Origin of the sequence: Acinetobacter sp. CIP 102529 (assembly GCF_000368325.1) — a bacterium.
GTDB lineage: Bacteria > Pseudomonadota > Gammaproteobacteria > Pseudomonadales > Moraxellaceae > Acinetobacter > Acinetobacter parvus.
On record NZ_KB849355.1, the window covers coordinates 746,343 to 804,013 of the forward strand.

57 protein-coding genes, 2 tRNA genes and 5 pseudogenes (1 of these 64 only partly in view) are annotated in these 57,671 nt (G+C 41.6%); 43 read left to right on the forward strand and 21 right to left on the reverse strand.

Translation table 11 applies throughout. The features are described 5' to 3' along the window. The 9 genes and pseudogenes from F972_RS08815 to F972_RS08855 form a co-directional block, all read left to right on the forward strand. Positions 1-198: pseudogene (locus F972_RS08815) on the forward strand (IS4 family transposase); the annotation flags it as partial. A 152-nt stretch (positions 199-350) separates the two neighbouring features. Then, positions 351-1,256 (forward strand): 50S ribosomal protein L11 methyltransferase, encoded by a 906-nt coding sequence (prmA, locus tag F972_RS08820; protein WP_004757724.1) that lies wholly within the window; start codon positions 351-353, stop codon positions 1,254-1,256. A 14-nt stretch (positions 1,257-1,270) separates the two neighbouring features. Then, positions 1,271-2,137 (forward strand): DUF3426 domain-containing protein, encoded by an 867-nt coding sequence (locus F972_RS08825; RefSeq protein ID WP_004757723.1) that lies wholly within the window; start codon positions 1,271-1,273, stop codon positions 2,135-2,137. A gap of 376 nt (positions 2,138-2,513) precedes the next feature. Continuing rightward, entirely contained in the window at positions 2,514-2,783 is a 270-nt protein-coding gene (gene fis, locus F972_RS08830; RefSeq protein ID WP_001086304.1) for a DNA-binding transcriptional regulator Fis, read from the forward strand. 80 nt (positions 2,784-2,863) lie between these two features. Next, entirely contained in the window at positions 2,864-4,438 is a 1,575-nt protein-coding gene (purH, locus tag F972_RS08835; protein WP_004769567.1) for a bifunctional phosphoribosylaminoimidazolecarboxamide formyltransferase/IMP cyclohydrolase, read from the forward strand. Between the two features lie 109 nt (positions 4,439-4,547). After that, positions 4,548-5,834 (forward strand): phosphoribosylamine--glycine ligase, encoded by a 1,287-nt coding sequence (gene purD, locus F972_RS08840; RefSeq protein ID WP_004769569.1) that lies wholly within the window; start codon positions 4,548-4,550, stop codon positions 5,832-5,834. Positions 5,835-6,446: 612 nt separating this feature from the next. Continuing rightward, the gene (locus F972_RS08845) at positions 6,447-7,322 is read left to right on the forward strand and encodes a MetQ/NlpA family ABC transporter substrate-binding protein (protein ID WP_004682620.1); all 876 of its coding nucleotides are present in this window, start codon (positions 6,447-6,449) and stop codon (positions 7,320-7,322) included. A 69-nt stretch (positions 7,323-7,391) separates the two neighbouring features. Beyond that, entirely contained in the window at positions 7,392-8,417 is a 1,026-nt protein-coding gene (locus tag F972_RS08850; protein ID WP_004682621.1) for a methionine ABC transporter ATP-binding protein, read from the forward strand. Further along, positions 8,414-9,109 carry a methionine ABC transporter permease gene (locus F972_RS08855; RefSeq protein WP_004682622.1) on the forward strand — a complete coding sequence of 232 codons (696 nt, stop codon included), beginning with the start codon at positions 8,414-8,416 and terminating at the stop codon, positions 9,107-9,109. Before F972_RS08850 ends, F972_RS08855 begins: the two co-directional genes overlap by 4 nt. 71 nt (positions 9,110-9,180) lie before the next feature. Here the strand turns inward: F972_RS08855 and F972_RS08860 are convergent, their stop codons facing one another. Together F972_RS08860 and F972_RS08865 are read right to left on the reverse strand one after the other, a co-directional pair. Then, positions 9,181-10,047: an arginase family protein gene (locus F972_RS08860; protein WP_004682624.1), complete on the reverse strand. Its 867-nt coding sequence runs from the start codon at positions 10,045-10,047 to the stop codon at positions 9,181-9,183. Next, complete coding sequence (locus F972_RS08865; protein WP_004757719.1) at positions 10,041-11,027, reverse strand: hypothetical protein; 987 nt, start codon at positions 11,025-11,027, stop codon at positions 10,041-10,043. The genes F972_RS08860 and F972_RS08865 overlap by 7 nt, the downstream gene beginning before the upstream one ends. A gap of 341 nt (positions 11,028-11,368) precedes the next feature. On the opposite strand from F972_RS08865, the gene gloB reads away from it, so the two are divergent. The 9 genes and pseudogenes from gloB to F972_RS08910 all read left to right on the forward strand — a co-directional run bounded on the left by gloB (position 11,369) and on the right by F972_RS08910 (position 23,069). Then, positions 11,369-12,100 carry a hydroxyacylglutathione hydrolase gene (gloB, locus tag F972_RS08870; RefSeq protein ID WP_004757718.1) on the forward strand — a complete coding sequence of 244 codons (732 nt, stop codon included), beginning with the start codon at positions 11,369-11,371 and terminating at the stop codon, positions 12,098-12,100. Between the two features lie 295 nt (positions 12,101-12,395). Next, positions 12,396-12,602 carry a hypothetical protein gene (locus F972_RS08875; protein ID WP_004676939.1) on the forward strand — a complete coding sequence of 69 codons (207 nt, stop codon included), beginning with the start codon at positions 12,396-12,398 and terminating at the stop codon, positions 12,600-12,602. Positions 12,603-12,908: 306 nt separating this feature from the next. Beyond that, positions 12,909-14,291, forward strand: coding sequence for an adenosylhomocysteinase (ahcY, locus tag F972_RS08880; protein ID WP_004682627.1), 1,383 nt, complete (start codon positions 12,909-12,911; stop codon positions 14,289-14,291). Between the two features lie 75 nt (positions 14,292-14,366). Continuing rightward, complete coding sequence (metF, locus tag F972_RS08885) at positions 14,367-15,203, forward strand: methylenetetrahydrofolate reductase [NAD(P)H] (RefSeq protein WP_004676935.1); 837 nt, start codon at positions 14,367-14,369, stop codon at positions 15,201-15,203. A 22-nt stretch (positions 15,204-15,225) separates the two neighbouring features. Beyond that, complete coding sequence (locus F972_RS08890) at positions 15,226-15,945, forward strand: 16S rRNA (uracil(1498)-N(3))-methyltransferase (RefSeq protein WP_004676933.1); 720 nt, start codon at positions 15,226-15,228, stop codon at positions 15,943-15,945. A 119-nt stretch (positions 15,946-16,064) separates the two neighbouring features. After that, positions 16,065-17,069 (forward strand): annotated as a pseudogene (locus F972_RS08895) (histidine kinase); the annotation flags it as partial. Positions 17,070-17,398: 329 nt separating this feature from the next. Next, positions 17,399-19,267 (forward strand): annotated as a pseudogene (locus F972_RS08900) (putative bifunctional diguanylate cyclase/phosphodiesterase); the annotation flags it as partial. A gap of 204 nt (positions 19,268-19,471) precedes the next feature. After that, the gene (locus F972_RS08905) at positions 19,472-21,742 is read left to right on the forward strand and encodes an NADP-dependent malic enzyme (protein WP_034428253.1); all 2,271 of its coding nucleotides are present in this window, start codon (positions 19,472-19,474) and stop codon (positions 21,740-21,742) included. Between the two features lie 97 nt (positions 21,743-21,839). Next, positions 21,840-23,069, forward strand: a complete 1,230-nt coding sequence (locus tag F972_RS08910) for a multifunctional CCA addition/repair protein (protein WP_004682631.1) — start codon at positions 21,840-21,842, stop codon at positions 23,067-23,069. A gap of 68 nt (positions 23,070-23,137) precedes the next feature. Here F972_RS08910 and tsf read toward each other — a convergent pair whose 3' ends face one another. Beyond that, positions 23,138-24,016 (reverse strand): translation elongation factor Ts, encoded by an 879-nt coding sequence (gene tsf / locus F972_RS08915; protein ID WP_004676927.1) that lies wholly within the window; start codon positions 24,014-24,016, stop codon positions 23,138-23,140. A gap of 138 nt (positions 24,017-24,154) precedes the next feature. Next, the gene (gene rpsB / locus F972_RS08920; protein WP_004652723.1) at positions 24,155-24,907 is read right to left on the reverse strand and encodes a 30S ribosomal protein S2; all 753 of its coding nucleotides are present in this window, start codon (positions 24,905-24,907) and stop codon (positions 24,155-24,157) included. Positions 24,908-25,114: 207 nt separating this feature from the next. Here rpsB and map point away from each other — a divergent pair, with 207 nt between their 5' ends. Beyond that, positions 25,115-25,939, forward strand: a complete 825-nt coding sequence (map, locus tag F972_RS08925; protein ID WP_004757713.1) for a type I methionyl aminopeptidase — start codon at positions 25,115-25,117, stop codon at positions 25,937-25,939. Positions 25,940-26,167: 228 nt separating this feature from the next. Here map and F972_RS08930 read toward each other — a convergent pair whose 3' ends face one another. Continuing rightward, positions 26,168-27,349 carry a trypsin-like peptidase domain-containing protein gene (locus tag F972_RS08930; protein ID WP_004757712.1) on the reverse strand — a complete coding sequence of 394 codons (1,182 nt, stop codon included), beginning with the start codon at positions 27,347-27,349 and terminating at the stop codon, positions 26,168-26,170. Positions 27,350-27,530: 181 nt separating this feature from the next. Between F972_RS08930 and F972_RS08935 the strand changes: the two genes are divergently transcribed. From F972_RS08935 to F972_RS16285, 7 genes are all read left to right on the forward strand, one after another. Continuing rightward, positions 27,531-28,289 carry a Nif3-like dinuclear metal center hexameric protein gene (locus F972_RS08935; RefSeq protein ID WP_004682639.1) on the forward strand — a complete coding sequence of 253 codons (759 nt, stop codon included), beginning with the start codon at positions 27,531-27,533 and terminating at the stop codon, positions 28,287-28,289. A 210-nt stretch (positions 28,290-28,499) separates the two neighbouring features. After that, positions 28,500-29,126: a superoxide dismutase gene (locus F972_RS08940; RefSeq protein ID WP_004676923.1), complete on the forward strand. Its 627-nt coding sequence runs from the start codon at positions 28,500-28,502 to the stop codon at positions 29,124-29,126. Between the two features lie 146 nt (positions 29,127-29,272). Beyond that, positions 29,273-29,348, forward strand: a tRNA-Asn gene (locus F972_RS08945). Positions 29,349-29,521: 173 nt separating this feature from the next. Then, positions 29,522-29,830: a DUF8200 family protein gene (locus F972_RS08950; RefSeq protein ID WP_004769574.1), complete on the forward strand. Its 309-nt coding sequence runs from the start codon at positions 29,522-29,524 to the stop codon at positions 29,828-29,830. An 88-nt stretch (positions 29,831-29,918) separates the two neighbouring features. After that, positions 29,919-29,994: transfer RNA gene (locus F972_RS08955), tRNA-Asn, on the forward strand. Positions 29,995-30,079: 85 nt separating this feature from the next. Beyond that, positions 30,080-30,316, forward strand: coding sequence for a peroxiredoxin family protein (locus F972_RS16280; RefSeq protein WP_228127133.1), 237 nt, complete (start codon positions 30,080-30,082; stop codon positions 30,314-30,316). 77 nt (positions 30,317-30,393) lie between these two features. Next, positions 30,394-30,633, forward strand: coding sequence for a hypothetical protein (locus tag F972_RS16285; protein WP_004682641.1), 240 nt, complete (start codon positions 30,394-30,396; stop codon positions 30,631-30,633). Between the two features lie 45 nt (positions 30,634-30,678). Here the strand turns inward: F972_RS16285 and F972_RS08965 are convergent, their stop codons facing one another. The 11 genes from F972_RS08965 to F972_RS09015 all read right to left on the reverse strand — a co-directional run bounded on the left by F972_RS08965 (position 30,679) and on the right by F972_RS09015 (position 39,961). Continuing rightward, complete coding sequence (locus F972_RS08965; RefSeq protein WP_004769575.1) at positions 30,679-31,326, reverse strand: MiaE family protein; 648 nt, start codon at positions 31,324-31,326, stop codon at positions 30,679-30,681. Positions 31,327-31,330: 4 nt separating this feature from the next. Beyond that, the gene (pdxJ, locus tag F972_RS08970; protein WP_004769576.1) at positions 31,331-32,059 is read right to left on the reverse strand and encodes a pyridoxine 5'-phosphate synthase; all 729 of its coding nucleotides are present in this window, start codon (positions 32,057-32,059) and stop codon (positions 31,331-31,333) included. A gap of 54 nt (positions 32,060-32,113) precedes the next feature. Then, positions 32,114-32,821: a DNA repair protein RecO gene (gene recO, locus F972_RS08975; RefSeq protein WP_004676919.1), complete on the reverse strand. Its 708-nt coding sequence runs from the start codon at positions 32,819-32,821 to the stop codon at positions 32,114-32,116. A gap of 9 nt (positions 32,822-32,830) precedes the next feature. After that, on the reverse strand, positions 32,831-33,028 hold the full coding sequence (locus F972_RS08980) for an NF038104 family lipoprotein (protein ID WP_026040021.1): 198 nt from the start codon (positions 33,026-33,028) through the stop codon (positions 32,831-32,833). Between the two features lie 26 nt (positions 33,029-33,054). Continuing rightward, positions 33,055-34,080: a GTPase Era gene (gene era / locus F972_RS08985; RefSeq protein WP_004682646.1), complete on the reverse strand. Its 1,026-nt coding sequence runs from the start codon at positions 34,078-34,080 to the stop codon at positions 33,055-33,057. Positions 34,081-34,084: 4 nt separating this feature from the next. After that, entirely contained in the window at positions 34,085-34,780 is a 696-nt protein-coding gene (gene rnc, locus F972_RS08990) for a ribonuclease III (RefSeq protein ID WP_004682647.1), read from the reverse strand. Further along, on the reverse strand, positions 34,749-35,126 hold the full coding sequence (locus tag F972_RS08995; protein WP_004682648.1) for a DUF4845 domain-containing protein: 378 nt from the start codon (positions 35,124-35,126) through the stop codon (positions 34,749-34,751). The genes rnc and F972_RS08995 overlap by 32 nt, the downstream gene beginning before the upstream one ends. Positions 35,127-35,154: 28 nt before the next feature. Next, the gene (lepB, locus tag F972_RS09000) at positions 35,155-36,018 is read right to left on the reverse strand and encodes a signal peptidase I (RefSeq protein ID WP_004757704.1); all 864 of its coding nucleotides are present in this window, start codon (positions 36,016-36,018) and stop codon (positions 35,155-35,157) included. A gap of 21 nt (positions 36,019-36,039) precedes the next feature. Next, on the reverse strand, positions 36,040-37,857 hold the full coding sequence (lepA, locus tag F972_RS09005; RefSeq protein ID WP_004682650.1) for a translation elongation factor 4: 1,818 nt from the start codon (positions 37,855-37,857) through the stop codon (positions 36,040-36,042). A 157-nt stretch (positions 37,858-38,014) separates the two neighbouring features. Then, positions 38,015-38,473: an acyl-CoA thioesterase gene (locus F972_RS09010; protein ID WP_004682651.1), complete on the reverse strand. Its 459-nt coding sequence runs from the start codon at positions 38,471-38,473 to the stop codon at positions 38,015-38,017. A gap of 111 nt (positions 38,474-38,584) precedes the next feature. Further along, the gene (locus tag F972_RS09015; RefSeq protein ID WP_004682652.1) at positions 38,585-39,961 is read right to left on the reverse strand and encodes a Do family serine endopeptidase; all 1,377 of its coding nucleotides are present in this window, start codon (positions 39,959-39,961) and stop codon (positions 38,585-38,587) included. Positions 39,962-40,334: 373 nt separating this feature from the next. Here F972_RS09015 and nadB point away from each other — a divergent pair, with 373 nt between their 5' ends. Beyond that, on the forward strand, positions 40,335-41,972 hold the full coding sequence (gene nadB, locus F972_RS09020; RefSeq protein WP_171055680.1) for an L-aspartate oxidase: 1,638 nt from the start codon (positions 40,335-40,337) through the stop codon (positions 41,970-41,972). A 27-nt stretch (positions 41,973-41,999) separates the two neighbouring features. Here the strand turns inward: nadB and tmk are convergent, their stop codons facing one another. From tmk to pabC, 3 genes are read right to left on the reverse strand one after another with little or no spacing between them, the layout of a single operon-like run. Next, positions 42,000-42,608: a dTMP kinase gene (gene tmk / locus F972_RS09025; RefSeq protein ID WP_004682654.1), complete on the reverse strand. Its 609-nt coding sequence runs from the start codon at positions 42,606-42,608 to the stop codon at positions 42,000-42,002. Continuing rightward, on the reverse strand, positions 42,608-43,684 hold the full coding sequence (mltG, locus tag F972_RS09030) for an endolytic transglycosylase MltG (protein WP_004682655.1): 1,077 nt from the start codon (positions 43,682-43,684) through the stop codon (positions 42,608-42,610). The genes tmk and mltG overlap by 1 nt, the downstream gene beginning before the upstream one ends. Position 43,685: 1 nt before the next feature. Beyond that, a complete protein-coding gene (pabC, locus tag F972_RS09035) occupies positions 43,686-44,498 on the reverse strand; it encodes an aminodeoxychorismate lyase (protein ID WP_004682656.1) in 813 nt (270 codons plus the stop codon). Positions 44,499-44,749: 251 nt separating this feature from the next. On the opposite strand from pabC, the gene F972_RS09040 reads away from it, so the two are divergent. The 6 genes from F972_RS09040 to F972_RS09065 all read left to right on the forward strand — a co-directional run bounded on the left by F972_RS09040 (position 44,750) and on the right by F972_RS09065 (position 50,302). Next, entirely contained in the window at positions 44,750-45,757 is a 1,008-nt protein-coding gene (locus F972_RS09040) for a sulfate ABC transporter substrate-binding protein (protein ID WP_004682657.1), read from the forward strand. Positions 45,758-45,819: 62 nt separating this feature from the next. After that, positions 45,820-46,422: an RBBP9/YdeN family alpha/beta hydrolase gene (locus tag F972_RS09045; RefSeq protein WP_004682658.1), complete on the forward strand. Its 603-nt coding sequence runs from the start codon at positions 45,820-45,822 to the stop codon at positions 46,420-46,422. Between the two features lie 84 nt (positions 46,423-46,506). Then, the gene (gene cysT, locus F972_RS09050; protein ID WP_004682659.1) at positions 46,507-47,340 is read left to right on the forward strand and encodes a sulfate ABC transporter permease subunit CysT; all 834 of its coding nucleotides are present in this window, start codon (positions 46,507-46,509) and stop codon (positions 47,338-47,340) included. After that, positions 47,337-48,221, forward strand: coding sequence for a sulfate ABC transporter permease subunit CysW (gene cysW / locus F972_RS09055; protein WP_004682660.1), 885 nt, complete (start codon positions 47,337-47,339; stop codon positions 48,219-48,221). The genes cysT and cysW overlap by 4 nt, the downstream gene beginning before the upstream one ends. An 11-nt stretch (positions 48,222-48,232) precedes the next feature. Further along, positions 48,233-49,303, forward strand: a complete 1,071-nt coding sequence (locus F972_RS09060; protein ID WP_004682661.1) for a sulfate/molybdate ABC transporter ATP-binding protein — start codon at positions 48,233-48,235, stop codon at positions 49,301-49,303. Positions 49,304-49,378: 75 nt separating this feature from the next. Then, positions 49,379-50,302 (forward strand): CysB family HTH-type transcriptional regulator, encoded by a 924-nt coding sequence (locus F972_RS09065; protein WP_004682663.1) that lies wholly within the window; start codon positions 49,379-49,381, stop codon positions 50,300-50,302. Between the two features lie 85 nt (positions 50,303-50,387). On the opposite strand, the gene carO is transcribed toward F972_RS09065, so the two are convergent. Continuing rightward, positions 50,388-51,131, reverse strand: coding sequence for an ornithine uptake porin CarO (gene carO / locus F972_RS09070; protein ID WP_004682664.1), 744 nt, complete (start codon positions 51,129-51,131; stop codon positions 50,388-50,390). A gap of 289 nt (positions 51,132-51,420) precedes the next feature. On the opposite strand from carO, the gene dapD reads away from it, so the two are divergent. The 8 genes and pseudogenes from dapD to F972_RS16110 all read left to right on the forward strand — a co-directional run. After that, on the forward strand, positions 51,421-52,242 hold the full coding sequence (gene dapD / locus F972_RS09075; protein WP_004682665.1) for a 2,3,4,5-tetrahydropyridine-2,6-dicarboxylate N-succinyltransferase: 822 nt from the start codon (positions 51,421-51,423) through the stop codon (positions 52,240-52,242). Between the two features lie 86 nt (positions 52,243-52,328). Beyond that, positions 52,329-53,039, forward strand: coding sequence for a 7-carboxy-7-deazaguanine synthase QueE (queE, locus tag F972_RS09080; RefSeq protein ID WP_004682666.1), 711 nt, complete (start codon positions 52,329-52,331; stop codon positions 53,037-53,039). A 71-nt stretch (positions 53,040-53,110) separates the two neighbouring features. Then, complete coding sequence (gene queC, locus F972_RS09085; protein ID WP_212749517.1) at positions 53,111-53,779, forward strand: 7-cyano-7-deazaguanine synthase QueC; 669 nt, start codon at positions 53,111-53,113, stop codon at positions 53,777-53,779. 30 nt (positions 53,780-53,809) lie between these two features. Next, positions 53,810-54,229 (forward strand): hypothetical protein, encoded by a 420-nt coding sequence (locus tag F972_RS09090; RefSeq protein WP_004769582.1) that lies wholly within the window; start codon positions 53,810-53,812, stop codon positions 54,227-54,229. 77 nt (positions 54,230-54,306) lie between these two features. Then, positions 54,307-54,436, forward strand: a pseudogene (locus F972_RS15395) (ATPase); the annotation flags it as partial. A 19-nt stretch (positions 54,437-54,455) separates the two neighbouring features. Beyond that, positions 54,456-54,920: a peroxiredoxin gene (locus F972_RS09095; protein WP_004757680.1), complete on the forward strand. Its 465-nt coding sequence runs from the start codon at positions 54,456-54,458 to the stop codon at positions 54,918-54,920. Positions 54,921-55,034: 114 nt separating this feature from the next. After that, positions 55,035-55,604, forward strand: coding sequence for a CAP domain-containing protein (locus F972_RS09100; protein ID WP_004757678.1), 570 nt, complete (start codon positions 55,035-55,037; stop codon positions 55,602-55,604). Between the two features lie 26 nt (positions 55,605-55,630). Beyond that, positions 55,631-55,729: pseudogene (locus F972_RS16110) on the forward strand (glyoxalase/bleomycin resistance/extradiol dioxygenase family protein); the annotation flags it as partial. On the opposite strand, the gene F972_RS09105 reads toward F972_RS16110, so the two are convergent. Continuing rightward, positions 55,707-56,312 (reverse strand): nicotinate-nicotinamide nucleotide adenylyltransferase, encoded by a 606-nt coding sequence (locus F972_RS09105; RefSeq protein WP_004676866.1) that lies wholly within the window; start codon positions 56,310-56,312, stop codon positions 55,707-55,709. The pseudogene F972_RS16110 and the gene F972_RS09105 overlap by 23 nt on opposite strands. A gap of 109 nt (positions 56,313-56,421) precedes the next feature. Here F972_RS09105 and F972_RS09110 point away from each other — a divergent pair, with 109 nt between their 5' ends. Next, positions 56,422-57,222 (forward strand): enoyl-CoA hydratase-related protein, encoded by an 801-nt coding sequence (locus F972_RS09110; protein ID WP_004769583.1) that lies wholly within the window; start codon positions 56,422-56,424, stop codon positions 57,220-57,222. A 111-nt stretch (positions 57,223-57,333) separates the two neighbouring features. After that, positions 57,334-57,671, forward strand: partial view of a nitroreductase family protein gene (locus F972_RS09115; protein ID WP_004682672.1) — the start only. Its footprint extends 424 nt past the window's final position; the window shows 338 of its 762 coding nt (coding positions 1-338); the start codon lies at positions 57,334-57,336; the stop codon falls past the right edge of the window.

Here is a 57,671-nt window from a genome sequence, read left to right on the forward strand (position 1 = left end):
GGTGAATGGCAACATAATCAAAAAAAAGCGATAAAAATAAAGAAGCATGGACGACTCTCAATGAGTTTATTTCGCTATGGTTTAGACTATGTTCAAATGGCGATTCAGCATTTAATTGGTTTTGGGAAAAAAGAAGAGTTTAAGGAAATTTTGGCAATTTTAAGAAAGCAGAATCCTGATAGGATAAGGGTTCTGTGAAATTTGTCGTGTACAGAGAAAAAACACAATAAAACAAATAGAATTGGTCACAACATATTTCATCTTAAAATTGTAATCTGTTTATTTTATAATCCCTTTAAAGTTTTTGAATCCATTACAATAACTTCAAATACATTAATTTAGGTTTTCCTGTGAACTGGCTACAAATTCATATTACTGTTGATCAACATCAAGTTGAACTTACCGAAACCCTGTTACTCTCTCTGGGAGCGGTCAGCGTAACGCTAGATGACGCAGAAGATCAGGCATTGCTTGAGCCTTTACCAGGAGAAACCCCTCTCTGGAATAAAGTCATTGTAACGGGTATTTATCAACAGGAAGAAGATGATCCAATTGATGTTGATACCCTGGAGGCTTTTCTCAGGGCCCAACTTCCAGGTGTGCCAATGCGCCATGAATATCTGGAAAATCAGGTCTGGGAACGTGCCTGGATGGATTACTACGAACCAATTCAGATTGGTGAGAAATACTGGATTGTGCCTGAATGGCTGGAACCACCTGAAGCGGATGCCACTAACATTAAGCTGGACCCAGGTTTAGCGTTTGGTACAGGCAACCACGCCAGTACCTTTTTATGCTTACAGTGGTTGGGCAAAACCGATGTAAAAGAAAAAGTTGTAATCGACTATGGCTGTGGCTCAGGCATTTTAGGGGTTGCTGCATTGCTAATGGGTGCAAAAAAGGTTTATGCAACCGATATTGATCCTCAGGCGGTGTTAGCCACCAAACAAAACGCTGAACTCAATGGTGTGCTGGAACGTCTTTATGTGGGCTTGCCAGAAGAGTTCGATCAGGAATTTAAACCACAACAGGCGGATGTATTGGTTGCGAATATTTTGGCTGCACCGCTCATGGCACTGGCACCTGAATTCTCAACTTTATTGAAAAATGAGGGTGAGTTCGCACTCGCTGGTGTAATCGAAGAGCAAGTTGCTGATGTTTCTAGTGTTTACTCTGAGTTTTTTGATATATTAGAGATTGAAAAGCGTGAAGAGAACTGGTGCCGCATTTCTGGAAAACGTAAAACAACAATTTGAGAATATTGTTACTCATGAGTGAAAAACAAACCCGCTGCCCTAAGTGTTCAACCGCGTACAAAGTGACCCTTTCACAACTCAGTGTTGCACAGGGTATGGTTTGTTGTCCAAAATGCGTGATTAACTTTAACGCACTGACGAATTTGCTGGAATCACAGACAAGTGAAGTTGTACCAATACCCAGTAACCGCTCACTATTTTCGTCGATTCAGCCAGACAGTTCATTTGCAGAAAAGCAAATGCAGATTTTAAGTATTTTTGACCAGAAAATTGAAAACTCCAATATTGATCTGCTCACCTATCTTAATAACCTAAATTATTTCAATACAGAGCCAGTGAGCGCCTTGCCTAATTTGAATTTGTCTGAAGATGTTTTACTTAATAATCATGATGATCACAGTACCAAACAACATGGGTGGCTTTATTACACACTCTGGGGAATTGGCAATATCGCGCTGATTGTGGTGTTTGCGTTCCAGATTTTATGGTTCAACCCAAAATTGATGCACGATAGCCCTGCCTTAAACAAAATGTTTAACTATGTCTGCGGCATGCTGACCTGCAAAACCCAAAATGACCAATATAAATATCTCAGTTTTGAAAAGGTTAAACTTAAACAAACCAGCAAGAATGAAACCCAGTTCTCAGGGGTGCTGATCAACCGCAACGAGAACAGTATATTGCTCCCTTCCATCAAGGTGGTTCTGAAAGACCAGGGAGAAGTGACAACAGACATTACACTCAAGCCACAGGATTATCTGGTTGACAGTTTAAAAACCATTCAACGCATCCCATCAAATAGCCCTTTTAAGTTTGAATTTAGCATTCCAAAAAGTAAAAATAGCTTCGATGACTATAGTTTAGAAATTGTACAGCCCTAAACGCATAAAAAAATGACAAAAAAATAAAAAAAAGTGCAGTTAATTTGCTCACTTTTTCGCTGACAGTGGTATGATACGCGCCACGAATGCTTTAACCTACATACTCCTCGTTATTTATAGACAATAAAATCGTTAAACAAACTGTGCTTTTATCTGCTAAGCGCACTGTTGGTTTTTTTGTTTTTAAAAATAGGCTGTAACAAATATTTAACCATTGTTCCGCTTATTTTTTACACAAATCGAGGATTTGTGGCAAGCTAATAGTCCCTTTGTTTTAGAGTCACTGTTTTAGGATCTAAAACAGGACTCAGTAATTTAGACCACATTTACCTATCACTTTATCCAAGTGATATTTTGATTTTTCGGATTAACACGCATGAATAGCAAATCTCCTATTTTTACGGCTCAATCTGATGTCGCTCTTCGCATCCACGTAGATCGCGCAGTTCGTCATTATTTTGCACAATTGCAAGGTGAGCAACCATCTCAAGTTTATGACATGGTTTTAGCAGAAATGGAGAAACCTCTTTTATCTGTGGTCTTAGAATACACTCGTGGCAATCAAACGCGCGCTGCTGAGATTTTAGGCCTTAACCGCGGAACTTTACGTAAAAAGTTAAAAGCTCACGGTTTAATGAGTGAATAATTGATAAAATGCTCACGTTCTCGTGGGCATTTTTTTTGCCTTTGTTTTAATCTGTAGACTTCAAACTGTTGACTAGAATCATGACTATCAAACGTGCTTTAATCTCTGTTTCCGACAAAACTGGAATCGTTGAATTTGCTCAAAACCTTGCTGGATTAGGGGTAGAAATCTTATCTACGGGCGGTACTTATAAGTTGCTTAAAGACAACAATATCGCTGTAGTAGAAGTTTCTGAACATACAGGTTTTCCTGAAATGATGGATGGTCGTGTTAAGACACTACATCCAAAAATTCATGGTGGTATCTTGGCGCGTCGCGGTCTAGACGAAGCTGTGATGCAAGAACACAATATCGATGCAATTGATCTTGTCGTAGTAAACCTTTATCCATTTGCAGCTACAGTTGCTAAACCAAACTGCTCTCTTGCAGATGCGATTGAAAATATCGATATCGGCGGTCCAACAATGGTGCGTGCAGCAGCGAAGAACCATGCTTCTGTGGGTATTATTGTAAATGCTTCTGACTATGATTTAGTCGTTGCTGAATTAAAAGATAATGGTGCACTTTCTTACGCGACTCGTTTCGACTTAGCGGTAAAAGCGTTTGAGCACACAGCACAATATGATGGCATGATTGCATCTTATTTAGGAGCACGTGTTGGCAAGGCTGAAGGTGAAGCAGATTTATTCCCTCGCACGTTCAACACCCAACTCAATAAAGCTCAAGATTTGCGTTATGGTGAGAACCCTCATCAAAATGCAGCATTCTATGTTGAAGCAAATGCTAAAGAAGCATCAGTTTCAACTGCCAAACAATTACAAGGCAAAGAATTGTCTTATAACAATATTGCAGATACAGATGCGGCACTTGAGTGTGTTAAATCATTTGCAAAACCTGCTTGTGTCATCGTTAAACATGCAAACCCATGTGGCGTTGCAGTTTCATTAGATGGTATCCATGCGGCTTATGATCTTGCTTATGCAACTGATCCTGAATCTGCGTTTGGTGGCATTATTGCTTTTAACCGTGAATTAGATGTTGCAACTGCACAAGCGATTGTAGACCGTCAATTCGTTGAAGTGATTATTGCACCAAGCATTGCTGACGGTGTACTTGAAGTTACTGGTGCGAAAAAGAATGTACGCGTGTTAGTGTGTGGTGAACTTCCTGCAATCGATGCACGTAACGCTCAACTTGACTATAAACGTGTGAATGGTGGTTTGTTAGTTCAAGATCAAGACTTGGGTATGATCACCAAAGATGACCTTAAGGTTGTGACTAAACGCGCGCCAACCGAACAAGAGATTGATGATTTAATCTTTGCGTGGAAAGTTGCCAAGTACGTGAAATCGAACGCCATTGTGTATGCGAAAGATCGTCAAACTGTGGGTATTGGTGCGGGTCAAATGAGCCGTGTCAATTCAGCACGTATTGCAGCAATTAAAGCAGAACATGCTGGCTTAGTGGTTGAGGGTGCGGTCATGGCATCTGATGCATTCTTCCCATTCCGTGATGGTATTGATAATGCGGCTAAAGCTGGCATTAAATGTATTATCCAGCCAGGTGGTTCAATGCGTGACGAAGAAACTATCGCCGCTGCTGACGAGGCAGGTATTGCAATGGTGTTTACGGGTATGCGTCACTTCCGTCATTAATATATCCCTGAAGTCCCTCTTTCTTGCGACACCTAAATCGCATCCTAGGGGGACTTTTTTATTCTGAACAGGTATATTCTTAAATACTGAAAAAGGGAATAACTTTAAAATGAATATTTTAGTTTTGGGTAGCGGTGGCCGTGAACATGCACTTGCATGGAAAATCGCACAAGATGCAAAAGTAACTCAGGTTTTTGTTGCGCCAGGTAATGCAGGCACAGCAACCGAAGATAAGTGTCAAAACGTTGATATCGATATTTTAAATAATCCTGCCATTATCGAATTTGCAAAGGCAAATGATGTGGCATTGGTGATTGTTGGTCCTGAAGCACCTTTAGTAAATGGCGTGGTTGATGCAGCACGTGAAGCAGGTTTAAAAATCTGGGGACCGACTCAATACGCTGCACAGCTTGAAGGTTCTAAAGCATTCGCTAAACATTTCCTGAAGCGCCATGACATCCCAACCGCATTTTATGACGTCTTTACCGAAGTTGATGCTGCAAAAGCTTATATCGAACAGCATGGCGCACCAATCGTGATCAAAGCGGATGGCTTAGCGGCAGGTAAAGGTGTAATCGTTGCCATGAGCAACGAAGAAGCTTTTGCTGCGATAGACGATATGCTTGCAGGCAACAAGTTTGGTGATGCTGGTTCACGTGTTGTCATTGAACAATTCCTTGATGGTGAAGAAGCTAGCTTCATTTGCATGATTGATGGCAACAACATCTTACCTATGGCAACTTCACAAGACCATAAACGTATTTTTGAAGGTGACCAAGGGCCAAATACTGGTGGTATGGGTGCTTACTCTCCTGCTCCAGTTGTTACACCAGAAGTATTTGAACGTGTAATGAATGAAGTCATGCGCCCTACCGTTGATGGTATGGCAGCTGATGGTCATGTTTACACAGGTTTCTTATATGCTGGCTTAATGATTGATGAACAAGGTCAACCACGCGTTATTGAATTCAACTGTCGTTTCGGTGATCCAGAAACACAACCGATTATGATGCGTTTAAAATCATCTTTAGTAGATTTGGTTGAAGCAGGTATTGCGGGCAATCTTCCAAAAGAAGCTGAGTGGGATGAACGTAAATCCATCGGTATTGTACTTGCAGCTGAAGGATACCCTGATACAGTCCGTAAAGGCGATGTGATTTCTGGTATCGGACAATCTCCTGAAGATACTAAGATCTTCCATGCAGGTACAGCTACCACTGAAGATGGCCATATCATAACGGCTGGAGGTCGCGTTCTTTGTGTAACAGCGTTAGGTGATACAGTACTTGAAGCCCAGATCAATGCTTTAGAAGTGTGTGGTCAAGTGACATTTACGGGTATGCAATACCGTAGCGATATTGGTTACCGTGCCATTGCGCGTGAAAAGGCAGAATAAGCCAATCTAATTGATAAAAAAGCTTTCCTTGGAAAGCTTTTTTATTCTTTAATAGGCAATAAATCAAACTTCTATATTCATTACTTAAATATAAAATTCAGAAAAACATATATTTATTTTCCCGTAAATCACTCAACCCCACATTTAAAAAAATTTATAAAACTATCATCAGTTTATATTTACTTTCAACAAAATTTCCCTCAAATAATCATATGCTTATATATCCAAACACAAATACCGCCCCTGTATCAGTTGGTAAATTATTGCTATGATTGCTAAAATCTTGAATACAGCTCAATTGTTGTTTTAGATTATTCATGATTATTTTCAATCATTTAATAAAATAAAACATCAATATTCTATTGTATTCAGCTCCCAATTTAATTTAAGGAATAATTGGATAGAGATTTTCCAGACACGGGATAGACCAACTGGAATTTGAATATTCATCTATTTCTTGTGTTGTTGCAAACAGTCTTCTGGATTAGAAATTAAAAACAATTCATATGATTGTTGAATGAGGATGCCAATTTGCAACATACAAACCCATTGCAATGATTGATGCTTGAGAAATCATAATGTTCTCGGCATTGTTCCGATTAGGATTTATACATGAAAAAGCTGATTAGCCTTTTTTTAAGTGTATCTGTGCTACTACTTGCAGCATGCAGTAAACAGCCAGATACCGCATCGAGTGAACAAAAAAATGATGCTGCGGGCCTCCAGACTGTTGTTATCGCATCTACAGGTTCAGACGCTGATATTTGGCGCCATATTGCCAGCCTGCCAGAAACCAAGGCTGCAGGTATTAAACTGGAAGTGAAAAACTTCACGGATTATGTGGCAATGAACACCGCGGTTGCCAATAAGGAAGTTGATCTCAACGCATTCCAGTCTTATGCTTATCTGGTTGCTTTCAACGCAGCCAACAAAGACAAGATCGCGCCTGTTTCAACCACTTATTTAGAACCTATGGGGATTTATTCAAACAAGGTGAAGAAAGTTGAAGAGTTTGCCCAGGGTGCAACCATTGCCATTCCAAATGATGGTGCCAATGAATCCCGTGCATTATTACTTTTACAAAGCGCTGGCTTGATCAAGTTAAAACCTGACTTTGACCCAGTGAAAGGTACGCCTGCCGACATCATTGAAAACAGCAAGAAAATTGTAATCAAGCCGATTCAGATGGCAACTGCTGTACGTGTAAAAGACGAGGTTGATGCAATCTTGTTAGGTAACACCCTTGCGATGGAAGGTGGTTTGAACGTTCTTAAAGATGCAATCTATTACGAACCAATTGATCAAAGCACTAAATTGAATGTCAATGTTTTAGCAACGGCTGAATCTCGTAAAGATGATCCAGTATTGCAAAAAGTCGGCGCGCTTTATCATACCGAAGCAGTCAAGCAATATGTACAGGAACACTTTGCGGGCACTAAAGTTGACGTAAATAAGCCAACAAGCTATCTCACAGAAGCAAATCCGTAATATAATCGTCTCAATAAAACAGGCAAAATAATTTTGCCTGTTTTTCTTTTTTGCCTAGTATTGACGAACATGATCCAATTTAAAAATATTTCAAAACGCTATCAGCTAAAAGGTCAAACGATCAACGCGCTGGATCAAATCAATTTAGAGATTCCAGCGGGAAGTATCTTTGGCATTATTGGCTATAGTGGTGCAGGTAAAAGTACCTTAATCCGACTGATTAACTTGCTTGAACGCCCATCCGAAGGGCAGGTCATCATCAATCAAAAAGATTTTACTGCAATGGATGCACGCACTCTTCGTCAAGAACGTGCAAATATTGGCATGATTTTTCAGCACTTCAATTTATTACAAACCAAAACGGTGTCTGAAAACATTGAAATGCCACTTAGGCTACTTGGTCACAGCAAGGCGGAACGAGAGAAACGTTTAGCTGAACTGCTAGATTTTATTGATCTCAAACATAAAAAAGATGCCTACCCTGACGAACTTTCAGGTGGACAAAAACAGCGTGTAGGGATTGCGCGTGCGCTTGCCAATCACCCCAAAATTCTGCTGTGTGACGAAGCAACCTCCGCACTTGATCCGCAAACCACCCAATCTGTATTGGCACTGTTAAAGAAGATCAATCAGGAACAAAACATCACCATTGTGATGGTCACCCATGAAATGGATGTAATTGAATCTGTTTGCGATTATGTTGCGGTCATGGAAGCGGGCAAAGTGATTGAAACTGGTACAACTTTAGATATTTTCAGTCAGCCTCAACACCCCACCACAAAAACTTTTATTCAAACGGTATTACAGCAACAGTTGCCAGTAAATATCTTAAACAACCTTGAACACAGACATCACAATAGTATTTATAGTTTGCAGTTTCTGGGTACATCTGCACAGGAAACGGTAATTCAGGCAGTCATCAAACAGTTTGATATCAGTTTAAATATTCTCTTTGCCAATATGACTGAAATCAATGGTACCGTGATTGGGCAAATGTTTATTCAACTGCTCGGTGATGAAAGTCTTATTCGGCAAGCAATCCAATTTCTGGAGCAGCATGGCGTTAAAGTTGAACAGTCTGGAGTCAGCCAATGAGAGATTTTATTGTACAATGGCTCACTGAAGTCACAGCTCCTTTTTGGAAAAGTGCTTTAACAATCGACCAGTTTGTTACAGCTTTGCAAGAAACATTCCAAATGGTTTTCTTCTCATTACTGTTTGGCTGTATCTGGGGATTGATTCAGGGCATTACGCTGGTGGTTACCCGTACAGGTGGCATTCTACAAAATCGGGCGATTTACTATTTCCTGAATCCTATTGTCAATGCCCTGCGTTCACTCCCATTTATCATTTTATTGATCGCGGTGATTCCACTAACCAAACTACTGGTGGGAACATCCATTGGGACATGGGCTGCAATTGTGCCTTTAACCATCTATGTGGGTCCATACCTAGGCCGTCTAATTGAAACTTCTCTGCTTGAAGTGAATGAAGGAATTATTGAATCAGCTCAGGCAATGGGTGCAACCCCTTGGCAAATCATCTTTAAGTTTATTATCCCTGAAGCGCGCAGCTCACTGATCCTGAACCTAACCACAGGAACGATTACCCTAATTGGTGCCACAGCAATGGCGGGCGCTGTTGGCGCAGGTGGTATCGGTGATTTAGCTATTTCTTATGGTTATCAGCGTTTTGATACCAGTGTGGTTATCCTCACCGTCATCGTACTTCTGCTGCTTGTGCAGTTGGTTCAAATGCTGGGAGATTGGTTGGCAAAATTACGCTAATTGATGAATACTGTTAAAAAATAGCTCTTAAAAACAAGGGCTGTTTTTTTATGTAGAATGAAACGGTTTTCTTAAGGAAAATAAACCTCATTTGCCGCCTTAAACGTATTTACATGCAAAGGCACCAGATCTTCAAGTACCTGATAGCCACCCGCCAACACAAATAGTATGGGAATTTTCATTTTCCTTGCCATATCAAACACCAAACGGTCACGTTCAAACAACAGCTCTGTGGTCAACCACTTCGAGCCATATTTATCATGTTGATGACAATCCATCCCCGCCTGATAAATAATCATATCGGCCTCCCAACGTGAAGCATATTGAAACGCCTCAAAAATGGACTCCCGATATAAATCAAAATTGCCCTGCTTGGGGTGAATATAACGGGTCAGGCTGCGCTCACCTGCCTTACAACCAAAACGAATCCCAAAAATTCCAAAATTGACCAGATTGGTGAGTCTATTAGTAAATATCGCAGTGCCATCTCCACCATGCTGATCACAGTCCAGTACAAAGATTCGTTTTTCAGGATATTGCTTTGCAACCAAAGCCAAACCATTAAAGGTACAATACGCCGCACCAGACTCATAACTGGCATGATGAAAGCCCTGTGCGATATTCGCGGCAATACCCTCTTTAAACGCAATATCAGCACCAACCAACTGCCCTGCCTGTACTGATAAAATTGCATCCCGCAATTGTTCATTCCACGGTTTAAAGCCCTGTATGGTTGCAAATGCAGACTCGCCTGCCAGAAAGGCCTCAACATATTGCGGATTATGGAGTTTCTTTAGGATTTCAACATCAATCAAACCTGGATCAATCAGTTCAACCATTTTATGCTTACACAACACATCCGCCACCGCGGTGAGCTTTTCCATGCTATTGGTATGCGTTCGGGCATAATAGCGCGGAGAGTAACAGGCTTTTAGCATGGATGTCCTACGTAAATTTGATCTTTAGCAATTTCAATAAGTTGGCTCAATTCAGTCGTATCAGGTCGAAATAATCCATTATCCACCTGTTGTTTAAAGTGAGAGTTAAATGCACGGGCACGGTTTTTAGGTGACACTGCCAAAGTGGTTAGACGCAAAAACCAGAAACCATTCATTTCAGAGATGGGAATCACATAGCCTTTATATTGTTTATTTTTATGTTTTTCCAGTTGTTCAATGTCATAGTTTGCAGAAAACAGGCTACCTGCGGGTAAACGCACCCCATTCATCATCAATGGTACCAAACTAATACAGGAATGATTGTCCCCCATATTCAGCTTTTCCATCATAATTGGCTGGTGGTTTTCATCTACAAAAATATTAATTTCACCCTGTCTCAATAAACGATGATGTGCGATCCGTAGAAAGAATTTCTCTGCCATTGGGCAGGACCCCACTTTGGGTTTTTCTTCCAGCGCATGGCATTCAATCATCTCAATCGTCCGTGCATCCTGCGGCAAAATAATATCAGCAAGCAACTGGCAAATCAGAATACTTTCCTCAAGTTCAGCATATTGATGGATATTTCTTAATTTGGCCTGAAAATCCACTTCCTGCCTTAAATTCTGGGCAAATGTCTCTTCTGGATTTAGGCGTTGCAGACACTGCTTCACATCGGCATGAATATCCAGATTACGCCAAGTGGCAAGTTCCAAGCCATAGCAAGAGCTCTGGTTTAAAATATTTCTCAACCCCTTGGTCTCATAATCATCAAAGATTCGCAAATCCTGAAAACCAAGCGCATCACGGGGTTGTGAGACAAACTCAGCAATCAAACGTGTTGCCTGAGTATAACCACAACCACGGCGTTCAGTTTGATGACTAAAGTGCTCATTCAGCATTTCAGTGAGTTTGGCAGACAAGGGCTGCAAATATTTTTTAAAAATCACCACCACTTCGTGATCAACCAAATCAGACATAACTTCCTCTCTTATTGTTATGATTTATTTGTATTTCATCCTGAGAAATTACCCTTTCCTTATGTTGTTAAGTAATCTTTTTAAATTATTTTCACATTTATTCCATATATTTAAAGATGAATATAAATCATTAACTTATAAAACTTTTATACCATATTTATTTAAAATACTACACTTGTCAACTCTAAAGATTTTCTGGTCTTAAAGGTGTCAGAATTTAGCCTAAACCGTCAGTTACATAACACACTATTTTTGCACTCTTTAATATTTCCACTTACACTAGACACAGGTGATGGTCTTTATCATCAACCCAGCATGAAACAAATATTTAGGACTCGGCTATGCATTATAAGATTCATGCAATTGACGTAAAAAATGCCTTAAAAAACTATATTTGGTTATTGGAAGATACCACGACACAAGAAGTTGTTGTGATTGACCCCACTGACGCAGATTTGGTGACTGCATTTTGCGAACAACACCAACTTGAGTTGAAGCAAATCTGGTTAACACATTGGCATCGCGATCATACTGATGGCGTACAAGCTCTATTGGCTGAGCAAAATTTACCAGTTTTCGGTCCACGTGATGAACTCAGTAAAATTTCGTTTATATCGAATCCACTGCAACATAATGACCATTTTCACTTTAATGATTTAAAAGTTGAGATTATTGCCACACCTGGTCATACCCTCGGTCATATTGCTTATTTTATTGAAGAAATTGATACCCTGTTCTGTGGTGATACTCTGTTTGCAATGGGTTGCGGTCGCCTGTTTGAGGGTACAGCTGAGCAGATGTATCATTCACTGAATCGGCTTGCTGCCCTGCCAATCCAAACCAAGGTTTACTGCACCCATGAATATACGCTTGCAAATGCAGAGTTTGCATTAACAATTGAACCTCATAATGTTGCACTACAAGAACGCATAAAAGAAGTAAAAGCATTGAGAGATGCAGAACAAATTACTCTACCAAGTACAATTGAATTAGAGCTTGAAACCAATCCTTTCTTGCGCACAGAAAGTGCCGAAGATTTCGCACGGATCAGAGCGCTTAAAGATCAATTCTAATTTTAAAGTTCTACTTTTTAAAGGCTAAAATTTAGTCTTTAAAAAGTGAAAAATGAAATCATTTTTTACATTTAGAATTAAATGGATTTTTACAGAAAATTATCTTATCGAAGCACGTAAAAAATACTTTTAATAACAAATACAATCAATTAAAAAAAGACAGATAAAATTTTCCTCATAAAAATTACGCTAATTTTACATAATTTATATGCAGAAAAATAAATGTTTGTACTCCCCCTTTAAAAAATTTTCGGCGACCCTTATTAATAAACTCACGTTCACAAGGAGTTCTGGTATGAAAAATAGAGTTGTTAAAGCAAAAAATTTATTGGCCTTTCGTATTTGGCTGGAAAAACTGGGATATTCCGTTAAGAATCTGGCAGATAATCGTGGATTTACCTTTAGCTTTAAAAAAGAATATGGCTTGGTCACAGGTGACCTATCGGGTAATGCTTTAGCAATGCAACTGGGCGAAGAATTCGAAGACCACTTAAAAGCATAATCATGATCTTATCTTTACATAAACAAGGATTTCATATGGACATGAAATCCTATGATATGAAAAACTGACCTGTTTTTTAGTTTTCATCTTATTGCTGATTTCTCGCTTTCTAACCAACTGTCATCAAAATAACGTTGGAACAATTATAATTTCCAAGTATCATAATGTCCTAGTCGAGGGATGCTGCGACAATTGATTGGCGCTAAAGATCAATTTGCCAGGCTCGACGATCGGTTGAACACTCGTTTTAACCAACAACGGCATCCGCGAACAGAATGATCCATACTATTTTTCTAGGAGATCCTGATGAACGCGGTTACTGCTTCATTTACAGATTATAAAGTCGCTGATATTTCCCTTGCTGACTACGGCCGTAAAGAAATCAAACTTGCTGAAGCAGAAATGCCAGCTTTGATTGGTTTACGTAAGCGTTATTCAGCGTCAAAACCACTTGCTGGTGCAAAAATTCTCGGTTGTATCCACATGACCATCCAGACTGCGGTTCTCATTGAAACCCTAGTTGAGTTAGGTGCTGAAGTTCGTTGGACATCATGTAACATCTTTTCTACTCAAGATCATGCTGCTGCTGCTATCGCCGCTGCGGGTATTCCTGTGTTTGCTTGGAAAGGCGAAACTGAAGAAGAATACATGTGGTGTCTTGAACAACAAATCAATGTAAATGGCACACCTTGGGATGCCAACATGATTCTTGATGATGGCGGTGATTTAACACTACTTGTTCACGAAAAATACCCTGAAGTGATTGCAAAAATCCACGGTGTAACTGAAGAAACAACAACAGGTGTTCAACGTCTGTATGAAATGTTACGTGATGGTACTTTAAAAGTTCCTGCAATCAACGTAAATGATTCGGTAACGAAATCTAAAAACGACAACAAATATGGTTGCCGCCATTCTCTAAATGATGCGATCAAACGCGGTACAGATATGTTGTTATCTGGTCGTCGTGCACTTGTAATCGGTTACGGTGACGTAGGTAAAGGTTCTGCACAATCACTTCGTCAAGAAGGTATGATTGTACGTGTAACTGAAGTAGATCCGATCTGTGCAATGCAAGCATGTATGGATGGTTACGAAGTTGTATCTCCATACAAAAATGGCGTTCAAACAGGTAAGAAAGAAGACATCAATCTTGACCTTCTTCAAAACACTGACCTTATCGTAACGACAACGGGTAACTACCACGTTTGTGATTCAGCAATGCTTGATTCATTAAAAGCAGGTGCGGTAGTGTGTAACATCGGTCACTTTGATACTGAAATTGACACAGCTTACCTCCGTGGTTACAAATGGGTTGAAGTCAAACCTCAAGTTCACCAAGTGTATCGTTCAGAAAATGAAAATGATTACTTAATCCTTCTTTCTGAAGGGCGTTTAGTGAATCTTGGTAACGCAACAGGTCACCCATCACGTATTATGGATGGTTCTTTTGCTAATCAGGTATTGGGTCAAATGCACTTGTTCGCTGAAAAATTTGCCGATCTTCCTGAAGATCAAAAAGCTGAGAAAATCCGAGTAGAACTGATTCCCAAGAAATTAGATGAAGAAGTTGCTGCTGCAATGGTGCTTGGTTTTGGTGGTGTATTAACCCAATTGACTCAAGTACAAGCAGATTACCTCGGTGTTCCTGTAGAAGGTCCATTCAAATCTGACGCTTATAAATACTAAGAAAATCAGGGCAGACGTTTACGGGCTGCCCTTTTTTCTAAAATAATGTCTAAGCGATTAAAAAAAGGATTTGAAATGACGAAACGTATTCCTATTTCTTTTGAATTTTTCCCGCCAAAAACTGATGCTGGCGCTGAAAAGTTACATATCGTTCACCAAGAACTACAGCGATTAAACCCAGAGTTTTTCTCAATTACTTATGGTGCTGGTGGTTCTACTCGTGAACGTACTTTAGCAACTATTCATGATTTTAATGGCAAAGGTACGCCCGTAGCCCCTCACCTTTCTTGTATTGGTGATGATAAAGCTCGTATTGCTGAGCTCTTAGATTTATATAAATCACAAGGGATTGACCGCATCGTAGCATTGCGTGGTGACTTACCTTCAGGTCAAGTTGGCTTAGGTGAATTACCATACGCTCAAGATCTTGTTCGGTTTATCCGTGAACATTCAGGCAACCATTTCCATATTGAAGTTGCTGCTTATCCAGAAATGCATCCGCAGGCTGATAGCTTTGATGCTGATATTAAGCGCTTTGTAGAAAAAGTGAATGCAGGTGCGAATGCAGGGATTACTCAATTTTTCTTTAATCCAGATGCTTACTTCTATTTTATAGAAAGATTGGAAAAAGAAGGTATCAATATTCCCGTTGCGCCAGGCATCATGCCAATTACCAATGCAAGTAATTTAATTCGCTTTGCGGATGGAACTGGTGCAGAAATTCCACGTTGGATTCGCAAGCAACTTGCTGCTTATGGTGATGATAGCGAAAGTATTAAAGCATTCGGCCATGAAGTGATTGTGAAGCTTTGTGAACGTTTAATTGCGGGTGGTGCGCCAACACTGCATTTCTATTCAATGAACCAAACCGAACCAACTCGACAACTCGTTGTTGACCTTGGCTTAAACTAATTTGCATGAGCATTCCCCAGACATGAACCGTTTTTACATCGAAGCCGAATTAAACACTGGCAATACTATTGAATTGACGGAATCGGTGTTTCATCATTGGGTGCGTGTGCTCCGTGCAAAAGAACAGGAACAGGCCATCTTCTTCAATGGAAAAGGTGGTGAATATCGCGTGACGCTCACTGAAATCAACAAGAAAAATGCGTTTGTGTCAGTTGATCATTTTGAGCCAGCTGATCGGACACCACCCTTTAAAGTGGTTTTAGGCCAGGTGATGAGCAAGGGGGATCGTATGGATTATGCGATTCAGAAAGCCACTGAACTTGGTGTGACCACTATTCAACTGTTGACCAGCGAGCGTTGCGAAATGCGCCTGAAATATGACCGTGACCAAAAGAAGATTGATCATTGGCAGTCTGTGGCGATTGCAGCATGTGAACAATGTGGCATGAACATTGTTCCAGAAATCCTTGCTCCCATTGCCTTAACAGAGTGGGTCAGCTCGGAACTGCCACAGGCCCGTTTAGTTTTGGCGCCAAATAAAGACCAGAACAATGTACTGCTGAATAGTGAACCTGATTTAGCGCTACTGATTGGTCCAGAAGGCGGTTTGAGTGAAGCAGAAATTGAAACTGCAAACCAGAACCATTTTCAAAGCTGGTGCATTGGAGACCGTGTTTTAAGGACTGAAACCGCTCCAGTTGTCGCCTTATCCATTTTAAATTATCACTTTTCAGCCAAATAATGGTTTTGGATTGCTTTCCAATGGCTTTAGCGGTAATTTAAAATAAAATACGATGATGTTGATATACAGCAACGTATGTAGGCCCAACACAGATAAAAATGAAAAGGATTATTCTTTATATGTCAGGGGTTCAAGAAAAAAAAATTCCGCAGTTTATTTATACGGATCAGATCAACTATCCTAACCACGTACGCCTATTCGTTTTAAGTGTATTTATTATTGCACTTCTGGACTATCTGTTATTTGCTTCTTTCTATTCTTTTAGTGCGAATATCTTTACCACATGGATGACCCTTACCCTTACGCTATTACTCACTTTTTACGCAATCTGCCACTTTTCATTAAGATATTACTCATCAAGTCGCTTTGCTGGAAAAACCAACATTACCTTTCAGGTGATCTGCTTTTTCACGGGTTTATTGCTGGGGATCAGCACCCTTGTGATCAATGACCTATTGATTAAGGATGTCCCGAATCTTTCCACATCACACATCCTAAGCTTGACAGCCCTGCTGCTCACCTCTTCACATATTATTGCGCTGACTTTTTTAACCCAGCATATCCGTTACTTCTTCCTGTTCTTCATTCCAAGCATCAGCCCCTTGGTGATTTCCCAGATTATACATAGAGATCAAGAACATACCCTGTTTTACATTGCCTATTACCTGTCTTTTTTTGCAACCCTACTATGTGCACAGGCTACCTTTAAAATTCACCAGCGCCTGTCACAGGTTCTGGACAAGAACAAGCAACTGATTGATGTAGCGGAACAACACAACCAATGGACAGAGGAACTCTGCCAACAATTGCAGTGTGTAGTCAACAAATCCAGGGACATAGAAGCACAACTGCAGTTCAATAATCATTTACTCGAACAAAAGGTCCGTGAGCGTACTTTCGATCTTACCCAGATGAATGAAAGTCTGGAAGAACACCGCCAGAACTTGGCTTTTGCCCATGAAACTGCGGGTATTCGTCCCTGGGAATGGAATTTAGAAAATAACACTGTTGGGATTACCAATTCTCATCGTAAAGAAGTTACGCGTGGTTCTGAGAATCACTATTCGTTGCTCCATAAAATCGTACATCCTGATGATCTTGAACGTGTTAAAAACACACTTTTTGACATCCTCCCCGACCTAAAGGACGGGGATTCCTACTGCTAGATGGCAATGTCCTGCCACGAAACAGATACTATAGTTCTCTGCTTCTTATTCCAATGTAGTCCTACCTTTCGGATTGCAAAGAGTGCACGGATTACAATGGGGAAAACTGTTTTTTTCGTGTTGTATCAGTCTGCTGACTAAAAATATACAACGTAATTATCATAGCACATGGATTACTAGATTCAAATGTTTTTAGCAATCCTAGCTAATCCCCACAAGGGGGACTAGCGGATTGCAGCCTTATATCCTCGGGCTAAACCCCGAGGTTTTACGGCTATTCGGATAAACATCTATATGGCCAAACTAAACGTTACGAAGAAACTTTCCGCATTAAACGACCGAGTGGTGAATGGGTTTGGATTCATGATGTTGGCCAAGTCATTCTAAGAAATCCAAAAGATGGAACGCCGTTGCGCATGGTGGGCATACACCGTGACATTAATCAGGAGAAAAAGCATCAGGAACGTTTAAAACTGGCTGCCAGCGTTTTTGAACACGCTTCTGAAGGCATTTTTATTCTGGATGAAAATTTCTGCTATATCGAGGTCAACCCAAAATACGAACAACTGACTGGACTTGATAAGCAAATTATTATAAACAAAGAACTTTTTGAAATTACCAAACAAGATAAACAGCATCACCATAATTTCCACCTTTCGATTCTAGACACGCTCTATGAAGAACAGGAATATGAAGGGGAATTTCAGGAAACCTATCTTTCTGAAAAATCGTGTTTTTTATGGATACATATCAATGCGGTGAAAGATGAGACTGATCGGGTCATTAACTATATTGGTATTGTGTCTGACCAGACTGAGCGTAAACATCAGGAACAGCGTCTTTCCTACCTCACCAACTACGACACCCTGACGGATTTACCAAATCGTTTCTATTACCATCAGCAATTACATCAATATCTGGTCAATGAGGCATCCATTCAGCATCTTGCGGTAATTCGATTGAATATCGACAGATTCCGTGCCTTGAATGAACTACTAAGCAATCAAGCAGGAAATGAGCTGCTTAAACAGGCTGCACAACGTTTAAGGATTAGTAATATTGACGCACTTTTGGTGGCCCATTTAAGCGCGGATGATTTCGCCATTATTTACGAGATGTCACCACTCCATCCACAGATACACCAACTGTGCAACAATATTGTCGAAGCATTTAGCAAGCCATTCTATATTGCGGAACAGGAATATGTGGTCAGCATCTCCATCGGTGTCGCCATTTACCCAGAGCACGGCCGTCAGGTTGACAACCTCAATACCCATGCCGAACAGGCACTAACAGAAGCCAAACGTTTGGGTGGCAACACCATTCGTTATTATTCGAGTGAACGCACCAACTTTGTGGCAAGACACACTGACCTGGAACTCGATCTAAGAAAAGCGATTCAGAACAATGAACTGGTTGTCTATTATCAACCTAAAATGAATGCGCTTGATGGTAAAGTTGTTGGTTTTGAAGCCTTAATTCGCTGGAATCACCCAAGTAAAGGCTTAATCATGCCGAATATTTTTATTCCTTTGGCAGAAAGCACCAGTTTGATTTCAGATATTGGGCGTTTTGTGTTGTATGAAGCGGCAAAACAATTACAAGCATGGCAAAAACTTGGTTTCAATCATATTAATATTGCGGTAAATATTGTGGCGCAGCAAATTCAACGTGGTCAATTGCTGAGCGATCTCGATGAAATACTCGAAACCTACGCCATTATTGGCCGTAATCTTGTATTAGAAATTACCGAATCGGCATTTTTGGAAAATACTGATACTGTGAAAATGGTGTTAAAAGCCATTAAAGAACGCGACATTTCTATTGCATTGGATGATTTCGGTACTGGCTATTCATCTCTGGCCTACCTTACCGAATATCCAATTGACATCTTAAAAATTGATCGGGCATTTATTTCAAAAATTGGTGATGCCAAACACGATGCGATTGTTAATGCCATGATAGCCATGGGCAAAACCATTGGTTTAAAAGTTGTGGCGGAAGGGGTTGAGACCGAACAACAGCGTGATTACCTAAAACGCCAAAACTGTGACATATTGCAGGGTTACCTGTTTGCCAAACCATTAACTGCCGTACATGCAACTGAATATCTGCAACAGCATACCCAACTGTCAACCGCAAGATATTCCATTTAAAATGATTTTAGACTTTTTGCATGTTGATTTTTCCATCATTATCAATTGTCAATAAGCCTCATCGTTCAGTGAAAATAAGCTTTTTTGACTGGGCTAAACCATGAACTAGTGCTATATTCTTGTGCACTTATATTAATATCATAATCAGTCCTAGCTATGACTGGTTGTTGTATTGAAACAACTATCGAAACAATCGAGACTCAGATGGACGATCAATCTTTAAAACAAGCCGCTTTGTATTACCATGAATTTCCTACACCTGGAAAAATCAGTGTGACACCTAGCAAGCAGCTCGTTAACCAACGAGATTTAGCGCTTGCATATTCTCCTGGTGTCGCAGCTCCATGTCTGGAAATTGAACGTGACCCTTCTGCCGCCGCTAAATATACAGCCCGTGGCAATCTGGTCGCCGTCGTGAGTAATGGTACAGCCGTACTTGGTTTAGGGAACATTGGTCCCCTTGCCTCCAAACCTGTAATGGAAGGTAAAGGCGTACTGTTCAAGAAGTTCGCTGGGGTTGATGTATTTGATATTGAAATTGCTGAAAACGATCCAGACAAGATCGTGGATATCGTTGCCGCACTAGAACCAACCTTTGGTGGTATCAACCTGGAAGACATCAAGGCACCTGAATGTTTCTATATTGAGAAGAAACTTCGTGAACGCATGAAGATTCCTGTGTTCCATGATGATCAACATGGTACCAGTATTATTGTAGGCTCAGCATTGTTGAATGCCTTGCAGATCGTGAACAAGAAAATTGATGAAATTAAAATCGTTGCATCAGGTGCTGGTGCTGCCGCATTGTCATGTTTAGATTTACTTTGTGCATTAGGCGTAAATAAATCGAATATTATTGTGGCTGATTCTCGTGGTCTTCTAACAACTTCACGTGAAGGACTTGATGAATCGAAAAAACGTTATGTTCAAGATATTTCTGCCACTCAATTACATGAAGTAATGCCTGGCGCAGATATGTTCTTGGGTCTTTCGGCGGCAGGAATCTTAACCAAAGAAATGGTTAAGGAAATGGCTGAAAACCCAATTATTTTTGCACTTGCAAACCCAGACCCAGAAATCTTGCCTGAACATGCGCACGAAGTTCGTCCTGATGTAATTATGGCAACTGGTCGTTCAGACTATCCAAACCAAGTAAACAATGCACTTTGTTTCCCATATATTTTCCGTGGTGCGCTCGATGTCGGTGCAACTACCATTAATGAAGATATGAAAATTGCTTGTGTACATGCGATTGCACGTATGGCACATATTGAAGCAGATGCTGCGACTTACGGTGAAAAATCTGCATCATTCGGTCGTGATTACTTGATTCCTCGCCCTCTGGACCAACGCTTGATTCTTGAGATTGCGCCAGCAGTAGCTAAAGCTGCGATGGATTCAGGTGTTGCGACACGTCCAATTGAAGATTTTTCTGTATATCGTCAAAGACTTTCTGAGTTTGTATATAACTCAGCATTTTTAATGAAACCGATTTTCTCACAAGCGAAAACTGATCCTAAGCGTATTGCATATGCCGAGGGTGAAGATCAACGTGTATTGCGTGCGGTTCAAATTGTTGTAGATGAAGGTCTAGCTAAACCAATCCTTGTTGGTCGTACGGCTGTTATTGAAGACAATATCAGAAAACTCGGTTTACGCTTACAGCGCGATGTCAATATTGAAATCGTCGATCAAGAAAACAATCCTTTATATGATGATTTCTGGAAAGACTACTACAATACGATGCAACGTAAAGGCGTAACTGTGGAATATGCGCAACGTGAAGCACGTCGTCGTTCAACCTTAATCGCCGCATTGCTAGTTAAGTTTGGCAAAGCTGATGGCATGCTATGTGGCACTTATGCGAGCTACGATATCCATTTAGATTTCGTTAAAAACGTGATCGGTTTAAAAGAAGGTCGTAGTACTTTGTTTACACTCAACGCATTAATGCTTGAAGATCGTAACTTGTTTATTGCCGATACTTATGTAAATACCAATCCAACTGCTGAACAACTTGCAGAGATGACTATTTTAGCAGCCGAAGAAGTGCGTCGTTTTGGTATGACTCCTCGTGTCGCTTTACTTTCTCACTCAAGTTTTGGAAGCGATCAAGTTGATCCAAGTGCTCAGAAAATGCGTGAAGTTTATCGTTTACTTTCTGAACAAGCTCCAGAACTTGAAGTTGAAGGTGAAATGCATGGTGATGCTGCATTAGATGATACTATTCGTCATTTTGCATTCCCAAATTCACGCTTTAAAGGTTCAGCAAACTTGTTGATTATGCCGAATTTAGATTCTGCAAATATTTCATTCAATTTGTTAAAAGCAACATCTGGTAATAATGTAACGATTGGTCCAATCTTATTAGGCGCAGCAAAGCCAGTTCATATTTTAACACCGACAGCAACTACCCGCCGTCTAGTGAATATGACAGCTTTAACTGTTGCTGAAATTCAGCAAAGCCAAAACTGATATAGTTTAAGCATAGCTTTTAACATTAAAAGCTATGCTTAGTGCTTGAGAAAACCTCTATTCTGTAGCATGATTGTGTGAAGAATAGAGGTTTTTTATGCAAGTTTATTTAGTAGGCGGTGCAGTTCGAGATCACTTACTCGGTCACCCCTATCACGAAAAAGATTATGTTGTGGTTGGAGCAACACCTGAACAATTATTATCTGAAGGTTACCAACGCGTTGGAAAGGACTTCCCTGTATTTCTTCATCCAAAAACAAAAGAAGAATATGCACTAGCACGTACTGAAAGAAAATCAGGCATTGGCTATCACGGATTCCAATTTTTTACTGATAGCACTGTTAAATTAGAAGAAGATTTAATTCGTCGTGATTTAACGATTAATGCAATGGCAATGGATGAAACTGGACAAGTTTATGATCCCTATGGTGGTCAAAAAGATCTTGACCAGAAAATCCTACGCCATGTTTCAGATGCATTTACCGAAGACCCTTTGCGTGTGCTTCGGGTTGCCCGATTTGCTGCACGCTATGCCAACTACGGTTTTAAAATCGCAGATGAAACGCTGCAACTAATGAGTGAAATTGCGAAATCAGGTGAGCTTGATGCATTGACTCCTGAACGTGTCTGGAAAGAAACTTCTCGTGCATTGATGGAGGATCATGCATATATCTATTTTCAAACATTAAGAAATTGTGATGCGCTAAAAGTTCTGTTCCCAGAAATCGATGCCTTATTTGGTGTACCACAGCGCCCTGAATACCATCCAGAAGTGGATTGTGGGGTTCACACCCTCATGGCCCTAAAACAAGCTTGTCAGTCCAACTATGGACTAGATGTACGTTTTGCTGTCTTGGTGCATGATTTAGGGAAAGCGCTGACCCCAACTGAGGAATTACCACGGCATATCATGCATGAGGAACGTGGTTTGCAACCCGTAACCGAGGTGTGTGACCGCTTAAAGGTTCCCTCTCAGCTCAAGAGTCTAGCCCTGACCGTCTGTAAAGAACATTTAAAGTGCCATCAGGCCAAGAGTTTAAAACCAGGTACTTTATGGCGTTTATTACAACGTTTGGATGTTCTACGGAAACCAGAAAAGGTTGAGGCATTTGTACAGGCATGTGAATGTGACGCAAAAGGCCGCCTAGGTCTGGAAGATCGCCCTTATCCACAGGCCCAATATATTCTGGATGCAATGCAAATTGTACGGAATATTCGGGCACAGGATTTACCCGAACACATTACAGGGCCTGAAATTGGTGAAATGCTGATTAAATACCGAATTGAGGCACTGGCACAGTTCAAACAGCAACACGATGAGCCATAGTTTGAGCATGTAAAAAGAACCAATAAAAAAACCCAGTCACAAGACTGGGTTTTTTGAAAAGATACGAATTACTTCGCAGCTTCTGCCTGAGCAGCAGCAACTTCTTCTGCAAAGCTCATTTCAGCTTTCTTCTCAATACCTTCACCCACTTCGAAACGAACGAATTGAGCGACATTGGTACCCGTTGCTTTCAATACATCAGCAACTTTCTTGTCGTTGTCGATTACATACATTTGGCGGTCAAGTGCAACTTCGTTCAAGTATTTGTCAACTGAACCACTTACCATTTTCTCAACGATGTTGGCTGGCTTACCAGATTCCAACGCTTTCGCTTCAGCAATTTCTTTCTCTTTCGCGATTAAGTCAGCTGGAACAGCTTCTGCATTTACAGCAACTGGGTTGAACGCAGCAACGTGCATTGCAATACCTTTACCAGTGTCAGCATCACCTGTGTAAGATACAACCACACCGATTTTTAAACCGTGCTTGTAAACAGCCAAGTTTTCGCCTTCAACGATTTGAGCACGACGAACCTGGATGTTTTCACCGATTTTTTGAACAAGCGCAACACGAGCTTCTTCTACAGTCGCACCGTCTTCAAGCTTAAGTTCAGCAATTTTTGCAGCATCAGTTTCATTTGCAGCAAGTGCAGCAGCAGCAACTTTATCAGAGAAGTTTTTGAAGTTTTCGTCTTTTGCAACGAAGTCAGTTTGACAGTTAACTTCAACAAGAATCGCTTTGTTAGCGTCTTGAATAATTGTAATCGCACCATCGGCAGCAATGTTACCTGCTTTTTTAGCAGCTTTTGCCTGACCTGATTTACGAAGGTTATCAATTGCAAGTTCGATGTCACCGCCTGCTTCTGTTAATGCTTTTTTGCATTCCATCATTGCAAGACCAGTACGGTCACGTAATTCTTTTACCATGCTCGCAGTAACTGCAGTCATGTTGTTCTCCTAAAATCGGTAGAAAATAAATCTGTTCAACAAAAACGGCCCAAAGAATCTCTGGGCCGTTTGCAATCTCGACGCTTTAATCTGCCACCATTACATGTCGCAAAAATGACAAGCTTGCGTCAAAACGCATTAAGCCTCAGAAGCGTCTTTAGCAGCGTCGTCGCCTTTCGCTTGTGCATTTGCTTGTGATTGAGCATATTCTTTACCAGCAAGAATCGCATCAGCCATAGCAGAAGCATATAAAGTTACTGCACGGATCGCATCGTCGTTACCAGGAATAACGTAGTCTACGTTGTCTGGGTTAGAGTTTGTATCAACGATACCGATTACAGGAATACCCAGGTTTTTCGCTTCTTTGATTGCAATCGCTTCGTGATCAACGTCGATTACAAATAATGCGTCAGGTAAACCACCCATGTTTTTAACGCCGCCTAAAGCACGTTCAAGTTTTTCCATCTCACGAGTACGCTCTAAAGCTTCACGTTTAGTAAGCTTGGCAAAAGTACCATCTTGAGATTGAGTTTGAAGATCTTTTAAACGGTTGATAGATTGGCGAAGTGTTTTCCAGTTCGTCAACATACCACCTAACCAACGGTGATCAACATATGGTTGACCAGCACGTTGTGCTTGTTCACGGATGATGTTAGAAGCAGCACGTTTCGTACCAACAAACAATACTTTATTCTTTTTGCTAGCAAGGTTGTTAACAAAGTTCAAAGCATCATTTAACGCAGGAACAGTGTGCTCAAGGTTGATGATGTGAATTTTGTTACGCGCACCAAAAATGTATTGACGCATTTTTGGGTTCCAGAAACGAGTTTGGTGACCGAAGTGCGCGCCTGCTTGAAGAAGGTCGCGCATGCTTACGTTGTAATCTGCCATTTTCTTTACCTTAAAGTTTGGGTTAGGCCTCCATATATCCGCATCCTCCACCCTAACGGGCACCCAGAGTAATGTGTCGATATATGTGCGGATTTTATTGCCCCATCGCACAAAGCCCGTGAAATTTATTCACGAAAAAGCATTTGATAAAATGGGCGGCTATTTATACCATAGCCACAAACAAATTTCCAAAAGTTTTTAGAGATCATGAATACAACTTATACAGCCCCTCGTCGATTAATCAAAACACCTGAAGAAATTGAAAAGATGCGTGTTGCAGGCAAATTGGCGGCTGAAGTTCTAGACATGATTAAACCGCACATTAAAGCGGGTGTAAGCACTTTAGAACTCGATACCATCTGTCGCAATCACATTGAAAATGTACAGCAGGCCATTCCTGCCTGTGTAGGTTACGGCGCAGCACCAGGCCGCCCTGCTTTTCAACATTCAATCTGTACTTCTGTGAACCATGTGGTTTGTCATGGTATCCCATCTGAAAGTAAAGTCTTAAAAAATGGCGATATTCTGAATATTGATGTCACCGTGATTAAAGATGGTTATCACGGCGACACCAACATGATGTATATCGTCGGTGGAGAGACTTCTATTCTTGCGAATCGTCTCTGCCAAGTTGCACAAGAAGCCATGTATCGTGGTATGGCCACGGTTAAAGATGGTTCTTATCTGGGTGATGTTGGCTATGCTATCCAGCAGTATGTGGAATCGGAACGTTTTAGTGTAGTGCGTGAATATTGTGGTCATGGTATTGGCAAGGTGTTCCATGATGAGCCACAAGTTCTGCATTATGGCCAGAAAGGCACAGGCATGATTCTTGAAGCTGGAATGACTTTTACCATTGAGCCAATGGTCAACGCTGGTGTTTGGCAAACCAAGCTTTTAGGCGATAAATGGACGGTGGTAACTAAAGACCATAAGTTGTCTGCCCAATATGAACACACCATTTTAGTGACTAAAACAGGAATTGAAGTGTTAACAGCACGTCCTGAAGAAGACTTATCACGTTTTATGTAGACACTCATTTAAATAAGATATAAGAAGCTGCTTCGGTAGCTTTTTTATTAAGATGCGGATTGTGATGAATATAGTCAAATCATCAAATTTTGCTGTTTTAATAAAAAATAAAAAGCCTATAAACAATCAAAAAGCTTGCTGAGTGACCTTGATCAGCAAGCTTTTTTTATTGCTCAAACAAAAGGGTTGCCCTTAAGCAGCCCTTTTTCATTAAATATAATCAATTAGTTATTGTTGTTTAGGCAATGGAATATATTGCGACTGGGCATTTTGCTGCACTTTACGCTCGCCTACTTTGACCTGCAAGGTTTGCTGCTTGCCATCACGCTCAACAACTACATCAATCACACTTGCAGGTGCCTGCAAGGCCACATAATTGATCAGGTGTGATGCTGAGCTAATTTGCTCATTATTAACCTGAATGATTTTATCACCACGCTTCACGCCCGCAGCATCGGCTGGACCATCACGCAATACATCTGCAACAATGACACCGACTGGTTTTGAAGCCAGTACATCTTCATCCAGCGTATTTGGAATCAGGCTAATGCCCAACCAGCCACGTACAACACGACCATCTTTTAAAATCGAGTTGAGAACCTGCTGGCAAATCTGTGCAGGAATCGCAAAACCAATTCCCAGCGAACCGCCAGACTGCGAGAAGATTGCAGTATTCACACCAATCAGGTTACCCGCAACATCAATCAATGCACCACCAGAGTTACCTGGGTTAATTGCAGCATCGGTCTGAATAAAATCTTCATAGGTATTGATACCTAGATCTGAACGACCTGTGGCGGAAATAATCCCTTGCGTGACGGTCTGGCCTACACCAAAGGGATTACCAATCGCCAGCACGACATCCCCAACCTCATTACCACTCAGTTTAAATGGCAGAACAGGCAGTTTGTCCAGTTCAATCTTAATGACAGCCAAATCAGTATCAGGGTCAGTTCCGATCACCTTAGCTTCAGCACGGCGACCATCATGCAACGCCACTACAATATGTTCAGCCTGAGCAATCACATGGTTATTGGTTAAAATATAGCCATCTGCACGAACAATAACGCCCGAACCCAGACTATTTTCATTTTGAGGCTGCTGAGGAATCTGGTTGCCAAAAAACTCACGGAACACAGGATCATTCAACAATGGATGATTCATCTGCTTCACTTTCTGCGTGGTAAAAATATTTACCACGGCTGGCGTTGCAACCTTTACCGCAGCACTATAGGAAACCACGCCACCCGTTCGGGTTGTATCAATCAGTGGCTCCACTTTTTCGGCAGGCATTTTAACGCCATCGGCAGCGACTGTTGGCTTCGGCTGATGCAATTTTTGCCAGCTTAGGAAACTAATGATAACAAGAATGAGTAATACCCAAGGTAACCATATAAATGCACGGCGCACGTTTATTATCCTCTAGGCGAACAATGGAGTTAATATATTGAAGAACAGGAATTTTCCACTATTGTAAAGTAAATTGCCTAAAATCAATGCAAAAGTTACAAAAGTTTTGTCTAGCTTTAGTTACATTCAAAAATATGGTTTTATGGATACTTGTATTGATGTAAAACATTTGAGGAATCGCATGGCAAATTTGCATGACATTGTGCAGTGGTGTAATCAGACATTAAAAGCAAATGAGTTTAAGGACTATGCACCGAATGGGCTACAAATTGAGGGCAAGTCCAAAGTCAATAAAATTGTTTGTGCCGTCACAGCCTCTGAAGATGCCATTGATGCGGCAATTGCTCAACAGGCGGATGCCTTGCTGGTTCATCATGGCTATTTCTGGAAAGGTGAACCCTACCCAATCACAGGGATGCGTGGCAATCGCATTAAAAAACTCATTCAAAACAACATTTCACTGATCGCCTATCACCTGCCCTTGGATGCCCATCCTGTGCTGGGAAATAATGCAGCCATTGCGGAGTTAATCGGCTTACAAGATTTGGAAGCGCTGGACCCAACCGAAAAACATCCGATTGGCAATATTGGCTATCTGGATCAAGCCCTGAGCCCTGAACAATTTAAGGAAAGACTACAGGCGGTCTTTGATTTTAGTGTATTACATCTGGCATGTGATAAAGCCCTGATTCAGAAAGTTGGCTTTTGTACAGGCGGAGCACAGGACTTTATTGATAAGGCAGCTCAGGAGAACTGTGATGCCTATATTTCAGGTGAAGTGAGTGAGCGTACGTTTTATCAGGCTAAAGAATTAGGTGTTCATTATTTTGCATGTGGGCATCATGCAACAGAACGTTATGGTGTACAGCGTTTGGCTCAGGCCATTACCAAGCAGTTTTCCATAGAAGCTGAGTATTTTGAATTAAACAACCCGATTTAACCCAATGGCATAATTCGATTCTGTTCAACATATTTTTCCATAACATTGTCTGTGGTTTCAAATCAAGCTTTGCTTTACTTGAAGCTCAGGTTATACATTTAAATTAAGTCGTTATTGTGTATAGTTCTTTAAAAGACTGCACTATTCTCTGTAGAATCATTTACAATAGAGCCACTTAATGTAAAACCCAGCAAATGCAAGGATTGGAACATGACAACCATTACTTTACCTGCACTTCCATATGGCTATGATGACTTAGCTCCGCACATTACTCGCGAAACTTTAGAATACCATCACGATAAACATCACAATACTTATGTTGTTAACTTAAACAACCTAATCAAAGGCACTGACCTTGAAGGTAAAACTTTAGAAGAAATCATCAAAGCATCTGCTGGTGACGCTTCTAAAGCAGGTATCTTTAACAATGCTGCACAAGTATGGAACCACACATTCTACTGGAACAGCATGAAGCCAAACGGTGGTGGTAAACCAACTGGCGCAATCGCAGCTAAAATCGAAGAAGCTTTCGGTAGCTATGAAAAATTTGCAGAAGAATTCACTGCTGCTGCAACGACTCAATTCGGTTCAGGTTGGGCTTGGTTGGTTGCCGATGAAATCAATGGTAAATTATCAATTACCAAAACTTCAAATGCAGACACCCCGCTTGCTCACGGTCAAATTGCGGTATTAACCATTGACGTTTGGGAACATGCTTACTACATCGACTTCCGTAACTTACGTCCAAAATACATCGCAACTTTCCTAGAAAGCCTAGTGAACTGGGACTATGCAAATGCAAAACTTGCTGGTCAACCAGCAGGTGTTGAGAAATAATTTTTATTTCTTGAATAAAAACTGCCCACTTCGGGCAGTTTTTTTATGCGTAAAACCTAAAAAGCATATTTATCAAGCAAACAATTCATTTTATTTAATATTCTTATTGACGCATACGTTTTTCATGCCTAAAATGCGCATCAGATTCTCCCATAGCTCAGTCGGTAGAGCGACGGACTGTTAATCCGCAGGTCCCTGGTTCGAGCCCAGGTGGGAGAGCCAAAATTCTAAAAAGCCCTGATTTGATCAGGGTTTTTTTATTGTCAATGCTTTAATTTATTGTCATCCCTGTTGTAACTCTATTTATTTTTTATGTTGCATCTCGTATATGTTTTAGCCTTGCGTCCTTTTCAACCCTATAATAAAAAACGATGGTCATATTAAGGAAAACCATAATGAAGAAACTACTTCTCAGTTTATTATTCTTATGCAGTCCAGTCATGGCTGCACAAACAACATGGTATGCAGGCTCGACTTATAAGGGTACTGTGACTGTCCCTATTGAAAATGGGCCAAATGTGGTCTGGAAGTGTAATGGTAAAGTTTGTAGCATGTCTGGGCCCTGGGGCAATGACCTGTCTCTGGACTCCTGTCAAAATCTGGTTTTGCGTATTGGCAAGATTAGCTATTATAAAAATTCAGTGGGAGCAAGCTGGACAGCGCAATCGTCCCAATTAGCCCAATGCAATCAGGTTGTACGTTAATATAGCGATTTTAAGCACTTAACAGTTTATTATTTACACTGATTTTACTTGACTATAAACGTCTTGCCCCCTAAAATTCACTCCAGATTCTCCCATAGCTCAGTCGGTAGAGCGACGGACTGTTAATCCGCAGGTCCCTGGTTCGAGCCCAGGTGGGAGAGCCAAAATTCTAAAAAGCCCTGATCAATAATCAGGGCTTTTTTATGTTAAGCACAGTGCATACCTTTAAAAATATATGGTCTTATCATAATGCGTCTTATATCGCCAGAAACTGCACCAAAATTTCAACTTATAGATAGCCATGGCAGAGTAGTTCGACTAGACTCAGGTAAACGCACTTTACTTGCATTTTTTCGTGATACAAACTGTCCTTTTTGTAATTTTAGAATTTTCCAATTAACACAACATTATAAAAAACTTTCGGATCAAGGCTTAGAAATCATTGCATTTTTTCATCAACACGTGAAGAAGTCAATGAATTTGTAAGAAAACGCCCTCGCCCTTTTACGATCGTCGCCGATCCTGAAAATATCGCCTATCAAGCTTATGGTATTGAACGATCAATGGCACGCTCTACTTATAGCGTTTTTCGACATTTCGTCTCATGGGTTTTAGGCATCAAAATAATTGGGGCTGAGGGTTTAAAAAAGAATCTACAAAATCCAAGTGATATTATGCCAGCAGATTTTTTAATTGATGAGCAAGGTTATATTATTGAAACATATTACGGTTCTGATGCTAGCGACCACATTCCATTTGAAAATATTTATAAATTTTTAAATGCTGATCAGAACCCTAAGTAGTCTACAACACCTCGTGTTTAATTGATTTATGCAAAAATGGTGTGTTTAGCGACTAGGCACACCGCTATGGAAACGGAAAGTATCATCTGGGCTTAAAATCAGATTCTTCTCCACTTCACGAATATACTCAATCCGTTGTTGAATGGTTTCTTCAGGATCTTTTAGTTTCGCCGTTTTCGCAACATCTAAAGCCAGCGCCAAATAATCCTCAAAGTGACGTGATTCTGATTTAAGCAAGTAACGATAGTAGCGACCTAGCTCATCATCAACAATTGGTGCAAGTGCATAGAAACGCTCACAAGAACGCGCCTCTACAAATGCCCCGATGATCATCACGTCAATCAAGGCCTCAGGTTCATAGGTACGGATTTCTTTGCGTAAACCACCTGCATAGCGCCCTGCGCTCAACCCCTTCCATTCTTGACCACGTTTGTTCATAAACTCAAGAACCTGCTCATAATGCAGCATTTCTTCACGCACGAGCTGCGCCAACTTCACTTGTAAGTCAGTAAAAAAGCTATAGCGAAACATCAGGTTCATTGCAGTACTGGCAGCTTTCTTTTCACAATTCGCATGGTCTTGCATCAATATTTCAAGATTATTAATGGCTTCATCTAACCATGCTTGAGGTGTAGTACAACCTAAAAAACCAATCACAGGTTGCATCAACTCATCGTAATTTATACTACTCATCAACTTATCTCGCAGCAGCCTGAATCGCTGCTTTCATCTCTTTTACCGCTTGAGCCAAACCAACAAATACACTATCGGCAATAATCGAATGCCCAATATTTAATTCATGAATTTGCGGGATCGCTGCGATAGGCGCAACATTTTCTAGATTTAAACCATGTCCAGCATTGACTACTAGCCCCTTCGTAGCGGCGTATTCAGCACCTTTGACGATACGTGCCAATTCTGCTTGCTGTTGTTCATCAGTCTCCGTGTCCGCATAAGCACCTGTATGAATTTCAATGGTTGGCGCACCACATGCAACTGCCGCATCAATCTGGGCTAAATCAGCATCAATGAATAATGACACATCACATCCAATCGCTTTGAGTGCTTCTGTCGCAGCTTTAACTTTTTCAAAATGACCAACCACATCCAAGCCACCCTCTGTTGTCACTTCTTGGCGGCGTTCAGGCACAAAACACACATGTTGCGGCTTAATTTCTTTGGCAAACTCAACCATTTCATCGGTGACTGCTAATTCAAGGTTCATGCGTGTTTTCAATAGTGGACGCATGCGACGAACATCATCGTCTTGTATATGACGACGATCTTCACGTAAATGTAAGGTTATGCCTTCTGCACCTGCTTGTTCACAGACCAATGCTGCCTGTACAGGATCAGGGTAAGTTGTACCACGTGCTTGTCTTAATGTCGCAACATGATCAATGTTTACACCTAATATTGCAGCCATAAAAATATCCTATCGGTTTAGCCCTGAATCATTATTTTCAATACATCAGGAATATCAAGTTTGTGTACTTTGAATCCAAAGTTGACGGCTTTTCAGCGGTCGATCACCCAACAAGGAGCTAATCATTTGACGGTATAGTTTACCCAATAATTGCAACTGTTCGTGAGAAAAATCCTGACCATCTTCATAACTTTGCATGGATGTAATCAATGCACCCTCAAGTGTTGAACGTGAGGCTCGTGAAACTGGCAGAAAGCCATCATTGAGCTGAAATTGATAATGCTGATTGACCTGAATGTCTTGTTGACTCGCATCTACTGAAAAATCAATCGCATAGCCCAACTCCTGCAATAATACATGTTCAAACTGGCGTAAAATCTGTCGCAGGAATAAAGAGGCTTGTTTATGCGATGCCAATTGCTGTAATTGCAATAAGGTCAGTTGGTATTGTTCAAATGTCTGTGGCATCGCTTCTTCAAGCGGACATAAACGCAACACGATCTCATTTAAATAGAAACCAGCAAAAAATGCATCACCATGAAAAAACACAGGTTGATTCAGAATTTCAAGTTTTGTAAAGTTTTTGAGTTCAGATTTGCCAGTGGCTTGCAGACGAATAGGCTGATATTGCGGCGGTGGGGTCTGTCTTAGAATCCCATCCACCCGCCCATATTCTTGTGTAAATAAATGCACAATATGGCTTTTTTCACGATATTTACGATGATGAATCAAATAGCCATGCAGGACTTCATTACGCATCATAAAGCGATACTAGTCCTTCTTTTTCTCATCCTTTTCTTCATCATCGCCATCAGGAATAACTGCACCAGCCACAGCAGCAGTCCCCTTAACAACACCTTTGGTGGTCTTATAATCAACTTTAACAGGTACGGTCACAAGCTTATGAACACAGCCTTGCAACATGAAGATGCATGTTACGATTGCGAGTACACGGATTGTTATTTTCATACCTGTTTCCATTGTCTTAAAACCTGTTAAATATCGCTATAACCCAAGCTTTTTAACGCACGCTCATCATCAGACCAACCACCTTTGACTTTCACCCAAAGCGTTAGCATAATTTTTTGCTCAAACATTTTTTCCATATCTGTACGTGCATCCATGCCAATGCTTTTCAGCTTCGCACCTTTATCACCAATCACAATCGCTTTTTGGCCTTGGCGTTCCACAAAAATGGTCGCATCAATATACGTACATGGCGGCTTTAAACGACCTGTTTTTTCATTTACGGCTGCTTCTTCAGTTTTAAATGATTCAATTTGAACCGTTAAATCATATGGCAGCTCTTCACCTAACTGACGCATAATTTTCTCACGAATGATCTCACTCGCAAGGAAACGCTCAGAACGATCAGTAATTTGATCTAATGAATACAATGGTGGTTGATATGGCAGATACTTCTCGATGGTATCTCGCAAATGATCGAGATTTGCACCACGCAATGCTGAAACCGGAACAATTTCAGCAAAATTCATGAGCTTGGCACGCTCTCGAATCAGTGGTAAAGCCTCATTTTTATTTTCAAATGTATCAAGTTTATTGATCACTAGAATCACTGGCATATCGGCATTTTTAAGTTTTTCCAAAACCAATTCATCGTTTTGCGTCCACTTTTGTGCATCCACCACAAATAAAACCAGATTCACATCACGCAAAGCAGAGTGTGCCGCACGATTCATCATCTTATTGATGGCACGTACTTCTTTTTTATGCATCCCAGGAGTATCTACAAATACCGCCTGTGACTTCTCACGCGAGTCAATACCCACAATCTTGTGGCGTGTGGTTTGTGGCTTACGTGAAGTAATAGATAGTTTTTGACCCAAGATGTGGTTCATCAAAGTCGATTTTCCTACATTTGGACGACCAACAATAGCCACAAAACCGCTTTTGAAATCTGAGGGAATAGTCGTTCCCTGAGAACTAAAAAATTGATCAACTACATTATTGCCATCTTGCTGTTCAGTTGCTTCTGGCTTATTTTCTTCTGAATGAGACATCAGGTTATTGCTCCAATAATTTTAAAATCTCTGCCGCTGCCGTTTGTTCGGCAAAACGACGACTTGAGCCCTCGCCTATAATTTTTGGCAGTCCCGCTACATCACATTCCACTTTGAAATGTTGATTAGGGGCATCACCCTGAATATCTACAACCTCGTAAACTGGGAGAGGTTTTTTACGTGCTTGTAAATACTCTTGCAAACGTGATTTCGGGTCTTTCAGTTGATCTGTCGGTTCAATATAATCCAGATAAGGCTCATACCATTTTAGCACAATGCGTTCCAACAGGTTGAGATCATTGCTGTCCAAATAAATGGCACCAATAATTGCTTCAACTGTATCAGCCAGAATTGACTCTCGATGATGTCCACCCGATTTTAACTCGCCTGTGCTTAAAATTAATGACCGACTCAATTGTAAGTCATTTGCAATTTTCCCCAATGCTTCCTGTCGAACCAAAGTCGCACGCATCCGCGTTAAGCGACCTTCATTTTCAAGTGGGTAGGTATGGTAAAGATAATTGGCAACAATCATCCCTAATAATGAATCGCCTAGAAATTCCAGGCGTTCATAATTGTGCTTTTGACTCACAGAACGATGGGTCAATGCCAGTTTTAACAAATCAAGGTGTTTAAACTGGTGACCAATTCGCCCTTGCAGACGTGCATCATTGAGCTTGTTTGGCAGATTTTTGGTCAAAAGTCTTCTCAAAGGTCATCACTAAACTAATATTCAGCATGAAAGGCTTACGCACTTCATACTTTTTCTTAACAATTAAATCATCTTTATAAGTAACCTGTGCAACATCCTTGAAACGAAGATCCCGAACCCCATTCATATCCAGACGCTGATCCATCTGAGCTGCGAACTTAGTTGGTGTAATATTCTCAGGACTATCCTTTAATAGACCTTCAATTTGAGAATCTATAATTCGATCATCCCAATATGCTGGCCAGATTGCGATTGATGCCTTTACAGCAATCGCAAATAGAACCACCCCAAATAAAATTGCAATATACGAAGCGCCTTGTTGAGATTTACGCATCTGTAGTATGTCCTATACGTTTTATTTATTAGTCAATCTTACCATTTCGGCTGAAACTTGGAAGATTGAAACCAGGTTCTTTATGCATCCATACATAAAAAGCACGCCCTGTTAAATTGGCTTCTGGGACAAAACCCCAAAAACGGCTATCAGCGCTTTGGTCACGGTTATCCCCCATCGCAAAATACTGGCCTTGTGGTACAGTCACTTCCCAATCCCGTCCATTACTTTTAATAAACACATCATTGGCTTTTGCCACAAATGGCACTAATGCTTCAGCGCCCTTTAACTGAGCAAACTGGAACTGTTCAGCCAAAGGATTACGCCCATCCAGATAACGGATCAGATGCTGATGCTCACCTAAAGTCTCTTTAAAATAATATACGGTTGGCGTTTCAAGTTGATCCTTTTCACGTTTAACCTCAGTAGCAACTTTTGCAATTTGCTGACCATTAATGATTAGCTGCCCATCTTTAAACTGAATATGGTCACCAGGCAAACCCACTACACGCTTGATATAACTAATAGTAGGCTGTGGTGGATAACGGAACACGATGACTTCACCGCGCTTTGGTTCACCAACATTAATTATTTTGGTATTTATAATCGGCAAACGTACACCGTAATCAAACTTATTCACCAAAATAAAGTCACCTGTTTCCAAGGTAGGCACCATAGAGTCAGATGGGATATTAAATGGCTCATAGAGGAAAGAACGTAGCACCAACACCACAGCCAATACTGGCCAGAAATCATACGCCCATGTGATCACAAAGTTTTCCTGATCACGTCCCTTATTTGCACGTTGTTTCAGTACAAACTTGTCAAGCAACCACACGATAAAAAATATCAGTGTGACTGGAACGAGAATCAAATTAAAATCAAAATCCATGAGCGATTCCTAAGTCTTTTTCTATCGATCAACTTTTAATACAGCCAAGAACGCTTCCTGTGGAATTTCGACACTTCCCACCTGTTTCATGCGTTTCTTACCTTCTTTTTGTTTCGAAAGCAGTTTCTTCTTACGAGACACGTCACCACCATAACATTTTGCCAAAACGTTCTTACGCATGGCTTTAACGGTAGAACGTGCAATGATTTGCGCACCAATCGCTGCCTGAATCGCCACATCATACATTTGGCGGGGAATCAGGTCTTTCATCTTCTCAACCAGTGCGATACCACGATGGCGGGCATCCTGACGGTGACAAATCATCGCCAAGGCATCCACCTTTTCGCTATTAATTAACACGTCAACCTTAACCAGAGATGAACTCTCAAAACGGACAAAGTTATAATCCAGTGAAGCAAAGCCACGAGAACATGATTTCAACTTGTCAAAGAAATCCATAACCACCTCAGCCATTGGAATTTCAAAGGTGATGGATACCTGATTACCCAGGAATTTCATATCTTTTTGCACACCACGACGCTCAATACACAAGGTCATGACATTGCCCAGATATTCCTGTGGCACAAGAATATGACATTCTGCAATCGGCTCACGTAAGTCTTCAACTGTTGAACCATCTGGCATTTTCGATGGGCTATCGATATAAATAATGTCGCCTTTCTTGGTCAATGCTTCATAAATTACAGTTGGCGCAGAACTAATCAGGTCAAGATCATATTCACGTTCCAAACGTTCCTGCACAATTTCCATATGCAGCATCCCCAAGAAGCCGCAACGGAAACCAAAACCTAAAGCATCAGAGCTTTCTGGTTCAAAGAATAAAGCTGAATCATTAATCTGGAGTTTTTGCAGAGCCTCACGGAATGGCTCGAAATCACTGGCATCAATTGGGAAAAGCCCAGCATACACCTGTGGCTTCACTTTCTTAAAGCCTGGAAGTATTGCAACATCGGGAGTAGATGAAAGCGTGATGGTATCGCCGACGGGTGCACCAAAAATATCCTTGATACCCGCAATGACAAAACCAACCTCACCTGCCTCAAGCAAATCAGTTTCAGTATGTTTTGGATTAAACACACCTACCGATGTCACAGGATGCGTTTGTCCAGTTGATTTCACCAGCATCTTGTCGCCCTTACGGATACGACCCTGTTTAATGCGGACAAGCGAGACAACACCCAAATAGTTGTCAAACCATGAGTCAATGATCAACGCCTGCAACGGCGCATCACGGTCACCTTCTGGTGCTGGAATCACATCGACCAGACGCTCTAAAACGCCCTCAACCCCTAAACCTGTTTTTGCAGAACAGGTTGGCGCATCTGTTGCCTCAATCCCGATAATTTCTTCAATCTCATGGATGACACGCTCAGGTTCAGCCTGAGGTAAATCAATCTTGTTCAGGATGGGCAATACTTCCAAGCCTTGCTCAATTGCGGTATAACAGTTTGCAACAGATTGAGCCTCAACTCCCTGTGCCGCATCCACGACTAGCAATGCACCTTCACATGCAGCCAAGGAACGTGACACTTCATAAGAAAAGTCAACGTGCCCTGGCGTATCAATAAAGTTGAGTTGATATTCCTGACCATTCGGATGCGTATAGTACAACGTGACCGACGCAGCCTTAATGGTAATCCCACGTTCACGCTCAAGCTCCATGGAGTCTAGCACCTGAGCCTGCATCTCACGATCCTGTAAGCCGCCACACATTTGAATGAAACGGTCAGCCAGTGTTGACTTACCGTGGTCAATGTGAGCAATAATCGAGAAATTTCGTATATTTTTGATATCTACGGATTTTTTAGCTTGCGCCATGGGTTACCTTGAGAAAATAGAACGCCTGATACTTTAAAAAAGCAATAGGCCAAAGCGGTTTAACAAAATTGTTGCCGATTATAACAGAACAGCTTTTCAAAGTATCCAAAATAATGAGTTTCATTTAAAGGCTTCATGGTTCACGCAACACCTTCATTCATTCCATAGCAGCATAGGAAATTGAAAAATCCATCGGATTCAAATCAGCTGGAATGGGTTGGTAGGCATGGGTAAAACTTGGTGACATGCGTTTTGGACGACCTGTGGCAATTTCAATACAGGCCCATTTAGTGTTACCAACGAACAGGATACTTTGATCCTTGGGACGGTAAAATGCATACTGGCGAAAAGAATATAATGCATTAATATCATTAAGCCACGTCCTTAAGATGACTTCCTCCCCCTCAAGTGCAGCTTTACGATATTGCACATGGTGTTCAACCGCGACCATCGCATGATTGAGTTCCAGATATTGTGCCAGCCCCAAACCCAATGCTTCGATATGCGCCTCAGCAACATCTTGCATCCACTGGATATACATCACATTGTTGACATGCCCAAGTACATCAATATGTGCTGGCTGAACCTGTATTTTTAAATCAAAAATGGTACTCATTGGTCTGATATTTCATTCGTCAAAGTTTCGTTGCATACACTAGTCTAAACCCATCGTCATTACAAAATAAAAACCACCCCAATGAGGAGTGGTCTTAAAAATCAAGATGAATTACTGAAGACGCAAACCAACAATTGCACGTTGCCCCTGACGGATAATCACAATACGGGCCACACTATTTTTTGGCAATGCTGCAATTGCCTTAGCAAATGCCTGACTATTGGCAACAGGTGTGCTGTTGACTTGTACAATCACATCCCCCGCAACCAGATTCGACAATGAAGCCAAACCACCACGTTTCACCTCACGGACCAAAGCACCACCATTAACATTTAAACGGCTTTGTTCAGCTTCCGTCAAGTCACGGATATTCATACCCAAGCCATTGGTTGGATTATTTTTATCCTCAGCCGCAGGTGTATCATCTGGCGCCACACTTAAAGTCGCAGAAATTGTACGGATCTTGTCATCTCTCAGAACTTCCAGCTGGATGGTCTGGTTTGGTGCAATACGGTTTAAGCGATAAATCAGGTCGCTGGTACGGCTAATGCTATTACCATCCAGTTTTAAAATGACATCACCTGGTTTTAGGCCTGCTTTTTCAGCAGGAGATTTTGGCGAAACCTGATTAATCAATGATCCTTCTGGTTTTGGCAGTTTATAGGCATCGGCCAAGTTGCGGTCAATATCCTGCAACATCACCCCCAAATAAGAACGCGTTACCTTACCACTGGTTTTCAGCTGCTGCACAACATCCATCGCCACATCAATTGGGATAGAGAAAGACAAGCCCATATAACCACCCGTACCACTAAAGATACGCGAGTTTACACCCACTACCTCACCACGCTGGTTAAACAATGGACCACCAGAGTTGCCTGGGTTTAAGGCTGCATCGGTCTGAATAAATGGAACTGACGTTTCACCACTCATATTACGTGACTTTGCGCTGACGATGCCTGCCGATGCTGAGTAATCAAAGCCAAAAGGAGAACCTATCGCCAACACAGGTTCACCCACTTTTAGCTGATTTGAATCACCAATTTTCAGTTCAGGGAAACTCGCGCCATTCACTTTTAGCAAGGCAATATCAGTGCGCTCATCACTTCCAACTAAGGTCGCATCAAGCTCACGACGGTCATTTAAGGTAATGGTAATACGTGAGGCATCGTCAATGACATGACGATTGGTTAACAGATAGCCATCCTTGCTGATAAAAAACGCACTGCCGTAAGCCGTTTTTTCCTGTGGCCCCTGCTGTTGGGGAATAATCACCTGATTACCAAAAAAACGGCGTAAAATTTCGGGAACCTGTTGCTGCAACAACTCTTCCTGAGTCATTTTCTTCACAACATTCACACTCACCACAGCAGGGCTAACCTGCTCAACGAGACTTGAAAAATCTACTGGCGATGCAGCATTGACTTGAGCAGCTGCCACCGTAAATACCGCAGCATACATTCCTTGTTGTAAATAGCGACTTTTCATGAAGCAAGAACCTACATACTGATGATCAAATAAAATTCAAGATTATGTTTTTATCACAACCCTAGCATTCTTTTCGTAAAAATATGTTTATATTTTCAAGGTATACAACGAAATAGAATGGCAGAATGTGAATAAATTGTGGAGTTCCACCTCAATCTTCACTCTCAGCCATGTTTTACCATGGGAAGCCTTAAAAAAAGATTAAAACAGTGTTCCAAATCGTAATTGACCTATATTTATATAGATCTGCTAAATTATGGCAAGCAATTAAAATAAACTTATTCGCTAAAATTTCATTCAATTCCAGGCAGATTGGCACTTGCCTTTTTCATTAAAAAGCGTTGTCATTAGCGAACGTTTGAAAATGAAGCAGATCGTCATGCCTGATTTAGAAACAATTCACCATTTTGATGTGATTATTGTAGGCAGTGGTGGTGCGGGCCTAAGCCTCGCACTCTCTTTACCGAGTCATTACAACATTGCAATTTTGGCAAAGGCGGCGCTCACGGAAGCCAGTACCTTTTATGCTCAGGGCGGTGTTGCTGCGGTACTGAACGAGACTGATTCCATTCAACAACACATTAGTGACACGATGATTGCAGGCGCACATTTATGTGAAATGGATGCCGTCAAACATACCGTTGAGGGTGGCAAACCCTCTGTTGACTTCCTGCTGAAACAAGGTGTGCAGTTCACACTGGATGATGACGAGCAATTACACCTTACCCGTGAAGGGGGGCACTCGCAACGCCGTATCATCCATTCAGCGGATGCAACAGGCAAAGCAATTTCAACCACATTGGTTGAACGCGCCAAAGAACGCGACAACATCACCATTTTTGAAAATTACATTGCAATTGACCTGATCACCTTGCATAAACTTGGCCACCAGAACCAGCCTAACCGTGCAATTGGCTTATATGCCCTGGATGAAAGTGCTGAACAGGTTCATACGTTTCTAGCCCCTTTCACCGCTTTGGCTTGTGGCGGTGCAATGAAAGCCTATCTATATACCTCAAACCCTGACATCGCAACGGGTGATGGTATTGCAATGGCCTATCGTGCGGGTTGCCGTGTTGCCAATATGGAATTCAACCAGTTCCACCCAACCTGCTTATATCATCCCAAAGCACGTTCGTTCCTGATTACTGAAGCAATGCGTGGTGAAGGGGCTTATCTGCGTTTACCTGATGGTGAACGTTTTATGCTGCGTTTTGATGAACGTGCCGAACTTGCCCCCCGTGATATTGTGGCCCGTGCCATTGACTACGAGATCAAGCGTTTGGGTATCCGCCATGTATGGCTGGACATTACCCATAAATCACCAGAGTTTATTACCGAACACTTCCCTACACTCTATGCACGCCTGCTAGAGCTTGGTATTGACATTACCAAGGACATGATTCCTGTTGTACCTGCTGCCCACTATACCTGTGGTGGTGTGATGGTAGATTCCAGCAGCCACACCGATTTGACAGGTTTGTATGCCATTGGTGAAACCTCCTACACAGGTCTACACGGTGCAAACCGTATGGCGAGCAACTCCTTACTTGAGTGCTTTGTGTATGGCATGAGTGCGGCGGAAGATATTGAACAGAAATTTGATGAGGGCTTTAAATTCCCTGAGGTTCCTGCGTGGGATGAATCACAGGTCACCGATGCGGATGAAGATGTGGTGATTCTGCAAAACTGGGATGAATTGCGTTCAACCATGTGGAACTATGTGGGAATTGTACGGACGACCAAACGTTTACAACGTGCCCTGCACCGTATTGAAATGTTAAAACGTGAAATCACGGAGTATTATCAGGACTATCGTGTCAGCAAGAACCTGATTGAATTGCGTAATCTGGTGCTTGTTTCTGAGATGATTGTTCGCTGTGCCATGCAACGCAAGGAATCCCGTGGTCTGCATTACACGCTGGATTATCCTGAACTCTCCAGTGAAATTCGTAAAACTGTTCTGACACCACCAAATTTTGCAGTGGAACAGCCATTGGTGAATGAGTAATTATATTTATTCGATGTAAAACAGCTTCTAAGCAAGCTGTTTTACATAATTTAGGGCGTCTTCAAACACAAGCTCAGCATTCTGTGTGGCATCCAGTCGCTTAATCCGTTCAGGTTCAGCCTGCCACAAGCTTTCATATCCTGTCCGCACCTTGGTAAAGAAGCTCAGCTTTTCCTGCTCAAAACGATCCAGTGCCCCACGCTCTCTGGCACGGGTCATACCCAGTTCAATCGGCGCATCCAACCAAAAAGTAATATTCGGCATATGGGAAACGAAAGTCTGGTTAAGTAGCTGCAATTTTTTCTGACTTAAACCACGCCCAGCACATTGATAGGCAAAACTGGCATCGGTAAAACGGTCACTTAACACAATCTTGCCAGCCTCCAAAGCTGGAACAATCACCTGCTGTAAATGTTGCGCCCGTGCCGCATAAATCAATAACAGCTCAGTATCATGGCTCATTTGTTCTTCATGATTCACCGCCAACAGCAACGAGCGAATCTGTTCCGCCAATGGCGTTCCACCTGGTTCGCGGGTGAGCTGCACCTGTTTACCCTGCTGTTCAAAGTACTGGTGAATTTTGCGAATCAGCGTGGTTTTGCCCACACCTTCCGTTCCTTCAAAACTAATAAACATCATTCACCCTGATTTTTCTTTGAACGTAACACAGTTAAATATTCCTGTACCGCACGGTTATGCTCTTCCAACGATGCTGTAAATTTATGTCCACCATTGCCTGTGGCAACAAAATAAAGATTTTTTGAGTCATCTGGATGCATGGCAGCCTCAATTGCTTTTTTACTTGGCAAAGCAATTGGCGTTGGTGGCAATCCGTTAATAGTATAGGTGTTATACGCTGTTGGGGTACGTAAGTCATTACGGGTGATATTCCCTTTATATTGATCACCCATGCCATAAATCACGGTTGGGTCTGTTTGCAGACGCATTCCGATTTGCAGGCGACGCACAAACACACCTGAAACCTGTTGCAACTCACTGTCCAGACTGGTTTCCTTTTCAATAATCGAAGCCATGATCAATGCTTCATACTTATCTTTGTAAGGGAGATTCGCCGCTTTATTTGCCCATGCCTCATCCAGTGATTTCATTTGACGGCGGTATAAATCGGTCAGGATTTTTTTGTCCGTTTCACCTTTTGCGAAGAAATACGTATCAGGTGCAAACAAGCCTTCTGGATGTGAATATGGAATGTCCAGCTCCTTAAGCAATTGATCCTGTGGCAAATCCAGAATGGTTTTGCTGACATTTGGGTCTTTTTTAAGATTCTGAACCAGTTGCTTAAACGTTGTTCCCTCAATCACCAGAATACGGTTCATCTGTGCATTTTCAGCATTCGACAACATATCCAGCACCTGACGAACACTCATGCCATGAGTGACTTCATACACACCCGCTTTCATACTGTCATGAATCATGAACTTCTGGTACAGCTTTAATATTATCGGAAAATTCACCTTATTTTCTTTTGCAAGACGGTCAATAAATCTGGAATAGGTATCGCCCGAAGAAATGACCAAAAGCTGTTTCTTGCCCTCAACAGGATAATTCTTAAACAGGCTTGTGCCCACAATGCTCAACAGGATGACAAGTAAAATAATGATCGCGCCCAAAAATGCTTTCACTGGAAATCTGGATTTCGGCGTGGCTTTCGGTTTTTTATTGCTTTTGCTTGAATTTGGCGGCTTTGGCATATTAATCAATCTGGTTCAGTTTTAAAGTTTTAAATAAATCAAGACAAGGTTGTTGCTCTAAAGCTCGATCATGAAATCGAACAACCGCTTTCATCGGGTGCAAGGCATTACAGAAAAATAGGCTTTGAATCTGCCCAAGCTCATCTATTCCAATATAGCGTTGCTCACATTCAATCTGTGATTGCTGCATTCGCGACAGGATAGTTGCCCGCATGACACCGTGCACGCCATTATAACGAAGTTCTGGCGTAATCCACCGTCCATTTATACGAATAAAACAATTACTGCTCACGCCTTCAACAATATAACCCTGTACATCACTGACCAATGCCTCAAGCCAACCCTGCTGGTCTGCTTCCTGTTTCAATAACACCTGTTCCAAACGGTTCAGGGTTTTTAAGCCCACCAGATTCGGCATGGTCAGGCCCAAAGCACGATTTAGCATGCCACTGGCAATCCATTCAGGCTGGAAAGCCTGCAATGTGGCTGGATAATACCAAAGGTAAATATCGGCGGGATGCAAAGGCAAGCTATAGCCACGGTTTCCCTCTCCACGACTAATCACGATCTTTAAGGTGCCGTTTAAGCTTGAATGCTGTTGTTGCAACTGCTCGATTGATTTTTCAATTTGAGATAAATCAGCATCCAGACTCAGGTTCTGGCAAGCTAGTTTTAAACGTGCAAAGTGCAATTCTTTTAGTTCAAAATTTTCCTGAAAAATACGTGCTGTGGTAAAGCAGCCATCTCCATAGTGAAATGCCCGATCAAGTAAAGGAATAGAATCAATGAATTGTCCATTTTTATAGCATTGCATGATTCAAACACCTTTCAACCCAAATAGTCCACATGATTAACAATAAATAACTCTTTGATTTTAAATAATTATACCAACTTAAGCAGTGAAATAAAAATTTATTATTTATCAATAATTCAGCATAGCTTATCTATTTTATGCAATTGCATTTTTTTCATATCAAATTCGTTTTTAATTATTTTTTTTGCAAAAAAACTGGCGTTATGCTGCATCCATATTCCAAACATTCATTTAGTTTCAAGGGGTTTTTCATGCGTTTATCTCAGTTAAAAGTTGGTGTCATTGCCGCATTACTCTCAGTGTCTTCTTTTGCAGCACAAGAGTTTTTAAATGTCTCTTATGACCCAACCCGCGAGCTTTATACCGATTTCAACAAGCAGTTTGGTGCTTTCTGGAAACAGCGTACAGGTCAGGACATTGACTTCAAACAATCCCATGGTGGTTCAGGCAAACAGGCCCGTGCCGTGATTGATGGCTTAAATGCTGATGTGGTGACACTTGCCCTTGCAGCAGATATTGATGAAATTGCTGAAAATGCAAAATTGCTTCCAGCAGACTGGCAGAAGAAACTGCCAAATAACTCAACACCTTATACCTCAACCATCGTTTTCCTTGTGCGTAAAGACAACCCTAAACAGATTAAAGATTGGGGCGACCTGGTTAAACCAGGTGTAGAAATCATTACCCCGAACCCTAAAACTTCAGGTGGTGCGCGCTGGAACTATTTGGCAGCATGGGCTTGGGCAAAACACCAGAAAGGTGGTAATGATGCCAAGGCACAGGAATTCGTACGCCAGATTTATAAACAAACCAAGGTGCTTGATTCAGGTGCCCGTGGTTCAACCACGACCTTTGCTGAACGTGGCATCGGTGACGTGTTGCTGGCTTGGGAAAATGAAGCATTCCTTGCCGTACGTGAGCAGCCAGGCAAGTTTGAAATTGTGACTCCATCACTTTCAATTCTTGCTGAGCCACCTGTGGCCGTGGTTGAGAAAAATGCCGAGAAGAAAGGCAACCTGCAAATTGCCCGTGGTTACCTGAACTATCTCTATTCACCAGCGGGTCAGGAAATTGCAGCGCGTAACTTCTACCGTCCTCGCAACGCAGCTGTTTTAAAGAAATATAGCACCACTTTTAAGCCTCTGAAGCTTGTGACAATTGATAAAGAGTTTGGTGGCTGGACCAAGGTACAAAAAACCCACTTTGACAACGGCGGTATTTTTGACCAGATCGTTAAGACCAATAGTACAGGCAAATAATAAACTCTCCTTGCGCTGTAGTTGATAACAGCGCAAGGGGGAAGTTAAGAAGGAGAATAGACATGGTTCATACAGTCATTGTTCCTGGTGTTGGTGGCAGTGAAGCACAACATTGGCAGTCGTGGTTACAACAGCAACTCGTGTCTAGTTCTCGTGTGCAGCAAAAACACTGGGACCGACCAGTATTAAATGAATGGGTTGCCCAGTTTGTCAAAACAGTTGCAGCAATTAAATCGCCTGTGCAAATCGTTGCACACAGTTTTGGTTGCCTGACCAGTGTTGCGGCTCTTGCTGAACATCCTGAACTCAGGGCAAAGGTGAAAAACCTGATTCTGGTGGCACCTGCCAACCCTGCCCGTTTTGGTGAAAGTGGCTTTGCCCGTCATAGTCTGACGGTCTACAAGCAATATTTTCATCAGCTCAGCATTGATGTGCCGACCACATTATTGATTAGTGAAAATGATCCATGGCTGGGTTATGTCGATGCGTTACAGCTTGCACAGGCATGGAAACTCACTCCGATTAATCTGGGTCAGGTTGGTCATATCAATGTGGCATCTGGGTTTGGTCCTTTTCCTGAAATCCTCAATTACATGCTGCCCGAAAAAAAGATGCAGCCTGTAAACCGAATGAGTCAGGCAAATTTTAACCTGAAATTTGCCTAAGCTCAGCTCTTCATACCTTTAGTTTTCGCGTTATTTATTTGCTTACTGGTCTTTAGCAAGCATCTCTCATCTTGAGGAAATATCATGTCGCAGCGTTCCCGAGTGCTGTCTGGGTTTGGTCTCTCTTTAGGCTTTACCCTCGCTTACGTGTCTTTCATTGTGCTTATTCCTTTATCTGCTGTGTTTATCAAATCTTTTGGGATTGGATGGGACGGATTATGGGAAATCTTAACTTCTGAACGAATTTTAAAGTCTCTACAACTAAGCTTTAGTGCTGCCCTGATTGCCGCCACAGTCAATGTGATTTTTGGCTTATTACTGGCATGGTGCTTGGTACGTTATAGCTTTCCAGGCAAAAGAATTGTCGATGCACTGGTAGATCTTCCTTTTGCGTTACCCACTGCGGTTGCAGGTATTGCCCTCACCTCACTGTATGCAAAAAATGGCTGGATTGGACAATATCTTGAACCTTTAGGTATTCATGTGGCCTATACCCCGCTGGGTATTACCCTTGCCCTGATCTTTATTGGCCTGCCTTTTGTGGTGCGTACCGTACAACCTGTACTCAGCGACATTGAAACGGAGCTTGAAGAAGCGGCTTCTGCACTGGGCGCAAATCGCTGGCAAACCATTAGTAAGGTGATTCTGCCAATTTTATTCCCTGCATTACTGACAGGTTTTGCGCTGGCATTTGCCCGTGGTGTTGGTGAATATGGTTCAGTTATTTTCATCGCAGGGAATATGCCATATAAGACCGAGATTGCACCATTGATGATTATTTCCCGTCTGGAAGAATATGATTATGCAGGTGCAACCACCATTGCCGTGGTGATGCTGGTTCTCTCCTTTGCCATCCTATTTTTAATTAACTTATTACAGGCATGGGCAAGCCGCCGTACAGGAAGAGTTGCACAATGAGCTTAAATAACAATAGCAATGCATTGGCACTCAAGTTACAGACCCGCGATGCAACCCGTGAACCGACCTGGGTACGTTATACGCTGATCACCGTGGCAATGATTTTCTTTCTGAGCTGCCTGATTTTGCCGCTGATTCTGGTGTTTGTAGAAGCGTTTAAACAAGGGATTGAAGTGTATATCAATGCCTTGACCGATTCAGATACCCTGTCTGCGGTGAAGCTGACTTTATTAACCGCTGCAATTGCCGTTCCAATCAATGTGGTATTCGGGGTTGCCGCGGCATGGGCAGTGGCTAAGTTTCAATTCCGTGGCAAGGCCATCCTCACCACCATTATTGATATGCCGTTTTCGGTTTCCCCTGTCATTGCAGGTTTAATGCTGGTGTTGATTTTCGGTACACAAGGCTGGATTGGTGGCTGGTTAATGGATCATGACATCAAGATTCTATATGCCGTTCCCGCAATTGTATTGGCGACCATTTTTATTACCGTTCCTTTTGTTGCACGTGAACTGATTCCACTCATGGAAGCGCAAGGCACAGAGGAAGAAGAAGCTGCGATTGTTTTGGGTGCTTCAGGCTGGCAAACCTTTTGGAAAGTGACCCTGCCAAATATTAAATGGGGTCTGATTTACGGTGTGATTCTATGTAATGCCCGTGCAATGGGTGAGTTTGGTGCGGTATCGGTGGTGTCAGGACATATTCGTGGCCAAACCAATACCTTACCGTTACACGTTGAGATTCTTTATAACGAATATACCTTTAGTGCTGCATTTGCTGTGTCTTCATTACTGGCATTTTTAGCGATTATTACCCTGATTTTGAAAACATGGTTAGAAATCCGTCAAGACCAAGCCAACGAACATCAGCCAAATACATAAGGAATGAACACATGAGTATTCAAGTTAAAAATATTGAAAAACACTTTGGTGCATTCCATGCGCTAAAAAACATCTCCCTAGACTTTCCTGAGGGTGAACTGGTTGCATTGCTGGGTCCATCTGGCTGCGGTAAAACCACACTGTTACGCATCATCGCAGGACTTGAATCTGCGGATGGCGGTCAGGTCTTGCTTGAGGGTGAAGATGCCACCAACATCCATGTGCGTGAGCGTCAGGTCGGTTTTGTGTTCCAGCATTATGCTCTGTTCCGCCACATGACTGTGTTTGATAATATCGCTTTTGGTTTACGCGTGCGCCCACGTGCCACCCGTCCAACAGAAGCTGAAATTAAAAAACGTGTGACTCGTTTATTGGACTTGGTGCAATTGAGATTTCTGGCTGACCGTTACCCTGCCCAACTTTCGGGTGGTCAACGTCAACGGATCGCCTTAGCCCGTGCTTTAGCAGTTGAACCCCGTGTCTTATTACTGGATGAACCGTTTGGCGCACTAGATGCCAAAGTGCGTAAGGAACTACGCCGCTGGTTGCGTACCCTGCATGATGAACTACATATCACTTCCATCTTTGTGACCCATGATCAGGAAGAGGCGCTGGAAGTTGCCGATCAAATCATTGTGATGAACAAAGGTGATGTTGAACAAATTGGTTCACCACGTGAAGTGTATGAAAAACCCGCTACACCGTTTGTATTTGACTTTTTAGGTCAAGCCAATCGTTTTGAGGGGGAACACAGCGGCGGGACCATCCACATTGGTGATGATCGTATTCAGCTTCCAAATACCTTAGATGCACCGCAAGGCAAAGTGATCGCCTTTGCACGACCAAATGAACTACATATTCATGCACAACCACAGCCCAATACCATTGAGGCAACGTTTCTACGTGAAGTCTGGATTGCTGGTAAAGTCATTGCTGAATTACAAGATCGCAGTGGACGTAACATCGAAATTTTATTAAGTGTAGAAGAAGCGAATTTACATCAATTCAAGCCAAATCAGACCGTTTGGATTAGCGCGGCTCAACTGCACTTATTTGCAGACCAAACAACGCAAGTGGCTTAAAATAATATATGGAGGAACACTAAACTTCCCTACTGAACTTTAGTTGTTCCCCACCTTTTATGTGGAAAAATATTTATGAACTTTCAACAACTCAGAATTATTCGGGAAACTGTTCGTCAAAACTTTAATTTAACCGAAGCGTCTGCGGCACTTTATACCTCCCAGTCAGGTGTCAGTAAACACATTAAAGATTTAGAAGATGAACTCGGCGTACAATTGTTTGTGCGTAAAGGCAAGCGTTTACTGGGGCTCACTGAACCAGGCCAATCATTATTGAGTATTGTTGAACGGATGCTGGTCGATGCAGACAATATCAAGCGTCTTGCCGATGACTTTAACAAGGTAGATGAAGGAACACTGACCATTGCCACCACCCATACTCAGGCACGTTATATACTTCCACCGATTGTAAATCAGTTCAAGAAATTATTTCCAAAGGTTCACTTGGTCTTACAACAGGCCAGTCCAGTAGAAATTGCAGAAATGCTACTTCAGGGCGAGGCGGATATTGGCATCGCAACGGAATCATTAACCACAGAGGAAAATCTTGCAAGCGTGCCTTATTATGAATGGCATCATAGTATCATTACACCTAAAGATCACCCATTGGCCAAATTGGACAAAATTAGCCTTGAGGTCTTGGCGGAATATCCGTTAATTACCTATCATGGCGGTTTTACAGGGCGTTCCAAGATTGACAAAGCTTTTGAAGATGCGCAACTGCATGCTGACATTGTGATGTCTGCACTTGATGCCGATGTCATCAAGACCTATGTTGAACTGAATATGGGCGTAGGTATTGTCAATGATGTCGCCTATGATGCTGAGCGGGATTATCGTCTGCAACAGATCAAAACCGATATTTTTGGTGCCAATACCACTTGGATCGCAGTTCGCAAAGGTCATTTACTGCGTGGTTATGGTTATGAATTTATCTCGTTATGCTCGCCTAAAACAGATATCAAGGCGTTAAAAAAGGTTGCTTATCCTGAAGAGTAATCATAGAAACTCATCTTTGAATCTTTTCTTCTAAAAATTTAGAGCATAAAAAAACGGGCATAAAGCCCGTTCTTTTTTAAATGGTTTAGAAGCTAAAGCTCACACCCACTTTTGCAACTGGCATCCACTCATATTTACTTTTGTTTTCAATATTGCGTTCTTCTTTCGCAATTTCATCATTCAAGCTAGCACCGCTACCATTAGTAGCTGTACCACCATTTACGTTTTGTAAAGTTGCTGTTGGATTGCCAGTATAGTAAGCACCTACCTCACCAAATACACCAATATTTTTATAGACTTGTGGTGCAAAACCAAAACCTAAATATGGTGCGATATCGTTGTCATACTTCATATCACCTTTCAAATGAATATTTGAGTCAGCGTTGAAGTCTGTTTTGTTAATCGTAAAGTTACGGCCTTGAGAAATACGGCGATCCAATTTGTATTCATTATCGATATATGCCACACCTGCCGCAACATATAGCGAACGCGCTAAACTCTCACTTGCGCCCCATGGATAAAGTTCAGCATTTAAATATGTCAGGTTATTATCCATATCTAGATCATATTTGGAGCCATTGATAGAGAGATCATCAGACCAAGAAATATCACCGCCGTTATAACCTAAAGTTACACCAACGTATGGATTGACACGGTAAGAAATCGCACCACCATAACCAGTCGTACCAACTTCAGCACGAACTGAAACTGGAGCTAAGTAAGAAGGTAATCCATAAGCTGATTCTTTAACAATTTGCTCATCTGCAAAAGCAGTACCTGCAATTGCTGTTAATACACCAGCCGCTAACATAACGCGTAAAGTTTTCATCGAAGTCTCCTTAAAAAATACTTTTCTTAAATATAATTGTTACCGTGGTTTTATATTACAATAATGATTCATATCTTTTTATACAGAAACTGATTACTTTTTGTTATTTTTTGTTACAAATTCAGAATAATTATATATTTCAAAATAATGTATAAAAAACAATTAAATCCGAATTTATTACAATTTTATTGCTTAATTTTAAAACACTTTATTGTAACGACTTTTTTCAAAGATTCTTCGATCAAATTAGTGTAAAATCTTTAAAATTTTTTTTGGATGAAGGAAGATCATGTCTCAGCTTTCTACGATCATTGAGCAAGCATTTGAAGACCGTGCCAACTATAGCGCAGCGGACTGCCCTACAGAAATTCGTCAAGCCGTTGAGGAAGCATTAACTGGTTTAGACAACGGTACACTTCGTGTGGCTGAAAAGATTGATGGTGAGTGGGTTGTTCACCAGTGGTTAAAAAAAGCCGTTTTACTTTCATTCAAACTGAATGACAACCAGCCAATCGAAGCATGTGACCTACAGTTCTATGACAAGGTGGCAACCAAATACTCAGGTTGGACTGAAGAGCAGTTTAAAGCAGCTGGCGTGCGTGTTGTTCCTCCTGCGGTTGCGCGTCGTGGTAGCTTCCAAGCGAAAAATGTCGTATTAATGCCGTCTTATGTCAATATCGGTGCGTATGTTGACGAAGGTACCATGGTAGATACATGGGCAACTGTTGGTTCATGTGCGCAAATTGGTAAAAATGTACATTTATCTGGTGGTGTAGGTATTGGCGGTGTATTAGAACCATTACAGGCGAATCCAACCATCATTGAAGACAACTGCTTCATCGGCGCGCGTTCTGAAATTGTAGAAGGCGTAATTGTTGGTGAAGGCTCTGTAATCTCTATGGGCGTATTCATCGGTCAATCGACTAAGATCTATGACCGTGAAACTGGCGAGATTCATTATGGTCGAGTACCAGCAGGTTCTGTGGTTGTTGCGGGCAGTCTGCCATCTAAGTGTGGTACCTACAGCCTTTATGCCGCGATTATCGTGAAAAAAGTGGATGCAAAAACACGTGCAAAAACCAGCTTGAATGACTTGTTACGCGCTGACTAAGCAACTCTAACCCCGTTATTTTTCGTCTCTACAATCAGTCATGGTTGTAGGGATTTTGTTCTTTTATATGGTGTGGTTCTGAATCTATGGCTTCCTTACGTTCTTCTGCAATTCCTGTCTCCGATCCTGCGGCTGGTTTACGCATTACCGAGATTTTTTATTCCTTGCAAGGCGAAGCGAACACTTTTGGTTTACCTACCGTTTTTATTCGCCTGACAGGTTGCCCATTACGTTGCAGTTATTGTGATACCACCTATTCATTTGAGGGCGGTGAACGTCTGTCACTTGAACACATCATTGAAACAGCAAGCCAGCATAAAACGCCTTATATCTGCGTCACAGGTGGTGAGCCACTAGCACAACCGAATTGCTTAATACTATTACAGCGCCTGTGTGACCTGGGTTTTCAGGTGTCGCTTGAAACCAGTGGTGCGTTAGATGTTTCAAAGGTAGAGCCACGTGTTTCCAAAGTGCTGGATTTAAAGACACCGACATCAAAAGAAGACCATCGTAATCTACTAACCAATCTTGACTATTTAACCCAGCACGACCAAATTAAGTTTGTGATTTGTAATCGTGAGGATTATGAATGGTCGAAGCAACAGTTGATCAATTTTCAATTGCAGGATAAGGTCAGTACCGTTTGGTTCTCCCCTGCCTTTGCCGTTGAAAAAGGTGCGGCTGTCCTGCCTGCTCTTGCGCGTGACCTGGCACAGTGGATTTTAGATGACCATCTCCCTGTTCGCTTCCAATTACAGTTACATAAGCTGTTATGGAATGATGAATCTGGTCGCTAAACAGTTCAAAATCGGTTCATTTTCGAACTTGCTTTCATTAAATATATTTAGGTTGAATCATGGAAAATAATATGCGTTCCCGTGCCATCGTATTATTGTCTGGCGGCTTAGACTCGACAACATGTCTCGCTTGGGCACAAGCAAACTATGACTGTATCGCCATTAGTTTTATGTATGGTCAACGCTCTACAACTGAGCTTGATGCAGCTAAGGCACTTGCACAACGAGCAGGTGTTGAGCACCGCGTCATTAATATTGATCTTGGCAATTTAGGTGGTTCAGCACTTACAGACCATAACATTGATGTACCAGAACAATTACAGGAAGGTATTCCTGTAACTTATGTTCCTGCACGTAACACAATTTTCCTGTCCTATGCGCTTGCCGCCGCTGAGGTTTTTGATGCCGAAGCCATCGTGATTGGGGTCAATGCCGTTGATTATTCAGGATATCCTGACTGTCGTCCTGAGTTTATTGATGCATTTGCCAATCTTGCGCGTTTGGCAACAAAAGCGGGTGTGGAAGGAAAACCCCTGAAAATTGAAACACCTTTGTTACATTTATCCAAAGCGAATATTATACGCTTAGGTATCGAACATGGCGTAGACTATAGTCAAACGGTATCCTGCTATCAGGCAGATGCTCAAGGACGTGCGTGTGGCAAATGCGACAGTTGCCGTTTACGTCAACAAGGTTTTATCGAAGCAGGTATTGCGGATCCTACACGTTATACCGAATAGACGATATAGGGTTATAATTAGGTACAATATATGAAGTTTTTTAAATCAAATCTTATTCTTTCCACCATGATGTCAGCGGCTGCCCTACTTGCAACGGCAACCCATGCTGCGGATGAGAATCCACTCAAAGCTGCGTATAAAAGTACCAATGTCAAATCTGCATTGATCAATGTGTGTAAAGACCAGACCACAAAGGGTGGAAAACTGACAGCGGCAGAAGTCAGCAAATTCTGTTCTTGTAATATTGAGGCACAGGGCAAAGTAACTGAAGCACAAAAATGGGAAATTCAAAGTGCAATCAATGCCAAGAAAAGCCCAAGCTCCCTTGCCTTTGTACAGCAACAGAATAAGGATTTACAGGCTTGCCTAGGCGCACCACTTGTCACCAAGCTAGAAAAATTGACTCAGGAAGCAATGGAAGCTGCCCAGCAACAGGCACCTAAAAAATAATCCTGCGCTGTTGTAAACAAGGCCTGCATTTATGCAGGCTTTTTTGTAGGTTCTGTTAAACTTTCCTTTATGCTGAAAAAGGGGGAGAATTCCATACCACTGTGATTGAGGGGGCGGATTTTTAACAAAGCTATTCCTGTACGTCATGGAAATATTGTTTATGATGAAGAATATGTTTTTTTAGCCCTTGAATCAGATCAAATTTAGCTTTGGCAAAGGATACAAAATGTCTGAACAGATCCAGCTACCCAATCAAACCTTTCCAGCCACTCAGGGCGAAATCAACCTAGCCGAACTCACAAATGAATGGCTGGTATTATATTTTTACCCAAAAGATTCAACCCCTGGCTGTACAACCCAGGCGGTTGGCTTTTCCTGCCTAAAAGACCAGTTTGATGGATTGAACTGTAAGATCATTGGTGTATCCCGCGATTCAGTCAAGGCACACCAGAACTTTACCGAAAAACAGGCACTGACCATTGACCTGATTAGCGATAAGGAAGAAGTGCTTTGTAAGCACTTCGATGTGATTAAGGAAAAAAATATGTATGGCAAACAGGTGATAGGGATTGAACGCTCTACCTTTATTTTCCATAATAAACAACTAGTTAAAAGTTATAGAAAAGTAAAAGCGACGGGACATGCCGAACAGGTGCTTGAAGATTTAAAAACACTACAGGCAGCTTCGTAAACCCTGAATACAAGAGGCAAGTTTCACTTGCTTTTTTATTGAGGAAAAATTGCTCGCCTGTTTGGGCTTGGGGTATGATAAAAACGTTAAAATAATTCAACCAAAGGCATTTAAATGAGTCAGTTCAAGGTATTTATCTCGTTGCCTTTTTATCTTTTTATCTCAACATGTGGGGCGAGTTCAACCACAATGCCACAGGATATTGCTACGCCCGTTCGCCAAATTCAAAAACCCGCCCTGGAAATAAGCTGTCAGGATTTACAGAATCCAGCCTATCAGCAGGTCATCATGAATGCGATTAATGAAATTCGGCAACATCCACGTCAATGTGGGCAACAATATTTTGCTGCTGTGGCACCGCTGAGATGGAATAGCGGTCTGCATAGGAGTTCTCTTGCCCACGCACAGGATATGGCGGAACATAATTTTCTGGGTCATAGCAGTAGCACAGGCTTGAATTTAAGGTCACGTCTTCAACTGTATCAGGTTAAAACACGTGGTGGCGGTGAGAATGTGGCACGGGGCCAAAAGAATCTGGATGAAGTCATGGCAACCTGGGGCAGCAGCCCTGTGCATTGCAGCAACCTGATGCAGTCAAAATTTACCGATTACGCAGTTGCCTGTAGCTTTGATGAATCGGAAAAACCCAAGGCATACTGGGTGCAACAATTTGGTGTTCGTTAAGAGGAAGCATGATCCAGTCTGGTACATTCACTACCCCCAAAATTGAAAAAATAGACTGGGAAACTCTGGAACTCAGTATCACCGATCCATTTTCAAACCGAATCATCTTTTGGGAAGATGCTTAATCTCCCTACCTGATGATGCCTCAATATTGGAACGGTCATTGGCATTAAACTTTTGTTGTAAGGTCTGGTAAGTTGATGTTTTTTGAAATTCTTCAAGAAAATAGACTGTGCCTTTAGGGAAAAATTCAGTTTGAATCTCACCTCGATAATAGGCTTCTCGCATAGGCGTGGCTGAAATTGAATCCTTTAAGCTATCTAACTCAACCATTTCCCATTCTGGAAATAAAGCTAAATAATACGAAGATTCATCTTTGAAGTGACCAATCAAACCTACTTTTGCATTTGGCTGAACCACTTTATTGACTAAATCTTTAACCTGTTTAACCCATTTTTCATCGTTATACACATCGACTACATGGACAAAGTGAATCCGTTTTTGCTCATCCTCAGGGAAATTGGCAAGAATCATTTGCTCACGTTCATGGGCTAAAAATGGATTTTTGATATTCCGTTCTGATTGTGCTGAACCTAATGCCAATATCACATGCTGACTTTGCTGCAACGCAATTTCAATCGTTTGTAGATGTGCCAAATGAAAAGGCTGAAAGCGTCCAATAAAAACAAGATAGTCAAATGTGTACATAGGCGTAATTTCACTTTTTGTGAACTCATCAGTTGCACCATGTAACGCAAATATGCGACATAATGAGAGCACTTAAAAAATCAATCTGGATTAAAGCAAGGATAGTACGATGACACTTAGCTGTATTCAACAACCTCATCAACATTTGCAAGCAAATTTAGAAGATGGCGTACTCACCTTAGCCATTAACCGTTCAGAAGCAAAGAATGCACTTTACGGCGAACTTTATCTATGGATTGCAAAAGCATTAGATGAAGCCGATACAAATAAAGATGTACGTGTTGTGATTTTACGTGGTGCAGAACAAGATTTTACTGCGGGTAATGACATGAAAGACTTCATGGGCTTTATGCAAAAGCCATATGAAGGCAAAGCGGGTGATCAACCTCCATTTGTATTATTAAAAGCTGCGGCTCGTTTTTCTAAGCCACTCATTATCGCAGTGAAAGGTGTTGCAATTGGTATTGGTGTAACAATCTTATTACATGCTGATATCGTATTTGCAGACAATACTGCCCTATTCCAAATTCCATTCGTGAGCCTTGGTCTTTCTCCAGAAGGTGCTGCGAGTCGTTTATTGGTCAAACAAGCAGGCTATCAAAAAGCGGCTGAATTATTATTCACAGCGAAGAAATTTGATGCTGCAACAGCAGTAAAAGCAAATCTTGTAAATGACGTTGTTGAAGATCCCTATGCAACAGCTCAACAAACCGCTCAACATTTAGCAGCATTACCTTTAGCATCTCTAAAACAAAGCAAAGCGCTCATGAAAAAAGACTTAGCTGAAATTATTGCTTGTGTCGATGAAGAAGCTGAAATCTTTATGCAACGTGTCCGCTCACCTGAAATGATGGAAGCGGTACAGGCATTTATGCAAAAGCGTAAACCTGATTTTTCCCAGTTCAATTAATGAGGTAATCACTCATTAATGAAAAAAACCACTTCATTGCAAAATCGAGGTGGTTTTTTTATTGAACGTCCCAATTTAAATATAAAATAACTTTAGGATGACACTTTCCTCATGTCAGAACACACACAAACTGAAAAGAAACGTTATTACGAAGCCGCGCCACAGGACATTGATGTTGACAATTTCCGTAAGGTGATTGAAAGCCGTCGTTCAGTACGCAAGTTCACGGATAAACCGATTCCAAGTGAAATTTTAGATGAATGCTTAGATTTGGCGTTGCTTGCACCCAATTCATCAAACTTACAGCCTTGGACATTCTATGTGGTGCAAAATCCGAGTAAGAAAAAGCAACTGGTTAAAGCGTGTTTAGGACAACTTGCTGCTAAAACTGCCTCAGAATTGATCGTATGCGTAGCGCGTACAGATCGTGTTGATGAAATGGCAAAACG

Coding starts and splice junctions, on each gene's coding strand:
- F972_RS16280 (WP_228127133.1), top strand. CDS start 30,080: ATGCGTCTTATATCGCCAGAAACTGCACCAAAATTTCAACTTATAGAT.
- pabC (WP_004682656.1), bottom strand. CDS start 44,498: ATGCAATGCTATAAAAATGGACAATTCATTGATTCTATTCCTTTACTT.
- fis (WP_001086304.1), top strand. CDS start 2,514: ATGAATAGCAAATCTCCTATTTTTACGGCTCAATCTGATGTCGCTCTT.
- F972_RS08965 (WP_004769575.1), bottom strand. CDS start 31,326: ATGAGTAGTATAAATTACGATGAGTTGATGCAACCTGTGATTGGTTTT.
- F972_RS08875 (WP_004676939.1), top strand. CDS start 12,396: ATGAAAAATAGAGTTGTTAAAGCAAAAAATTTATTGGCCTTTCGTATT.
- F972_RS08850 (WP_004682621.1), top strand. CDS start 7,392: ATGATCCAATTTAAAAATATTTCAAAACGCTATCAGCTAAAAGGTCAA.
- era (WP_004682646.1), bottom strand. CDS start 34,080: ATGTCTCATTCAGAAGAAAATAAGCCAGAAGCAACTGAACAGCAAGAT.
- F972_RS09105 (WP_004676866.1), bottom strand. CDS start 56,312: ATGTACACATTTGACTATCTTGTTTTTATTGGACGCTTTCAGCCTTTT.
- F972_RS09065 (WP_004682663.1), top strand. CDS start 49,379: ATGAACTTTCAACAACTCAGAATTATTCGGGAAACTGTTCGTCAAAAC.
- map (WP_004757713.1), top strand. CDS start 25,115: ATGAATACAACTTATACAGCCCCTCGTCGATTAATCAAAACACCTGAA.
- F972_RS09090 (WP_004769582.1), top strand. CDS start 53,810: ATGAAGTTTTTTAAATCAAATCTTATTCTTTCCACCATGATGTCAGCG.
- ahcY (WP_004682627.1), top strand. CDS start 12,909: ATGAACGCGGTTACTGCTTCATTTACAGATTATAAAGTCGCTGATATT.
- recO (WP_004676919.1), bottom strand. CDS start 32,821: ATGATGCGTAATGAAGTCCTGCATGGCTATTTGATTCATCATCGTAAA.
- F972_RS16285 (WP_004682641.1), top strand. CDS start 30,394: ATGGCACGCTCTACTTATAGCGTTTTTCGACATTTCGTCTCATGGGTT.
- cysW (WP_004682660.1), top strand. CDS start 47,337: ATGAGCTTAAATAACAATAGCAATGCATTGGCACTCAAGTTACAGACC.
- rpsB (WP_004652723.1), bottom strand. CDS start 24,907: ATGGCAGATTACAACGTAAGCATGCGCGACCTTCTTCAAGCAGGCGCG.
- F972_RS09010 (WP_004682651.1), bottom strand. CDS start 38,473: ATGAGTACCATTTTTGATTTAAAAATACAGGTTCAGCCAGCACATATT.
- pdxJ (WP_004769576.1), bottom strand. CDS start 32,059: ATGGCTGCAATATTAGGTGTAAACATTGATCATGTTGCGACATTAAGA.
- lepB (WP_004757704.1), bottom strand. CDS start 36,018: ATGGATTTTGATTTTAATTTGATTCTCGTTCCAGTCACACTGATATTT.
- F972_RS08890 (WP_004676933.1), top strand. CDS start 15,226: ATGAACCGTTTTTACATCGAAGCCGAATTAAACACTGGCAATACTATT.
- F972_RS08860 (WP_004682624.1), bottom strand. CDS start 10,047: ATGCTAAAAGCCTGTTACTCTCCGCGCTATTATGCCCGAACGCATACC.
- F972_RS08940 (WP_004676923.1), top strand. CDS start 28,500: ATGACAACCATTACTTTACCTGCACTTCCATATGGCTATGATGACTTA.
- carO (WP_004682664.1), bottom strand. CDS start 51,131: ATGAAAACTTTACGCGTTATGTTAGCGGCTGGTGTATTAACAGCAATT.
- F972_RS08855 (WP_004682622.1), top strand. CDS start 8,414: ATGAGAGATTTTATTGTACAATGGCTCACTGAAGTCACAGCTCCTTTT.
- gloB (WP_004757718.1), top strand. CDS start 11,369: ATGCATTATAAGATTCATGCAATTGACGTAAAAAATGCCTTAAAAAAC.
- purH (WP_004769567.1), top strand. CDS start 2,864: ATGACTATCAAACGTGCTTTAATCTCTGTTTCCGACAAAACTGGAATC.
- F972_RS08935 (WP_004682639.1), top strand. CDS start 27,531: ATGGCAAATTTGCATGACATTGTGCAGTGGTGTAATCAGACATTAAAA.
- F972_RS08995 (WP_004682648.1), bottom strand. CDS start 35,126: ATGCGTAAATCTCAACAAGGCGCTTCGTATATTGCAATTTTATTTGGG.
- lepA (WP_004682650.1), bottom strand. CDS start 37,857: ATGGCGCAAGCTAAAAAATCCGTAGATATCAAAAATATACGAAATTTC.
- dapD (WP_004682665.1), top strand. CDS start 51,421: ATGTCTCAGCTTTCTACGATCATTGAGCAAGCATTTGAAGACCGTGCC.
- F972_RS09095 (WP_004757680.1), top strand. CDS start 54,456: ATGTCTGAACAGATCCAGCTACCCAATCAAACCTTTCCAGCCACTCAG.
- purD (WP_004769569.1), top strand. CDS start 4,548: ATGAATATTTTAGTTTTGGGTAGCGGTGGCCGTGAACATGCACTTGCA.
- tmk (WP_004682654.1), bottom strand. CDS start 42,608: ATGTTTATTAGTTTTGAAGGAACGGAAGGTGTGGGCAAAACCACGCTG.
- queE (WP_004682666.1), top strand. CDS start 52,329: ATGGCTTCCTTACGTTCTTCTGCAATTCCTGTCTCCGATCCTGCGGCT.
- F972_RS09040 (WP_004682657.1), top strand. CDS start 44,750: ATGCGTTTATCTCAGTTAAAAGTTGGTGTCATTGCCGCATTACTCTCA.
- cysT (WP_004682659.1), top strand. CDS start 46,507: ATGTCGCAGCGTTCCCGAGTGCTGTCTGGGTTTGGTCTCTCTTTAGGC.
- F972_RS09100 (WP_004757678.1), top strand. CDS start 55,035: ATGAGTCAGTTCAAGGTATTTATCTCGTTGCCTTTTTATCTTTTTATC.
- F972_RS08905 (WP_034428253.1), top strand. CDS start 19,472: ATGGACGATCAATCTTTAAAACAAGCCGCTTTGTATTACCATGAATTT.
- mltG (WP_004682655.1), bottom strand. CDS start 43,684: ATGCCAAAGCCGCCAAATTCAAGCAAAAGCAATAAAAAACCGAAAGCC.
- metF (WP_004676935.1), top strand. CDS start 14,367: ATGACGAAACGTATTCCTATTTCTTTTGAATTTTTCCCGCCAAAAACT.
- F972_RS09045 (WP_004682658.1), top strand. CDS start 45,820: ATGGTTCATACAGTCATTGTTCCTGGTGTTGGTGGCAGTGAAGCACAA.
- F972_RS09060 (WP_004682661.1), top strand. CDS start 48,233: ATGAGTATTCAAGTTAAAAATATTGAAAAACACTTTGGTGCATTCCAT.
- F972_RS08980 (WP_026040021.1), bottom strand. CDS start 33,028: ATGAAAATAACAATCCGTGTACTCGCAATCGTAACATGCATCTTCATG.
- F972_RS08845 (WP_004682620.1), top strand. CDS start 6,447: ATGAAAAAGCTGATTAGCCTTTTTTTAAGTGTATCTGTGCTACTACTT.
- F972_RS08910 (WP_004682631.1), top strand. CDS start 21,840: ATGCAAGTTTATTTAGTAGGCGGTGCAGTTCGAGATCACTTACTCGGT.
- F972_RS09015 (WP_004682652.1), bottom strand. CDS start 39,961: ATGAAAAGTCGCTATTTACAACAAGGAATGTATGCTGCGGTATTTACG.
- tsf (WP_004676927.1), bottom strand. CDS start 24,016: ATGACTGCAGTTACTGCGAGCATGGTAAAAGAATTACGTGACCGTACT.
- F972_RS08825 (WP_004757723.1), top strand. CDS start 1,271: ATGAGTGAAAAACAAACCCGCTGCCCTAAGTGTTCAACCGCGTACAAA.
- F972_RS09110 (WP_004769583.1), top strand. CDS start 56,422: ATGACACTTAGCTGTATTCAACAACCTCATCAACATTTGCAAGCAAAT.
- queC (WP_212749517.1), top strand. CDS start 53,111: ATGCGTTCCCGTGCCATCGTATTATTGTCTGGCGGCTTAGACTCGACA.
- F972_RS08950 (WP_004769574.1), top strand. CDS start 29,522: ATGAAGAAACTACTTCTCAGTTTATTATTCTTATGCAGTCCAGTCATG.
- F972_RS08865 (WP_004757719.1), bottom strand. CDS start 11,027: ATGTCTGATTTGGTTGATCACGAAGTGGTGGTGATTTTTAAAAAATAT.